Raw genomic sequence first — 57,292 nt, forward strand, 5'->3', positions numbered from 1 at the left:
AGGCATCGATGCCGTTCTTGCAGATATGCGTACTCGCGGCGAGAACGTTTAAGAGGATTTGAACAATGGCAAAAGGCATTCGTGAGAAGATCCGTCTAGTATCATCTGCTGGTACAGGCCACTTCTACACTACCGACAAAAACAAGCGTAACATGCCAGGCAAATTCGAGATCAAAAAATTTGATCCTGTAGTTCGCAAGCACGTTATGTACAAAGAAGCTAAAATCAAGTAATTGATTTTTTCTATTCTTTGATAAAAACCCGGCATCTGCTGGGTTTTTTTATGCCTGTCGTTTACCAGCTTCTACTTCTCCCTATACCATGAAGTTTACGCTTTGATGTTATTATTCGTAGAGAAGCGGATATTGGGAATCAAGGGAGTATCATGGGAATCAAGTTGTCACGGCGTGGTTGGAACAACGTCATTATTATTGCTGTCGTTCTTTTTATTGCCATGATTCAGTTTCCAGACCTGATCAGAGAGCGATTTGGAACGGATGACAGATCCTCGTCACCGGTACTACAATCATTGCTGCCTGAGCAGGCTATCGTTTCACGGCTAGTACTACCGCAGCATGTGATTACTTCTCTGGATGGCCAATGGGTTGCTGAGCCTCGTATGGAAGAGGCTCCCCAGACAATTGTCGAGCACTGGCAATCGATTAGCGGTACGACTGTCGATGAAGACATGATGGCCCAATTAAAGCCGCAGCTGAGTACGCCGGTAACTGTTGAAGTCTGGTTGCAGGCAGCTGAAGAGCCGGTACGGGTAACAGTGTATCAACTGCCGCAGTTTTGGCTGCTGAGTAGTTGGCAGGGGGCTTGGTTGGCGATTACCGTCGAAGAGTCTTACCTGTTTCCTAACTGATTTGATTAATACTATCTATCCATATGCCTGAATTACCAGAAGTTGAAGTCAGCAGATTGGGGATCTCCCCCCATGTTGTTGGCCATCGCGTGGAAAAAATTATTGTCCGCAACCCTAAATTGCGCTGGCCGGTGCCGGAAGAAATTCGGCACATTGAGGGGCAGATGATCCGTAGGATCAGACGGCGAGCCAAATATCTGTTGCTGGAAACCGATATTGGTTATGCCATTGTTCATCTGGGCATGTCGGGAAGCCTGCGCGTATTGCCGGCCTCGGCCCCGCCGGAAAAGCATGACCATGTTGACTTGGTTCTCTCGAGTGGCGAGATGCTGCGCTATAACGACCCAAGGCGCTTTGGTGCTTGGTTGTGGCAGCCATTGGACGGTTTGCATGCGGTACTGAGTAAGTTGGGCCCCGAGCCGTTGAGTGAGGATTTCAATGCCGCGTACCTGTTAGACAAGGCAAAAGGAAAGCGGACGGCGATTAAGCAGTTTATTATGGATAATCACGTCGTCGTGGGAGTCGGGAATATCTATGCCAACGAGTCCCTGTTCAGTGCCGGTATTCACCCCAAAAGGGCTGCGGGAAAAATCTCTTCGCAGCGAATGAAGGAGCTGGTTTCGGAGATTAAGGCGGTCTTGGCCTTTGCCATCGAGCAGGGGGGGACAACCCTCAAAGATTTCAAAAATGCTGACGGAAAGCCCGGCTATTTTGCTCAGGAACTACAGGTCTATGGCAAGGGGGGAGAGCCGTGCCCGCGCTGTGATAAGGCACTCAGCGAAATGAAGATTGGCCAGCGGGCGACGGTCTATTGTAGTGAGTGTCAGAAATAACATTTAGGGAACTCTTCCTTTCAGACAAGATTTATCCGTCCTGACAGTATTCATACAGTTACCATATATTATCATAGTCTGTTGTTTGTTATGATCTTGTTGTGATTGACTAATTTTCCATATGCGAGAAAGTATGTTGGCTGGGGTAATAAAAGCTATATGAAATATCTTGTCACCGGTGCAGCCGGTTTTATTGGCAGTGCTGTAACAGAGCGCCTATGTGCCCAAGGCCATGATGTAGTCGGTATTGATAATCTTAATGACTATTACGATGTTGCCTTGAAGCAAGCGCGTTTAGAGCGGATTGCACACCCGGCCTTTACTTTTATTAAGCTAGATTTAGCTGATCGCGAGGAGATTGCGGCTTTATTTGCCGAGCAGCAGTTTGACCGGGTCATCCACCTCGCGGCCCAGGCCGGAGTGCGTTATTCTATTGATAACCCGCTGGCATATGCCGATAGTAACTTGGTCGGGCATCTGACCATTCTTGAAGGCTGCCGCCATCATAATATCCAGCACCTTGTCTATGCCTCATCAAGCTCGGTGTATGGCTTGAACCAAAAAATGCCGTTCGATACCGCAGACAGTGTCGATCATCCTGTTTCGTTGTATGCTGCCACGAAAAAGTCCAATGAATTGATGGCTCATACCTATTCTCACCTATATGGCGTGCCGACAACCGGCTTGCGATTCTTTACCGTGTACGGACCATGGGGACGACCGGATATGGCGCTGTTCAAGTTCACCAAAAAAATTGTTGATGGTGAACAAATCGATGTTTACAACAATGGTGATATGCGCCGTGACTTTACTTATATAGATGATATCGTTGAAGGTATTATCCGCATTCAGGATGTGATCCCGGAGAAGACCCCTGACTGGACGGTTGAGGCGGGCACGCCTGCAACCAGCTCGGCTCCTTACCGGGTTTATAACATCGGCCACGGTAGCCCGGTAAAGCTGATGGACTACATTGAGGCATTGGAAGAGGCGCTGGATATTGAGGCCAAGAAGAACTTTATGCCGATGCAGCCGGGCGATGTCTATGCGACCTATGCGGATACAGCAGACCTGTTTGCTGCAACAGGATACAAGCCGGAAGTTAAGGTCAAGCAAGGTGTACAAGCCTTTGTTGACTGGTATCGTGAGTTCTATCAGCGTTGATTCTTGATTACAGTGAATAAAAAAGGAGGCAAAAGCCTCCTTTTTTATATTGGGTAGATTTATTCGCCGTGGAGTTTTTTGAGCAAGGCGCTGGTGACATAAGGGTTGACAAACTGACTAACGTCACCATGATGCAGGGCGACCTCTTTGACAATCGTGGACGAGATAAATGAGTTCTCCTCCGCCGGGGTCAGAAAGACGGTTTCTAGCTCTGGCATCAGACGGCGGTTCATATTGGCGAGCTGAAATTCATATTCAAAGTCAGAAACAGCGCGTAATCCACGTACTAGAATATTAGCCTGATACTCTTTGGCGAAATCGACCAGCAACCCGGAGAAGCCCACAATTTCCACATTATCGAGATGCTGGGTAATGGTCTTGGCTAGCTCGACGCGCTCCTGAAGGTCAAACAGCGGTTTCTTGCTCGGGCTGAATGCAATACCCACGATAACATGGTCGAACATGGCTGCAGCACGCTCAATCAAATCAAGGTGGCCATTGGTGATTGGATCAAACGTTCCTGGATAGATTACGCGTGTTGTCATTTGGAGCCTATTGGTTATCGTTAAAGTTTAGCAGCTTAATATTAGGGCTATAGGTATTTAAAGCAACGGTTAACGCGTCGCTCAATTTGTTTTCGTGACAATCTTTGGGAAAACAAGGCGACGGGCAGAAAATTAGAAAAACCATAACCATCAATCAGTACCAGTCTAAATTCTGTCGGGGTGATAAACTGACAGGCAACATTTTGCTTGGTAACGTCGGTGACCGCGATATTATGATGTATGAGCTGCTCTCTTAATTGGACGAGCTTTTCAGCGGCTAAATCGCGGGTAATGAGATCGTTTTCTAGCATGTACTTTAAACTGCGGGAAATCTGCTGATCATAGTCGGTGATTAGCTCATAGATCAGCCCTTTGCCCCGGTTGGTTTCTACCCAGTTGAGGGGTTTGGCGATAGGAATATCCAACAGGCGGCTTTTGCAGAAATACTTGAAATAAAGATATTCCCTGACACTTTCATTCGCTTTGCGCTGTTTGTTCCAACGTATTTTGATGCATTGGTTTGTTGCTGTCGGGTGACGGTAGCACTCTCGCTCGGTGCCTTTGCCAATCAGTAAATCGTCGGTGAGTGCCAGCATGTATATTTCCGCATGTTTCGATAGCATTATCATTGAATCACACTATGATACTGAAATTTGTCATTGATTGTTACTGATTGGTTTACTGCTGGAGTGCTTGGGTGTTAGCTCGATAGGTAAAGACTGTCAGTACAAGGCTAATAATTAGAAGGCTGTTATTGTAATAGCATCCACTATGGGTTGTCGGCTCATTGGTGGCTCGGTAAGACGGAGATACATGGTGAGCGAAGGTATTGTTATTCACATCAATATGGCCTCGGGGTTTGGCGGGGGAGAAGTCCAGACTTTGAATCTGATCAAAGGGCTGGCTGGATACCAGCAATTTTTGATAGCCAAGCCGGATAAGCCTATGGCGCTACGGATCAAGGACTTGTCCGGTATTACGGTAGTTGGCTTTATGCAGGCATTGCGTTTGGGGCGGCAAGCTAAAAAGCTGGTCGTTCATGCCCATGATGGTCGAGGGGTACATATTGGAGCTTTGTTGGCAAAGCTTACTGGTGCCAAGTTTGTTATTACCCGCAGAGTCGATAAGCCTTTGAAGCGCGGCGTGCTATCACAGCTATCTTATCGTCGGGCTGATGCGCTAGTGGGGGTCAGTCAAAAGATAGCCGATAATATGGCGCCGCTGGGAAGTAATATCAGGGTGATTAATGACAGTTATTCGAACTTACCGGCCAATGCTAAGGTAGATAAGCAGCTTGAAGCGTTACCACAGGCATTCACTGTTTCCCATATTTGCAGCTTATTGCCCGGAAAAAATGTGGCTTTGACGATAGAGGCCGCGCGGCGTATACAGGATGAGTATCCTGATATTCATTTCTTGATTGTCGGCCAGGGGCCGGAGGAAGAACGGTTAAAGGCGCAGGCAAAAGGTTTGGATAATCTGACATTCTGGGGATTTACACCTTATGTTGGCAGTATTCTCAAGCATACCGATCTGCTGGTGCTACCGTCGTTCAACGAGGGGCTAGGCTCGGTGATCCTAGAAGGCTATCAACATTCTGTTCCTGTGGTGGCTGCCCGGGTTGGAGGAATTCCTGAGGTTGTTGATGAACTGAAAACCGGTATTCTGATCGACCCCGAGAGCGTTGAGCAATATTCTGATGCCGTTATTAAAATGTATTCCGATCACAACTTTTACCAGCAGCAAGTGCAGCATATAGAACAGCGAAAAGCTGACTACTCGCCGTTAGCAATGGTCCGGCAGTATCAAGAATTGTATTGTTTATAGCTGTGAGTGAAAAAGAAAGGGAGGCATTTGCCTCCCTTGCTTTGATGGAATCAAAGTGGTTACCAGACTTTATTGAAGTCTTCTTTTTCGACCACGCTTGGATCGCGTTGAAACTCCAGTAACTTGGCGTATTTGAGGTAGGCATAGACACCAGCGCTCAAGGAAACCGTTAACCCATCGACACCACCGAGAAAGCCTTTCTGTAGCAGGTACTTCTTGATAAACGCACTTAAGCCGTGCACTACCGGCGAGTAGGCGTGAGCCTTACGGCCTTTTTTATATAAAATCTTGGCGGCACGCCCCGTGAAGTCCCTGTCTGGCTTGGCAAACAACTGTCCGATATTCTCAAAAGAATAGTGAATGAAATCATGCTTGAGCTTGTGGAGGTTGCTTGCACTGACCGAGGCATGTTGCTTCACATCGGCAAAGCGGGTTTTCTTGGTGTTATATAAGCGGGTACAGTAGTCCGGATACCAGCCGCAGTGTTTGATCCATCGCTCGCCGATATAGTTGCGGCGCTTCATGGCAAATGCATCATGTGGTGTATTGGTTAAGTCCAGGCTTTTTATTTCCTGAATTACTTCCGGGGTCAGGCGTTCATCTGCATCAATGGTCAATACCCAGTCATTTTTAGCATGCTTCAACACGACATTCTTTTGAATACCGTCGCCGAGATAAGCTTGCTCAATAACAATTGCACCCATCTCTTTCGCCAGTTCGACGGTATTATCGCTGCTGAGGGAGTCGATAACGAATATTTCATCACAAACCTGTTGCAAGGACTTGATGCAGTCGACGATATTTTTCGACTCGTTTAAGGTGATAATATTGCCTGTTATCATATGGTTAGCCTGGTTTAATCAATGGGTGAGATGAGTGTATACACTCAAAGTAACAGAATCTTAGCAGTCATTATTTCGCTAGGGAATAATCTTCGACGATCTTATCAAACATCCCAATCACCCTATCAGGAAGGATCTTGGTCATTGCCGCTTCATCTTTGACCCGACTACGCCATGGCAGTTGTTCAACCGGCTTGCCGGTTTCTTCCTTAATACACTGTTCATAGACACTAACAACATAAGGCAGGCATAAGTAAGGGCCGGTACGTTGTGGATTATGGTGGGCATACAGACCAAGCACGGGTGTCCCGACGGCTATCGCCATATGCGCTGGGCCAGTATCGGGTGCACAGACAAGACTAGCCTGCTGTAGCAAGGCCAGCATCTGCTTTAGGCTGCTTTTACCGATCAGGTTGGTAACCGGGACCGAAAGTTTTTGCTCAATGGCGCTCCCGAGTTCAATTTCTATCGGAGCGGGACTACCGGCAAGAATCACCTGGAACCCCTGGTTAACAGCATGTGTTGCTAGTGCCGCATAGCCCTCGGCGGTCCAGTTTTTATAGGCTTTACTGGCTGCGGGCGTAATTACCAAGACTCGATCGGATGAAATATGCTGTTGCGCCCACTGGCTATCATTTTCACTAAATGGAATATCCCATTTGGGTTGGATGTCTTGAACACCTAGCAATGCGGCAAATTGCATAAAGCCGTCGAGGACATGAGGCCGCTCGGGGGAGGGAACTTTGGTATTGGTGAAAAGGGGCTGTAAGTCACTGGCCCTTTGCGCATCAAACCCCAGCTTGTACTTGGCTTTGATCCCTAAAGTCGCAACGCTGGCCCGAAGTGCTGTTTGCAGGTGCAATAACGCATCGAAGGTTTCCCCCTGAAGTTGGCGCCATAGGCAGGTATAGCCTTTCAGGCCTTGCTTCTTGTCAAAAACAATAAATCTTACGCCGGGCAGACCTTCAATGAGTTGTGCCTCTATTTTACCTGTGATCCAGGTAATGTGGGTAGAAGGCCACTGGCGCTGAATGGCTTGAACCATGGCAACGGTATTGCTGACATCACCAATAGCCGAGAGGCGTAATACGCAGATTGATTGTGGGGCAGATGAGAATAAAACCATGATTCCAAATTATGAGCGGACCAGACTGAATTATGCATATGGCCGAGAGGATTGTAAAATATCTCTTCTTAACTTGATGTTGGAAAACTGGCGATGAAAGAACTGGAACAAAACGGGTGTCGAATCATCTATGACCCGGTGTTATTGGCTGAGCAACCGCAGCTGTGTTTTGACCCAGACTACTGGCATCAGCAGGGTGCCGTAATCGGTAGTGCCAGAGGGCGTGGGACGACTTGGTTCTTGCGGGGCAAACAGCTTGAGCTGGCATTGCGGCATTACTACCGCGGCGGGTTATTCGGCAAGCTGGTTCGCGATCATTACTGGTTTTTGGGCTGGGAGAAGACCAGGAGTATTGCGGAGTTTCGTTTGTTGCAGCACTTGTCTGAGGCGGGAGTCAGGGTACCTCGCCCGGTTGCGGCTAGGGTCGTGCGAAAACAATGTGTATACCAGGCAGATCTGCTAACCGAGAAAGTACCGGGTGCAACAGATTTGGTGGCGATTTTGCAAAAGACGAGTCTGAGCAAGGATGTCTGGCATCAGGTGGGCCAGATGATCCAGTTGATGCACCGCAGTGGTGTTTGTCATACCGACTTGAATGCACATAATATTTTGCTGGATGATAAAAACCAGGTGTGGCTGATTGACTTTGACAAGTGTCATTTTGATTCTGGGGATGGATGGCAGCAAAATAACCTGGATCGTTTGCACCGTTCGTTTGTCAAAGAGGTGGAGAAGGCTGGGATTCACTGGAATGAACAAGCCTGGCAGGATTTATTGCAGGGCTATCAGCAGGGGTAGATGGCAACTAGGCCGGCCTAACAGGCCTGACCTAGCGAGGTTTTAATCAAGTCTGCTGGCTATTCAGTGCGGTAATTGTCCGCCGAATTGCACCCTGGTTGCATTTCACGACAGAAAATGCGGCCAGGCCCATTGATTTGCGTTGCTCGGGATCGTTAAAGAGCGAACAGAGTTGCTGGGTAAGCTGTTGGCTATCATCAACAACGGCAGCTCCATTTGCCTCGAGTAGCTGACGGGTGATATCCATAAAGTTGAAAAAGCTTGGTCCGGTAAGCGTCGGCAAACTTAATGATGCTGGCTCGAGTAGGTTATGTCCGCCAACCTTATCGCCAATCAGGCTTCCACCGACAAAGGCAATATCGCTGCAGCCGAGCAGCAACATCATCTCTCCCATTGTGTCGGCAAGATAGACTTGGGTGTTATTTTGCACTGTGTCGTTGCTGGTCCGCCGGATTACGTTGAGTCCCTGTTGTTGGCAGAGGCTAAAAACGCTATTAAACCGTTCTGGGTGCCTTGGCACAAGGATGAGCAAGGCTGTCGGATGGCTTGCCAGCAATGCCGAGTGTGCCTGTAATACTTGCTCGTCTTCACCACTATGTGTGCTGGCAGCAATCCAGACTGGTCGGCTATTGCCCAGCTGCTGGCGTAATGCCGAAGCGGCGGCAGAGAGTCCGGTTGCAGGGGTAATATCGAACTTGATCGAGCCGGTCACCTGAATTTTGTCTTCTGCAATGCCCAAGCGCTCGAAGCGAGTAGCGTCGTCTTGGTGCTGGCATAAGATTGAGTCAATGTTCTTGGCCAAGAGATCAAAAATAGGCTGGAACTTGGCGTATCGCTGACAAGAGCGTTCAGATAACCGGGCATTGATAACCGTAGTCGATACACCTGACTGTTTGGCGATGGCAAGGGTGTTCGGCCAAAGCTCTGTTTCCATGATATACAGGGCTCGGGGACGAATAACCTTGATAAATCGGCGTACGGCCCAGGAAAAATCTAGTGGCATATAGCGATGCTCAACGAGATCTCCCAGCTTGGCGGCTTGCTCGGCCCCTGTTGGTGTTGTTGTCGTAACGAGAATCGGGGTATTAGGGTGAGCTGCTTTTAGTTGCTTGAGCAACGGCGTGACAGCAATGGTTTCACCTACAGAAACGGCATGAACCCAGATTGGGTGCTTCACTGATAATGGCGGAGTGAAACCAAAGTGCTCTGGCCAGCGTTTTCCCACTGAGGGCTTTCCCGGTTGAGGTTTATACAACCGAACAAGAAGCAGTGGGGCAAGAAGGTAAAGCAACAGGCTATAGACAATACGATAAATCATAAGGCTCTGTGATCAGTTGGCAGGAGCGGTAAAACCCCTACCGCATGTTTTAGATGGATTGTTGAGATAGCTCAAAATATTTCTTCAGTACCAGTAAGGCGATTAGATCTTCCCGTTCTTTATCTTGGAACTGAGCGACATACTTATGGGCGTTGTCGATAATTTTGAGTGCTTCGTCAGTGTGTTCCGCGTAGTACTGTAGTTTCTCTTCTAGATCTGAATAGTCATCGGCAAGCTCTACATAATGGACTCCCGCTTTTAGCGTTCCTTCCATAAACCAAGTCTCGAATTTTGGTTTATTCATCATACACAGGGAGTTAGATGACATGGCCCATTTCAAGTTGGTGGCAACATCGTTGCCTTCGACACACAGAATAAACTTGTGCTGAAGTTGTTCCTCAATGCCCATGTAGCCTTTTTGCCATGGCACATCCTCAACGGGCTTGTTGGTCTGGCCGACATCACACATTGGATGGTTGTAGAAAGCTTGGATAAAGTCCTTGCGGTGCTGACGATATACCCCGCCGCGCCATACTAGGATATCTTTTTTCTCGGTAAACGAGTAGGGATCCGTGATGAAATTGAAGTGCCTGCATTTATCAAGATTGATTAATACCGAGTTGGCATTCTCTCCGGCAATCGGTCTTGCTTTGACAATCGTCGGGTTGGCCTCGATATGGGTTTTGTCACCAAAGCGGTAAGCAAACTTGAGATGCTCAGGGAAGTAGTGGAGATATTCTCTGAGATCGAAATAATAGGCACTTTTATGTTTATAGCTGAGATCATTGGCTCTGACGGCCTTGCTGCCAACGTCAAAGACATTTTCGTGTTTCAGGTAGTAATTGACGCGCTGAGTAATATAGCTTGCATCGTAGTCATCGGCTTTCTGCAGTTTTTTAGCCAGTTGGTTACGGTAATAGGCGCCAGGAATACACTCTCTGAGTATGCCGTTGGCATAAAAGGTGAGCTTACTGTTGTTATATTTGTTCGACATTCTAGTTATGTAACCTCTTGAACGTTTGCAAAAGCTATATTGTGTAGGGGGAAGGTGGACGCTTTATTTTGCCAGTTGCTCTATTGCTTGAATGACTTTCTGCGGTGGCAACTCTTTCAGGCATTTTAGATGGCCTAAAGGACATTCGCGCTTAAAGCAGGGGCGGCACTCTATATCGGTATGGACAATGGCGACTTGATCTGACAGGGGCGGTGTATAGTCTGGGGATGTTGAACCATAAACGGCAACGACCTTGCAGCCGACGGCCGCGGAAACATGCATTAACCCGGAGTCATTGCTGACCACCGTATCGCAGGCAGCCAGCAAGTCAACAGCCTCGATTAGGTTTGTTTGTCCTGCAAGGTTAAAGCAAGATGCCTGTGCCTCTGTTGATAAACTTTCTCTGATAGCAGCCGTTACCGGCTGATCTTTGGCCGAGCCGAAAAGCCAGATCTGGTAGCCTTGCCCAATCATTTCTTCGGCAACCTGTGCATAATAGTGTTCTGGCCAGCGTTTGGCCGGGCCAAACTCTGCACCTGGGCATAAGCCGATCACGGGACGGTCGTTTTGTAGCTTTAACTTTGCCATGGCGCTCTGCTGGTTGACGGTATCAATAGATAGCGAAGGTTTTGGCAAAGGGGGGAGCGAGGAACTGTTTTTCATTTCTGGCTTCGGGTAGGCCAGTGCGCAATAACGCTCGATCATCAGGCCAAAATCTTTTTTGTTGGCGCGCAGATCATTGAGTAAGCCATATCGAGTTTCGCCTTTCCAACCGGTACGGACTGGAATTTTGGCAAACAGAGGGATCAGTGCTGATTTTGCTGAGTTGGGTAGAATATAGGCATGGGTGTAGGCATTTGCTTTTAGCTGTTTCCCTAGTTGGTATCGGCCTGCAAGGTTGAACTCGCCATGGCCGATTGGCATTTCAATCGCACGGTCGACTTCTGGCATTCTTTCGATGATAGGTTTACACCAGGCAGGAGCCAGTACATCTAAAGTTGCATCAGGGTGTTGTTGCTTTAAGGTCTTATAAAGACATTGCGACATCACCATATCGCCAACCCAGGAAGGGCCGATAACAAGAATATTCATCAGAGATTTAAGCCTATTGATTCTATTGCTCTTAATGATATCACAAGAAAAGAGACAAAAGAGAGGGCGCTGATTGCGCCCTCAAAGACTTATTCTGCGTTTAGGTCGATAAAGCTTGCGGCAATTTTTTCAGGCGCATGGCGTTGCAGAAGTTGTTCGATTTCTGTCTGCGGCCGCTCTTTTTGTAAGGTTGCGTGAATTACTTTAGCCAACCCTTCAGGGGACATGTCAGCTAATTGCTCCGTGAGGGCTGGTGATCCCATGACCGACTGGACGCCTCCCGGGCATCGAGTCGCGACAACATTGGTTCCGGCAGCAAAAGCTTCAATGATCACCATTCCCAACCCTTCAAACTTCGAACTTAATACAAACAAATCACTGTGATGCATCCAGATATAAGGGGTAAGAGTCGCGCCAGGCATAACGACGTGTTTGGTTAGCCCCAAACTCTCGACAAGTTGCTTGATAGTGTCGCTTTCTTTGCCGTCACCGACTAATACCAGCTGATGCTCAATACCATAGTCTTTTCTTAGAATATCGTAAGCCTTGACCAATAGAGGAAAATCTTTTTGAGGTACAAATCGACCGAGGCCAAGGATATAAGGTTGAGTAGGCAGGCTTTCGAGTGGCTGTAAGGCTTTGTCCCCGATCTGCTTGCTATCTAACGGATTGGTAATAGTGGCCAGCTTGTTGACCGTAAAGCCCGCAGCCGCTTGATACTGTTTAAAGTTTTCGAGAACAGGCTCCGAGACGCAGGCAATATTTTTGTTCTGGAACAGTAGCTTGGCATACCACGACTGCAAGGTATTTGGTGAGGTGGATGAAAAAATATTCTCGCATACCTGAATATAGCGAGGATCTTTATTTTGCCATAGCAACTCAAACGTTCCCTGACCTCGCATAATGATCATATCAAAAGGCTGGCCGTTTTTTTCTAACTGGCCTAGCTTGTATTTGAATATTTGTGACTGTATCAAGCCTTTCCAGACAAACAGGCTTTTAGGAAGTATCACATTCATTAACCGTGCAAAGACTTCCCACAGCAGGCCGATGCCGGTCATCATCATTAGCTTATCGAGATAAAACTGATGAATAGGAATGTTTTTGTTATCCGGGGTCAGTTCAACTTTGTTATTTTTTAGATAAATAAGATCGACATTATGTCCCTGGGCAGAAAAGGCATCGGCAAGGTTGACGGCTACTCTTTCCATTCCCCCGATTCTTAATGAGCGTACAACGATCGCTATTCGCATAGTTTACCTTCTTGTGTATAAATTTTTTCTTCTTTTGGTATCGTGCTATTTTTATTGAGTAAGATACTGATCATAAATAAAAATAGTGGGGCGGTAGAGCTTTGGCTTAATGGCACATCTGTAAGTGCGGCAATTGCGAAGAGAACAACCATACAAGTTATGATGAACTTTTCTTTTGAGTTAGATCTATAGCTGAACCACAGAGGGGAAAATAAAACAATCAGAAAGATAATTAAACCTAGAATGCCATTCTTAACCAATTTATCTATATATTGATTGTGATAATGACGAACCTTAAATGTAATTAGGCTCTTGTGAACAAGGTTTTTATTGTGCAATTCTTTAATGATTTCGCTATGCCTATCACCTACACCAAGAATTGGTGCAGATTTAGTTATAAGCACTCCAGCTCTCCACATTTGGAGGCGTAAACCAATGGAGGAATCCTTAACGCCTTTCTCCATCAGCTTAAACTCATGCATTGTGGCGTTATATCTATTATTTATAGGCTCATAAGAGAAAAATAAGCTACAGGTTGCGGCAAAAAAAATGAGAATTATTTTATTCCTTGTTAATTTCACACTGTTTTTGTCTTTGATGAATCGTATGACTGTAAGAATTGCTAATACGGCCATTGCTAACCATACACCTCGGCTTCCGGTATAAGTCATAGATATTAAGGCGATTAAGCTTGAACCAAATAATAATACTTTATGCTTTCTTTTTTCTGAATTAAGGGCTGTTTCAAAGGTGATTATCGCAAGAGCTGCACAGAAGGTTGCCAATGGAATTGCATTGATTACTAATTTTAGTCTAGAAAGTTGCAATACTTCAAGTTGCCATATAAGGCTTGCTAATGTGCCAATTGATGATAAAGGGAGTAAATATAAAAATAGCTTTTTGTTTAGAAGATGAGTAGGGAAAAAAATTGAAAAAAGTAAGGCGCTAATTAATGCTCTAAGTTCACTTTGGCCAAATCCATAGACTTCATATGCTATTACTGCATGAACTGAAGCAATAAACAAAATCATTGAGAATTTGTTTGACTTTATATTTATCTTGGCAATATCAAATTTATATTTAAACACTGAAGCGAGAATAGATACGACAACTAAGGCAACAAGGTTTTTGTCACCATTTTCGAGCCAAAACAAACCAGTAAATAGCCAGATAACTGGAAGTAGAATCAAAAAATTCGTGATTTTATCTCTATAGCTCATGCTGGTTTGTTTGCTCTTGTAAATCTTTAAGTTTTATAAGGGTTTATAGTGCTATCTGGCCGTGTTTTTAACAACTGCAAAACCCACATATATTGCTCTGGATAGGACTTTACCATCTCTTCTAGTGCCTGAGCCAGAAGATTTGCATCCTGTTGAGAATCACCACTAGGTAGCTTCTTGATTTCTGGTGAAATGTGAATTTCAATTTTACCAGTGCTGTCATTATAAACCGGCATCATCGGTACGATAGCTGCGCCTGTGAGCCGAGCAATTTTGCCCAAACCGGAGAAGGTGGCTTTTTTGGTGGCAAAGAAATCGGTAAACATGCTTTGCTCGAGGCCAAAGTCTTCATCTGGCAGGTAGTAGCCCATGTAGCCCTCTTTGATTGAGCGCAGGTAATGTTTGATACCGTCCTGACGAGCATGGCATCGTCCGCCATATTGCAGGCGCTGGCGGCTGATCAGCCAGTCATAAACCGGTTGCCGGTGCTGGGGTTTCATCATTGCCGCGACAGGTAGCCCCAATGATGCCCAGTAGATGGCCGGAAAATCGATGGCCCAACAATGGGGAACCAGCATGATCACACGGCGGTCAGCTGCCACAACCTCATCGAGATGCTCTTGACCAAAAACTTCGGTGCGCTGCTGCAGGTATTTTCGGCTACGAAGGCTAAGATCGCCCATTGCCATAATTACCTGGGCTGCGGATGTGTACATATTATCTATCATGACTTCACGTTGTTTGGCACTTTTCTCAGGAAAGCACAGCTCCAAGTTAACGCGTGCCCGGTGGCGGGCTTTTTTGATATGGCGGCCAATCTGTTTACCCAAAAATCCGGCAATGGGATCGCGGATACGCCATGGAAGTAGGGCAAGCAGCATAAGGAGTAGTAAGCTAAGCCAGGTTCCCCAGTGCTTTGGGTGTAAAAAAGACCATTGAAATTTAGGGTCGTATAGAGCACGATTTTTATGTTTCGGTGTATTCAACGAAAGGACCTTACTGCTTTACTGAATAAAAAAATGCTGCAAGCAGGTGCTTGCAGCATGATTGTATTTTAACTATTCAGCTAGCTGAAGTTGTTCGCAGCTCTTGATCAGCTGTTGTTCAGGATTGCCATATACTCGGCTACACCCTCGGCCACTGATTTGAATGACTCATTGTAACCGGCTGCACGTACCTTGGTTAGATCTGCTTGGGTAAATGCCTGGTAACGGCCTTTCAGGTGCTCAGGGAACGGGATCTCTTCTACTTCACCCTTGCCATGGTGTTTGATGACGGCCTTGGCGACTTCGCGGAACGATTCGGCATTGCCGGTACCACAGTTGAAAATTCCCGAGACACCGTTCTCCCAGAACCATAGGTTCATCTTGCACACATCACCGACATAGACGAAGTCTCGCTTGAAGGTGTCTGAGCCTTCGAACAATTTGGGGTTATCGCCATTTTTGATTTGAGTGTTGAGATGGAAAGCTACCGAGGCCATGCTGCCTTTGTGCTGCTCGCGTGGGCCGTAGACATTGAAGTAGCGGAAACCGGTGATCTGAGACAGGGTTTCGCCATGCTCTTCGGCATCTTGCCAGATGCGGCGAACATAGTTATCGAACTGCTGTTTGGAGTAGCCGTATACATTCAGCGCGCCTTCATAAGGCTTTTCTTCGATGAAGTCATGGTCGCGGCCGCCGTAGGTGGCAGCTGATGAAGCATATAGGAACGGGATCTGGCGTTCCAAACAGTAATGCAGCAACTCTTTCGAGTACTCGTAGTTGTTAAGCATCATGTACTTGCCGTCCCACTCGGTGGTGGCAGAACAAGCACCTTCATGGAAAACGGCATCGATAGGGCCAAATTCATCACCAGCCATGATTTGGGTGATGAAGTCTTCTTTGTCCATGTAATCAGCGATGTCCAGATCAACCAGATTGGCAAATTTGGTTCCGTCTTTTAGGTTATCAACCACCAAGATGTCGTTGCGACCTTGCTCATTGAGAGCCTTTACGATATTGCTGCCGATCATGCCGGCGCCACCAGTTACAATAATCATGGCTATTCCAGTCTTTAATACAATGGGACAACGGCCGCATAAGTGCCACCGTTATGAATATTCTTTGTGATAACATTACACTATTGCCATCGGGCGACGGAAGTGAGAAGCAAATGAAGACCCGCGACAGAATTATTCAGGCTGCACTGGAGCTTTTCAACGAAAGCGGCGAGCCAAACATAACCACGAACCATATTGCCGCTCATCTGGGGATCAGCCCCGGCAATCTGTATTATCATTTTCGCAATAAAGAAGAGATTATACACAGTATTTTTGATGAATACGCTCGGGATCTAAGTATTCGCTTTCAGCCTCAGGACGAATCGGATGTCACCGCCGACAACTTGCTCGGCTATCTCGATGCGGTATTTATGCTGATGTGGCGCTATCGATTTTTCTATGCCAACCTGCCTGACATCTTGCGCAGGGACCCCGAGCTCCAGCAGAAATACCTGGCGGCTCAGGAGGAGTTACATCTGAATATCATGGCCATGATGAACAGTTTTCGCGTTAGCGGGCTGCTTGAGCTGGATGATGATGAGTTGCTGAATCTGGCGAACACCCTGAAGCTGGTGGCCTCCAGCTGGATCTGTTACCAGACGACTCAGGCGGCTGGAGCCAAGATCACCAAGGCAGTGATTTATCAGGGTGTACTGCAGATGCTGAGCATTGTCCGTCCGCTGACGACGGAAAAAGGCAAAGGGCAGGTGATGCAGCTGGAGTCGCACTACTGTGAACAGGTAGCGCAAAACACGTAATGAGACCGCCTAGGGAGCCGGGTAAAGCGATGAAAGGCGAACTAGCCTAACGTTGTGCTTTTCGAGTTCAGGTAATTGTGCTTCAAGCGTTGCCAGTGTTACCGGGTAGGGGTGGCCAATGGCGATGGCATAGCCATTGCGCTGGGCGCGTTTTATCGCTAATTTAAATTGTTGCTGTACAAACTCTTGGGTTTGAAAATGATCAAGGAAGATGTGCCGGCGAAGCGCGGGTATCCCCAAGGCCCGTGCTTGCTTTAAGGCCACGGATTTTGCGGTTGTCCGGCTGTCGAGGAAATAGATCCCTTGTTCATCTAGTACTGCCATCACCCAGTCCATCGCCTGGATATTTTGGGTTAATGCGCTGCCCATATGATTATTCATGGCGACGGCGCCGGGAACGCGGCTCAGGGCATGGCGGAGCGTCTGTTGCAGTTCATCCTGTGTCATCTCGGCTGTGAGGGTCGTGAGCTCTAGGGGAGCCCGGTGTTGGGGCTGCATTGGCATATGGAGGAGCGTATCCCGCTGCTCCTGCCTAGCCTTTTGTGCGGTAGCAAGATCAAAGGGGGTATCGGGCAGGATTGATATACTGACTTCAGCTGGCAGGTCCGAAAGCGCAGCAGGCATTGCCCGATAGCCCAGGTCATCAATGACTATTGCCAACCGTGCAGCATGGAGATTGCCATGGGCGAGTAGGCCTAGAAGCAGAGAAAACCAGAGTGCAGTCCGTCGCATTTCAGGTGTCCTTATTAAAGCTGTCTACCTTGTAAGCCAGCCTTTGGGGTTGATGGGGCTGCCTTTGCGGCGTATTTCGAAATACAGCCCGGAACGTTCCTGGCCGCCACTGTCACCGACCAGGGCGATGGCATCCTTAGCCTGAACCGTATCGCCGACCTTCTTCAGTAGTGTCTGGTTGTAGCCATAGAAGCTCATGTCTCCCTTGCCATGGTCGATCACCAGCATCAGTCCGTAGCCGCGTAACCAGTCGGCAAAAACCACTTTGCCGGAGTAGACGGCTTTGACTTTGCTGCCTGCTGGTTTGCTGATCACCATCCCCTTCCAGCGTAGTTCACCTTGTTGTGGTGTACCATAGTTGTGGAGGATAGAGCCTGTTACCGGCCAGGGTAGTTTACCCTTATGCTTGGCCAGTCCATCCATCGGTGCCCGGCGTGCCGCTTCGGCTGCTGCCTTGGCCTTGGCGATTTCCTTGATCAGGCGTTGCTCGTTGGTTTTCAGCTCTGACAGGTACTGGCTGTCAGACTTGAGCTGGCCTTTGATCTGGCGAACCGTTTTTTTGCGCTGCTGCCGTTCTTTTTCCAGCTTGCTTTTTTCGGTTTTCAGCTGGGTCAGCAATGTTTGCTGTTGTTGGCGCTGCTGGGTGAGCTGGTGTTTTTTAAGCTGTATTTCTGTCGAGGTTGCGGCCAGTTGGTCGAGCGCATTGGCGCGTGCTTCGCTGAGGCGCTCGGCGTAGACTGACATACGGTCAAGCTCGGTACTGTCTTCGCCACTGAGCAGGGTCGCTAGCTGACTGTGCTGGCCTTGACGGTATTGGGTGTTGAGGAGTTCTTTTAGCATCTCCTGTTGACCAAACTGCAGCTGTTGAAGCTGCTGTTGCTCCTGTTGCAGCTCGGAGATGGAACGGTTGAGCTGGGTGAGCTGGGTATCAGCTTTGTGGATTTTTTTTGCTGCTGTGGCAATACTGAGTTCTTGTTGCTTGAGGGATTTCTGTAGCGTGTTAACTTTTTTCTGCTTGCTGCCCAGTTGCTCTTGCTGGCGAGAGATTTCCTGTTTTACACCGTCGAGCTGGTTCTGGTTTGCTGCGCTGAGCGGCAGGGAAAATGCTAGGTATAACAAAGCGCCAGTGCATAATGCACTGGCGCGGAGAGTTTGGTTGAGGTATTTGATCTTATCCCGCATGGGATTGATTATTTCAGATCAAACAGCACCTGACCAGTCATCTCTGAAGGGATTTCCATATCTGTTAGCGCCAGCATTGTTGGAGCCAAATCAGACAGTTTGCCGCCTTCTTTCAGCGTCAGTGACTTGTCACCGACATAAACTAGCGGTACCGGCAGGTTGGTGTGTGCCGTATGGATGCCGCCTGTTTCAGGGTTAACCATCATTTCTGCGTTACCGTGGTCGGCAGTGATCAGCAGCTGGCCGTCCACCTCTTTGATTGCTTCAACCACTTTACCGATGCAGCTGTCTAGAGCTTCACAGGCTTGAACTGCAGCATCGTAAACACCGGTATGGCCAACCATGTCGCCGTTCGGGTAGTTACAGATGATAGTGTCGAATTCGCCGCCCTTGATAGCTGCCACCAGTTTTTCGGTCAGCTCAGGTGCACTCATTTCTGGTTGCAGGTCGTAAGTCGCTACTTTTGGAGAAGCAACCAGTGAACGTGTTTCGCCATCAAATTCATTCTCAACACCACCGTTGAAGAAGAAAGTTACATGTGCGTATTTTTCTGTTTCAGAAATACGTAGCTGCTTCTTGCCTTTCTTCGATAGCCATTCGCCTAGTGTGTTTTCCAGGCTTGCTGGTGGGAAGGCAATAGATAGGTTAATGTCGGCAGCGTACTGGGTCAGCATCACAACGTCAGCCAGAGCTGGCGTTTGAGCGCGCTCGAAACCAGCGAATTCTGTTTCAAAGGTACGGGTGATCTGACGTGCGCGGTCGGCACGGTAGTTCATGAAGATAACCGCATCGCCATCTTCCATCGCAGCAACATCCTGGCCTTCAGCACGGATTTCGGTTGCTTTTACAAATTCATCATTCTCGTCACGAGCATACGCGGCTTCCAGACCTTCGACTGCCGAAGCGGCTGTGAATTCAGCTTTGGCTGCTGTCAGTAGGTCGTAGGCAACTTCAACGCGATCCCAGTTGTTGTCACGGTCCATTGCGTAGTAACGGCCAACCAGAGAAGCCGTGCGACCTTTGCCTAGCTTGGCAAACAGTGCATCGAAGCGTTCTAGTGAAGCCTGAGCGCTACGTGGCGGCGTATCACGGCCGTCAAGGAAGCAGTGCAGGTAGATCTTTTCAGCGCCGCGTTTTGCTGCCATTTCAACAGCCGCCGCAATGTGATCTTCGTGGCTGTGAACACCGCCCGGAGACATCAGACCCATGATGTGAACGGCTTTACCTGCATTGATCGCTTTGTCCATTGCCGATACCAGCGCTTCATTTTCGAAGAAGTCACCGTCTGCGATTGATTTGGTGATACGAGTCAGGTCCTGGTAGACCACGCGACCGGCACCGATATTGGTGTGACCAACTTCAGAGTTACCCATCTGACCGTCAGGTAGGCCCACATCCATGCCAGAGGCAGAAATTAGGGTATTGGCTTCATTTGCCATCAAGCCATCAATCACTGGCGTGTTTGCGTTAGCAATTGCGTTGTCGGAATTGTCTTCGCGGTAACCCCAGCCATCCAGGATAACTAAAGCCAGTGGCTTCTTAGCAGACATATGCTGTCCTCTCGTAAAGTTAGAAATCTGAGTTTAATTTAGACCAATTACATTAAACATCTGATGAAAGATGAAATATCTAAGGTGATAAGTCTGGTTTATGTGTAATTTTACTACAGTTTGTGCCAAAAACTGTAGGGCAAGATCAAACAATGCTGTAAATAGATTGTTATCTTCCTACGTGAAATATATTCATTTCTGACCTGGAGTGTAAGCCCCCCTGGATAGTTTTTTGCTATTTCATTGATAGCTGGGAGCTGAAATTGGTTGTTCAATGCTTATACTATTAACGCCGGAATCGAGTGAGCCATGGCGCGGAATTGTTGTCAGTTGCTGTACAACAAGGTCGGCGAGGGTATACTCAGGTTCCTTTTCATGTGGAGTTTAGCCCTGAATTCAGGTGTCTGGTACTAGGAAAATAGAGCGAAAGTCATGCAGCAATACATCGATTTTGTAACAAGTAATCCAATGCTATCTCTAGCGTGGGTGGGTTTGGCCGTGGCACTTATCGCCTCTTTGGTGAAGCAGAAGGCAGCGGGTTATAAGGTTGTCACCCCAAATGAAGCCACTGTTATGGTGAACCGTGAAGACGGCGTGTTTATCGATATCCGCAGCCGTGACGAATACCGTCAGGGCCACATTGCGGGCGCACTTCACATTTTGCCAAGCCAAATTAAAGATCAGAACATTACCGAGCTTGAAAAGCATAAAACAGCCCCAATCATTGTAGTATGCAAGACAGGTCAGACAGCACAAGAGAGTGCTAACCTGTTACATAAAGCTGGTTTCGAAAATGTAAATCTACTGAAGGATGGCTTGATTTCTTGGAATGAAGCTAATATGCCGCTGATCCGCAGCAAGTCGAATAAAGGTAAGAAGTAATCTTCTTGCTGTACTCGGTAAAGCATCAATAGAGCATTTTCCCAGCTAAGACCGAATTTATGCAGCGCGTGATGATCAATCGTGGTTGCGAATATTTATGATCTCATGTGATGAGATTGAGAGAGAAAAAGGACACTAAAATGGCTGAAGCAGCAAACAACGAAGCACAACAAAACTTCCAAATCCAGCGTATCTTCCTGAAAGATGTTTCTTTTGAAGCGCCAAATTCTCCAGACATGTTCCAGAAAGAATGGAACCCAGATGTAAAACTGGATCTTGATACGCAGAGCCGTGAACTGGGTGAAGGTGTTTTCGAAGTCGTTCTTCGTCTGACAGTGACTGTGAAGAATGCTGACGATACAGCATTCCTGTGTGAAGTTCAGCAGGGCGGTATCTTCTCTGTTGCTGGTATGGAAGCACCACAGCTTGCGCATTGCCTAGGTGCATTCTGCCCGAACATTCTGTTCCCGTATGCACGTGAAACAATCTCAAGCCTAGTGGTTAAGGGTACATTCCCGCAGCTTAACCTGGCTCCAGTTAACTTCGATGCTCTGTTCATGAACTACCTTCAGAACCAAGCGCAAGCTAACCCTGAAAGCACAGAAGCTTAATTAGCTGAATGACCGTTATGAATCAAAGCGACAATAAAGCGATCACGATGACAGTGCTGGGTGCCGGTTCCTACGGTACCTCGCTGGCTATTTCCTTAGCTCGAAACGGAGCCAATATCATCCTGTGGGGCCACGAGCCCGAGCATATGGCGCAGCTTGAAGTTGATCGGGCAAACGAAGCCTTTTTGCCCGGTGTCCCGTTTCCTGAATCACTGATTGTATCGGCTGATTTGGAAGCTGCCGTCAAGGCCAGCCAAGATTTGCTGGTTGTGGTACCAAGCCACGTATTTGGCGAAGTGCTGTCTAATGTGAAACCTTTCCTGCGTGATGATTCGCGTATCTGCTGGGCGACCAAGGGACTTGAGCCTGAAACCGGCCGCCTGCTGAAAGAGGTGGCTGTTGACGCCCTGGGCGAGGATATTCCGCTGGCGGTGCTGTCTGGACCGACGTTTGCCAAAGAGCTGGCTGCGGGGATGCCAACGGCAATCGCGGTTTCCTCTCCCGATGAGACCTTTGTCCGTGAGCTGCAGGAGAAAATTCACTGCAGTAAAACCTTCCGTGTCTACAGCAATACTGATTTTATCGGTATGCAGTTGGGCGGTGCGGTCAAGAACGTGATTGCGATTGGTGCCGGTATGTCTGACGGTATTGGTTTTGGTGCCAATGCCCGTACCGCGCTAATCACCCGAGGTTTGGCTGAAATGTGCCGTCTAGGTGCTGCGCTTGGTGCTCAGCCGGAAACCTTTATGGGGATGGCGGGCCTGGGTGACTTGGTGCTGACATGTACCGATAACCAGTCGCGAAACCGCCGTTTTGGTTTGGCTCTCGGCCAAGGCAATACAGTGGATAAAGCCCAGGAAGAAATTGGCCAGGTGGTTGAAGGTTACCGTAATACCAAAGAGGTCTGGGTACTTTCCCAGCGTTATGGTGTTGAAATGCCGATCACCGAGCAGATCTACCAGGTGCTTTATCAGGGTAAAGATGCCCGAGAAGCCGCCAAGGATCTGCTGGCTCGCGAGAAAAAAGATGAATAGCGGCTTTTAGGCACTGAATAAAAAAGATGGCAACGCGGGCTGATAGCTCGCGTTGTTTTTTTTTCTGAGCGCGTTAAAGTTAAACAGATAACGATTTGATAACAGAAAGACAGAGGGCGATGTGAGGGAATGTCAACAATATCAGGTCTGGCAGGCAATCAAGCGGGAAGCGCGAGAGCAGTCAGAGCAAGAACCGATGTTAGCCAGCTTTTATCATGCAACGATCATCAAGCACGATAACCTAGCCGCTGCGCTAAGTTATATTCTGGCCAACAAACTGGCGACGCCGTCAATGCCGGCCATGGCGGTGCGGGAAGTAGTTGAAGAGGCTTTTGCTGCCGATTGTATGATCACCGAGTCTGCCGCCTGCGATATTCGGGCAGTCGTTGAGCGTGACCCGGCGGTAGAGATGTACTCGATCCCTCTGTTATATCTGAAAGGTTATCATGCCCTGCAGGGCTATCGGGTTGCCAACTGGCTGTGGAAACAGAAACGGGTCGCGCTGGCAGTCTACTTGCAAAACCAAATATCGGTCGCTTGTCAGGTGGATGTTCATCCGGCGGCAACGATTGGTCAGGGGATCATGTTCGACCATGCTACGGGGATTGTCATCGGTGAGACGGCCGTGATCGAAAATGATGTTTCTATTTTGCAGGATGTGACCTTAGGCGGTACGGGTAAGGAAGGCGGTGACCGTCATCCGAAGATCCGCGAAGGGGTCATGATTGGTGCCGGTGCCAAGGTGCTGGGCAACATTGAAGTCGGGGAAGGTGCGAAGATCGGCTCCTGCTCGGTGGTGCTCAATCCGGTGCCGCCGCATACCACAGTGGCAGGCGTGCCGGCGAAAGTTGTTGGCCGACCGAGTAGTGAAAAGCCAGCGATGGATATGGATCAGCAGTTTAACGGTAACGGTCAGACCTTTACGGCGGGCGATGGGATCTGATTCAGGACCCGGACTCTAAAAGACAAAGCGAGGGCCAAGGCTCTCGCTTTTCTATCTCCATAGTCGCCTGGCTCTAGATTGCCCCTTTGAAGCCCAGTTGGCGCCAGGCCTCATAGCCGATGATGGCGGCGGCATTGGATAGGTTCAGACTACGGCTGTCCGGGTGCATCGGAATCCGCAGGCGCTGTTCCAGCGGCAGGCTTTCGATAAGCTCGGCAGGCAGGCCGCGGGTTTCCGGGCCGAACAGTAACACATCGCCTTCTTTGAACTCGGCATTGGTATGGAAGTTGGTGGTCTTGGTGGTGCAGGCAAAAATCCGGCGATCGCCAATCGCAGCCATAAAGGCATCAAAATTTTTGTGGCGGTGCACATGGGCCAAGTCATGGTAGTCCAGTCCGGCACGTCGTAGCTTTTTCTCTTCTAAATCAAAGCCAAGAGGCTCGATCAGGTGCAGGTTGGCGCCACAGTTAGCGCACAGGCGGATTATATTGCCGGTATTGGGTGCAATCTCAGGCTCGTACAGGGCGATATCAAACATGGTATATATTTCAGCTCGTTATTTTGGATATGTTGCTTGGTCATATTGTAGCGAAAAAGAAAGGGGAGCAGACAGCGTAATATCTCGCCTGCTCGCCTTTTTAATTGCTTAGTGGGAGGGTGATAGTCATCTGCAGCCCACCAAGGTGACTGCGACTCGCCCTGATGCTACCGCTGTGCTGGCGGATGGCGCTTTCGGTAATGGCCAACCCGAGGCCGGTACCGCCACTGCTGCGATCCCGCGCCGTTGAGACTCGGTAGAACGGACGGAATATATCCTCTAGCTCATCGTCCGGTACACCTTCACCGTTATCGTCAATGACGATATTGAGCGTGTTTCCTTTGACACTGAAACTCGCCTCAATCACATCGTTACCGTATTTAATGGCATTGCGGACCACATTTTCCAGCGCGCTGATCAACAGGTTGGGGTTACCGCTGATTGGCCACTCTTCCAGGGTATTGTAGCTGAATGTTTTATGGTTTTGTTCAGCTTCAAACCGGGCATCTTCCAGCATCTCATACCACAGCGTGCGGGTATCAGAGTGCTCCCGTTGTTCATGGCTGTTGACCTGCATCCGCGATAACTCCAGTAGTTCCCCTATCATTTTCTCCAGTCGCTCTGCCTCGGTGTCGATGCGGTTTAGTTCTTTGCTTTCCCCTTGCTTGCGCTGTGCCAGTGCCGTGGCCATCCGTAAGCGGGTGAGTGGGGATCGCAGTTCGTGGGAAATATCGGACAGCAATCGTTGCTGGCCACTGATCATCTGGTTGATCGCCTGCACCATCTGGTTAAAGCTGGCACCGGCCTGCTTGAATTCCTTTGGCCCCGATTCCAGTTGCGGATCCGCTTCGAACTGTCCGGTTGCTACCCGTTCGGCGGCCTGCTGGAGCCGGCGGGCAGGAATACTGATTGCCCATGCCAGCCAGAGCAGAAGCGGGGTGCTGATAAGCATCGTCACCAGCAGCAGCTGAAAAGGTTTGTCGAGGATCTGGATGAAAAACGGTGGCGGCTTGCGCCATATCCGCCCGACATACATCAAAATCTCTTGCTGCTGGTGGGTGACCGTGAATGGCCCGGCCATCATCCAGCGTCCGTAGAGCTTTTGCTTTGGCGCGCCAGGGCTGTCGGCCATGGTAATAAAGTTCCGCAGCGCTTTGTTGCGGCCACTGGGAGAAATGATTTCACCGTCTGTGGTGGTGAAATAAAGCTGGAAGCCCTTGTGGCGGTTGTGGTCGGTAAACCGACGCAGTTTGTCCTTGAGCGTTTCGCCCTCATAGGCAATCTTTTCGGAGATGCTGTGAGCGGAAGCCTGAAAGCGCTTGAACTGTGGTTCCGGTATGGTGTGCTGGGCTCGCGGGTCAAATTTTGGCAGCAATACTATCGTTACGACGACAAGCAGTAGTGTTAGCCAGAAAACGGCAAAGATCCGACCATACAGGCTGGAAAAGCGTGGCAGTTTCATCACGAGGCTCCTTCTGGTGCGAGCATGTGTCTCTGCAGTACTATGGACGGCATTATATTTCTTCGACCAATAGGTAGCCCTTGCCGCGTAGGGTTTTTATGCGAGGCTTGCCATCGGATCGTTCCGGAAGTTTCTTACGTAAATTGGATACATGCATATCGATGGCCCGATCAAATTGCGCCAGTCGCTTGCCCAGTACTTCGAGGCTGAGCTCGTTTTTCGCAATGATCTTGCCGGGGTGCTGAATAAAATAGCTGAGCAACGCCAGTTCGGTGCCGGTCATCTCAATAGGCTGCCCTTTGCAGAACACTTCCTGCCGTCCCGGATAGATGTTGATATCTTGGTAAGTCAGGCACTCGGGGGTATTGCGGGATTCTGTCCCCGCGGTTTGGGTGCGGCGCAGGATGGCCCGCATCCGTGCCAGTAATTCCCTGTCGCTAAACGGTTTGGGCAGGTAATCATCGGCCCCCAGTTCCAGTCCTAGGACCCGGTCAATTTCCTCCCCTTTGGCCGTCAGCATCAGTACCGGGGTGGAATAACTCTCGCGTAGCTTTCGCAGCATCTCGGTTCCGTTCATTTTCGGCATCATGACATCCAGCAGGATCAAGTCGATGCTGTCATCGACTTTGCTGAGCCCCTGTTCGCCATTATTGGCCTCGATGATCTCGAACCCTTCCATTTCAAGAATATCAGTGAGCAGTGAAGTCAGCTCCGTGTCGTCATCGACCAGCAGAATTTTAGCCATGATAGTTACCTTATATTCCAGCCCCGCAAAACATCAGTGATTTTGCAACCAGGCAAATGAGATAGCACCAGTATCTCTAAACAGCCGCGTTGAGCCAAGTTTCTGTCAGCGGGCTTTACGCAGCTTTACGTTTTACAGACAGCAGTTTACCTAGCCGAGAGTATTCTAAACCTATACCCGCTGACCGACATTTGGAGAAGAACATCATGACAACATTCAAAAAAACACTGCTAATGGCAATTGCGCTTCCTCTGGCTTTGGGTTCTGCCTCTGCGCTGGCGTTTGGCGGCAACAACCATAACGGCGGCCACCATGGTGGAAAAGGCTATTGCGGTGGCGGCCACGAAGGCCGCAAGGTCTTCAAGGAGCTGGATCTGACCGATACGCAGAAACAGCAGATGAAAACCTTGCGTCAGGCAAACCGCGATACCATGAAAGCCAATTTTAGTGAAAAACGTGCGGCGATGCAGGCCAATCATCAGCAGATGCAGGCATTGATGCTGGCTGAAGATTTCGATGAAAATGCGGTACGTGATCTGGCCCAGAAAATGTCGGAGCAGCAGGTTGAGCACCGAGTTGCGATGATGGAGAAGCGTCACGAAATGCTTAATATCCTGACCCCGGAGCAAAAGGTCAAGTACCAGCAGTTGCAGGCTGAACGTGCCGAGAAGTGTGAAGCTCGCTGGGCTGAAAAAAATCAGTAATTACCATACTGCTAGAGAGCCGCGACCTAGGTTGCGGCTTTTTTCGTTTTGTTATCGCGATCTAATCTGGCATGAAATTTATGTTCAACGCTATTTTTGTTATTAATTTTCATCGTAAAAAAGCTATACTGCGGAACATTGCCCAGTGAGTGCTTATGAACAGGCGTGATTATCATGGATGAAAATACACAATTGCCCACGGTTATCACTCTCCCTCATACACAACTGGTGGCTCTGATGACAGGATATATACTTAATGCATGAACTAACTCTGCTGCTTGGAGTGGGGTTCTGCTAGGTCGTCAACCAGAATGCTAACAGTTTCGTTTCATATCCGTTGCCAAATCAGGCAAATATCACTCGGCTGGCTGAAGTCAGAGATGATCGTGATGTGAATCAACAAATTTTTTTATCAAAATTGTAATACTCTTACATTAGTAGGAAAGTTACAGTTTACACGAGCATAAGCTATACATATCGGCTTATGGCACCGAGAGGGGGAACCTCGGTAACTCGTGCCGGATTTGAATTTTCAATTCCCAAAGTCAGAGGGTAACCATGATTAAAAAGATTGGTGTATTGACCAGTGGTGGTGACGCACCTGGTATGAATGCGGCAGTTCGCGGTGTTGTTCGCGCTGCATTGTCAGAAGGCCTGGAAGTGTATGGTGTATATGACGGCTATCAGGGCCTGCACCAGAACCGTATTGAAAAGCTGAATCGCCAAAGCGTATCAGACGTGATCAATAAGGGCGGTACATTCTTGGGTTCAGCACGTTTTCCTGAATTCAAAGATGAGAAGGTACGTGCTCAGGCTATCGAGAACCTGAAAATCCACGGCATCGACGCATTGGTTGTTATCGGTGGTGATGGCTCATACATGGGTGCGAAGAAGCTGACTGAAATGGGCTACCCATGTATCGGTCTGCCTGGCACTATCGATAACGATGTTGCTGGTACTGACTACACAATCGGTTACCTGACGGCACTGAACACGGTTATCGATGCGATTGACCGTCTGCGTGATACGTCTTCTTCTCACCAGCGTATTTCTATTGTTGAAGTCATGGGCCGTCATTGTGGTGATCTTACCCTGATGTCTGCGATTGCCGGTGGTTGTGAGTACATCATCACACCGGAAACCGGTTTGAACAAAGAAGAGTTGCTGGCGAAGATCAAAGAAGGGATCTACAAAGGCAAGAAGCACGCCATCATCGCGCTTACCGAGCTGATGACTGATGCCAACGAACTGGCGAAGTACATCGAAGACGAGACTGGCCGCGAGACACGTGCAACTGTTCTTGGCCATATTCAGCGTGGCGGTCAGCCAACGGCATTTGACCGTATCCTTGCTTCACGTATGGGTGCGTACGCTGTTGAGCTGCTGATACAGGGCGAAGGTGGTCGTTGTGTGGGTATCCAGAATGAAAAAATGGTTCACCACGACATCATCGATGCGATCGAGAACATGAAGCGTCCGGTTCGCAAAGATCTGTACGAGTTAGCCGACAAACTGTTCTAAGACAGTTGTTGCTGATTGATAAAAAAGCCGGCTTTCGAGTCGGCTTTTTTGTCTCAGCTTTAGCCTGATATAAAAAAGGCCACCCGAAGGTGACCTCTATCATTATCATCAATCAGGGATGATTATTTTTTTGCTTCAGCGGCTGCTTTAGCGATAGCTGCGAAGCTTGCTGCGTCTAGCGCTGCACCGCCAACTAGCGCACCGTCGATGTCTGGCTGTGCGAAGTATGCTGCTGCGTTTTCAGGCTTAACAGAACCGCCGTACTGGATCACAACGTTCTTAGCTACTTCTTCACTTTGCTCTGCGATGTGAGCACGGATTTCAGCGTGGATGCGCTGTGCATCGTCAGCGGTTGCTGCTTTACCAGTACCGATTGCCCAGATTGGTTCGTATGCGATGATTGCGCCGTTTAGTGCTTCAACACCTTGAGTTTTGATCACTGCGTCGATTTGACGAGCACAAACTGCAACTGTTTCGCCAGCTTCGTTTTGTGCTTCAGATTCACCGATACAAAGAACAGGCGTTAGGCCGTGCTCTTTTAGGAATGCAAATTTCTTAGCAACAAACTCGTCTGATTCGTTGTGGTATTCACGACGCTCAGAGTGACCGATGATGATGTGGCTTGCACCGAAGTCTTTTAGCATTTCAGGAGAGATATCACCTGTGAACGCACCGCTTGCGTTTACGTCAACATTCTGTGCACCAAGAATGATTTTGCTCTCACCTTTGCCGATTAGCTGCTCAGCTAGGTCAAGGTACATTGCTGGTGGAGCTACTGCTACGTCAACACCGTCAACACCTTTCAGTTCAGCATCAAGGCCCTTAAGTAGGTTAGATACCATTTCCTTGCTACCGTTTAGCTTCCAGTTACCCATAACCACAGGATGGCGCATAGCTTTTCTCCAAATCAATTTGATGTAAAAAATAATACCAAAAAGCGTAATTCTCTGATCGGCTCAGACAACTATGCTGTTTGGTATCCAGCCATTTTGTAAAAATATAACAGCTTAGGTTGATACTTTTACTGTCCAAAATCATTTCTGTGCTTGGTTGTACCTTTTTCAACATCAAAAGTGAACTATTGAGCCGGAAATATTTTTAAATATTTCATATCGGCCGAAGAATAAGATGAAAAAAGACAGTGATCGCTGGTTGAAATATAGCCTATTTGTTTAGCCTGTCAGCAAAGAATCGGGTAAATTGACTTGGTGTCATACAGATATTCTTTATTTTTATTTGATTACAGTATGTTATGGCTATCATGGAGGACGTTGTGCCGAATCTCATTATGGAATTTGCCGATCCGGTTGCCGAGCGGGTAAATGTACCGGGTTTATTGGAAGACTTACATCAGACCTTACTATCATGCGGTTTATTCGAACCGGACTCGATAAAGTCTCGCAGTTATCCCTGCCATACCTGGCTGGTTGGCGCCGAGGGAGACTTGAATACCTTCATCCACATCGAGCTGAGCATGCTGTCTGGCCGTCGTCCGGAGCAAAAACGCGATTTGGCCAGAAGCCTGATAACGGTGCTGGAGCATCATGCCAGTACGATCAATAGCCTGACGGTCGATATTCGGGATATGGACCGGGACAGCTTTATCAAGGTCAGTTGCTAATCAGGTTTTAACTACCTTGGCGCAGCCTGCTATTGCTGTGTTTTTGGCTGGTGTTTGTCTGGCTGCGGCGGGCGGGAAAACGGCTTAATATCGGCCTGGTGCTGGGTTAGCGTTTCTGGGGCATTTAGGGCCTGGGCAAAGCGCTTGAGTTGTGACTGCAGCTCCGACATCAACAGGATATTGGTGTGGTTGGGGTTCTTCCCCTTGGCTATCACCTGGTTGATATGGCTCATCTGGGCTCGCAGCCGTGGTTGCATCGCCTGGCTGGCGTTACTGATGATCTCCTCGCTCATAGCCAGCCGTAATGCTTCCAGCTCATCCGGTGCATTCTCGGCCATTTTTTTTAGCTCATCAAACGATGGTAAGGTTTGCATAACGAATCCCCTGTACAGCTAATGCTATAGCTTTCGTCGCTATCCGGGCTGGATCCAGCGACGATATTGGTATGAGTTATGCTTTAAAGGTAGCCAGCCCGCTTGAGGCAGACTGACTCATTTTTGAGATACACGGTGAGACGGTTGTGAGACAAACAGATGTATTTGCTGTTTGCGGAGGCAATCGCTGGTTTACCAGTAGTGCTCCATCGTGATTTGCCCTGGCTTGCGGCGCAGGTTTTTGACAAAGCCCATCGACTCGAGCACAGCTTTGGTTTCTCTTACCATATCAGGGTTGCCACATAGCATGATCTGGCTTTGTTTTGGGCTGAGTTGCAGGCCGATATGGCGCTCTAGCATACCATCGGCAATGGCAAGCGGGATACGGCCGGCCATTGCAAGCGGAGCCGGTTCACGACTGACAAAGGGCTGAACAATGAGCTGGTCGGGATATTGGGCTTTGAGTTCGTTGATTTCGGCCTGGTAGCTGAGATCGGCGGCATAACGGACCGCATGGATCAGGACGACCTTACGGAACCGGCGCCAGACATCGGGTTCGCGCAGGATTGACAGGTAAGGACCGATCGCCGTGCCGGTTGCCAGCAGCCAGAGATGCTCGCTGTCGGGAACTTCATTGAGGGTAAAGTAGCCATTGGCTCGGGCCGATATGAAGACGGTATCGCCCTCTTTTAAGGCGTGCAGGCGGGGCGAGAGCAAGCCGTCGGCCACCCGGGTCGCGTAGATTTCGATGTCATCGCTGCTGGGGGGATTCACAAACGAGTACGCCCGCTGGATCATTTTGCCGTCAATTTCCAGCCCAAGCTTGGTAAATTGTCCGGCTTTGAAGGGTTCGATATTTGCGCGCAAGACGAGACTAAATAAGTCGCTATTCCAGTGGCGATTTTTAGTAACCTCTGCAGGGATCCAGTCAGCCATAATCTTCTCCTAATTATGATTTTTGTATTCGATAAGCGCAGCGCCTCTCTCCGGCAATAATGTGTTCGTTTCTTTCTATACGGAACTCGTTACCCAACAGGAGTTGGAAAATATTGAGTTCCGACTTACAAAGTGAAGGACAGCGTGCGGCCGCATGGCAAATCGGGCAGTGGTTTTCTACCAAAATGAAATCGTCACCTTCCTGGTGCAACTGGGCCATGTAGCCTTCCTGCTCCCTCAGTGTTGTCAGTCTTTCAAGTTTTTCTTTTACATCAGAGCAGTCTGCCAGCGCATTCTGATATTGTTCAAAGGTTTGACTCTCTCTGCGCTCAACCACCTGGTGCAGGCCGTTGGCGCCAAAAATGTCCTCGACAGAATCAAGCATTTGAATAATAAGCTCGCCATGACGATCAGCAAAACGGCGATGAGCCTTGCTGGTCAGGTTCCAGTGCCGCGTTGGCCGGCCGACTTTGGCTTTGATATCCTGGTAGTCCACCAGGCCATCTTCTTCCAGCCCCTGCAAATGCTGCCGCACGCCCATCGTGGTCAGGTTGAACTCCTCGGCCAGCACTTTTGCAGTGACAGGGCCTTCTCGCTTCATGCGATAGAGTATTTTGTCTATGGTCTTCATATCAGCTGTTTTTTCCTTCATTGTTATTATTATGTAGTCAGCTCAGTAAATAAAGCAACAACCTTACAAAGTAAAGTGTATCGTTTATGCGTCTGAAAGGAGAGGGCTGGGTAGGAAGCTTGCAGAGTAAATAGACAAAAGGGCGCACTTTTTCAAGCACGCCCTTGAGTTTGAAACAGGGGAGGAGCTACAGGATGTGGCCTTTGATGGCGTCGTCCTTGCGATCCAAATAGTGGGTCGACTTAATACGGCGGATTGTTCGGCATTTACCACGGATCAACAGGGTTTCAGTGGTGGCAATGTTACCCTGACGGCTAATACCGTCCAGCAGATCACCTTTGGTGATGCCGGTTCCGGCAAAGATCACGTTATCGCTCTGTGCCATATCTTCCATACGCAGTCGTTTGTTTGGCTCGATACCCATCTCGCGGCAGCGGTCGATTTCGATTTGGCCGAGCTGGCGGTTTTCCTCGTTGTCGCCTTTGACTTCGTGGCGAGGCAGCAACCGGCCATGCATGTCTCCACCCAAGGCGCGGATAGCCGCTGCTGAGACGACGCCTTCCGGCGCGCCACCGATGCAGTACATCACGTCGACTTCACTGTCTGGCATACAGGTCAGGATTGAGGCGGCAACATCGCCGTCAGGGACAGCAAAGACACGGACACCCATGGCCTGCATTTCTGCAATGACGCCATCGTGACGAGGCTTGGCCAGCGTGGTGACAACCAATGTATCGAGTGTCTTGTCCAGTGCCGCGGCAATTTTTTCCAGGTTGACTGCCAGCGGCTGATCCAGATCGATTGCCCCTTTGGCTGCCGGTCCGACAACCAGCTTTTCCATGTACATATCTGGCGCTTTCAGGAACGAACCTTTTTCACCGGCCGCCAATACAGCCAATGCATTATTCTGGCCCATCGCTGTCATGCGGGTACCTTCGATAGGATCGACCGCGATGTCGACTGCATCGCCACCGGTTCCAACTTTCTCGCCGATATACAGCATTGGCGCTTCATCAATTTCGCCTTCACCGATAACAATTTCACCTTCAATTTCGGTCTGATTCAGAAGGGTGCGCATTACCTCGACAGCTGCGCCATCGGCTGCGTTTTTATCGCCTCGGCCAAGCCATTTGTAGCCAGCCAGTGCTGCACCTTCAGTGACACGGGAAAATGCCATTGCTAAATCGCGTTTCATGGTTACTCCAGAAATAGAAATCAGTGGGCTAAAAAATCTGGCGCGATTCTATCACAGCTCGGAGTGAAACGTTTGCGTAAATTTGTTTTGCCCCAAGAGGCTGGATATCCGCGAAGATAAACACACTTTTACTATGACCAAATACAGCGGTATCAAGATAAAAAAAGGCCTGCATCTGCAGGCCTTCTGAGAATGATGGAACTGTGGGGGGGATTAGATATCTTCTTCGACCGCCCAGCCTTTCGCGCACTCAACGGCACGTTTCCAGCCCTTATAGCGACGCTCACGTTTCTGATCATCAGTACAAGGGATGAAACCACGATCCAGTACGGCTTTATCCTTCAGCTCATCAATGCTGCCCCAGAAGCCAACGGCAAGGCCGGCAAGATAGCCTGCACCCAATGCGGTCACTTCGGTCACCACAGGGCGGTGAACCTCAGTGGCCAGAATGTCTGACTGGAACTGCATCAGGAAGTTGTTGGCAACGGCACCGCCATCAACACGTAGCGAGGCCAGGTTGATACCGGAGTCAGCCTGCATGGCATCTAGTACATCGCGGGTCTGGTAAGCGACACTTTCAAGTGTGGCACGGATAATATGGTTGGAGTTGACCCCACGAGTAAGGCCTACGATGGCACCACGTGCATACGGGTCCCAATACGGCGCGCCGAGGCCAGTAAAGGCCGGTACTACATAGACACCATTTGCGCTGCCCACTTTCTCGGCAAAGTATTCTGAGTCCTTGGCATCATCAAGCAGTTTCACCTCGTCGCGTAACCACTGGATTGAAGCCCCCCCCATGAATACTGCACCTTCAAGGGCGTAAGCCACATCTCCTTGTGGGCCGCAGGCCAAAGTGGTTAGCAGGCCATTATGCGAGGTGACTTTTTCCTTGCCGGTGTTCATCAGTAGGAAGCAGCCGGTACCGTAAGTGTTCTTCGCCTGGCCGGGCTCGACACACATCTGGCCGAACAAGGCTGCCTGCTGGTCGCCTGCAATGCCGGCGATAGGAATACGGGTACCGCCCTTGCCCCCGATGTTGGTCTGGCCGTAAACTTCTGACGATGCCTTCACTTCCGGCATCATTGAGAGCGGAATATCCAGTGCCTTCAGCAGTTTCTCATCCCATTGCATGGTATTAATGTTAAATACCATGGTACGTGAAGCATTGGTGTAGTCGGTAACGTGTACGCGTCCCTGGGTCATTTTCCAGATCAACCAGGTATCGACGGTACCGAATAGCAGGTTACCGGCTTCGGCTTCTTCGCGTGCACCTTCGACGTTATCGAGGATCCATTTGATTTTGGTGCCCGAGAAATAAGGGTCAACGACCAGGCCAGTGTTGTCTCTGATGTATTCTTCTAGCCCCTGATCTTTCAATGTCTCACAGATATCGGCGGTACGGCGGCACTGCCAGACAATGGCATTGTAGACTGGCTTGCCAGTGTTTTTATCCCATACGATAGTTGTTTCACGCTGGTTGGTGATACCGATACCGGCAACCTGATCGGAGCGAATTCCGGCCTTAGCGAGGGCTTCGACCAGCGTTGAACTTTGTGTCGCATAGATTTCGAGAGGATCATGCTCAACCCATCCAGCTTTAGGATAGATTTGAGTAAATTCGCGTTGTGATGAGCACACAATATTGGCGTTGTGGTCCAGCACAACGGCGCGGGAGCTGGTAGTACCCTGATCAAGTGCAACAATGTACTTTTGCTCAGTTGTCATGATGGTTTCCTCTAATTTTAATTATATAAGGGTAGTAGAGAGATTTATGCTTTTGCTGCTTCTGCGTCGTCAGCCGTTTCGCTCTGGCTTGCCTCGGCGTTGCCTGGCAGATAAGCACCGATGACTTTCGGGTATAGCCAACCGCCAAAGGCGGCACCACAGATCGGCGCCAAAATCGGCACAATCATGTAGGGAATATCTTTACCACCAGTCAGAGCCATATCGCCCCAACCAGCAAGGAAGGCAAAGAACTTAGGGCCGAAGTCACGAGCCGGGTTCATGGCAAAACCAGTTAGTGGGCCGAGCGAGCCACCGATCACCGCGATCAGAATACCAATCATTAGCGGGGCCATCGCGCCACGAGGTGCTCCGTTTTTGTCATCTGTCAGTGCAAGAATGGCAAACATCAGCACTGCCGTGATTACAAATTCAACCGCAAAGGCACCACCGAAAGACAGGGCAGCATGTGGGTAGGTTGAGAAGATACCGGCGGTTGCAAGACTTGCCTCGCTGCCGCGTACAATCTGATTGGTCGCTTCAAACTCGACAAACAGGTTGCTGTACAGGCTGTAAATCAACGCGGCGGTACAGAATGCCCCCAGCATTTGAGCGGCGATATAAGGTGCAACCTTGCGTTTGTCAAAGCCGTGAAAAAGAGCGAGTGCAATGGTTACAGCTGGGTTGATATGGGCACCGGACACGCCTGCGGTGCAATAGATAGCGATCGCCACCCCTAGTCCCCACATAATACTAATTTCCCATTGGCCGAATTCAGCCCCGGTCAGTACCAGTGCCGCGACGCAGCCAACACCAAAGAAAATCAGTAGCCCTGTCCCTATAAACTCAGCGATACATTCGCCAAGCAGCGTATGTTGTTTTGGAGTTGTCATTTTTCAGTCCTTTTGTCGATGTCGTAGGGGTTTTTCTTTTATATTTTTTATTCGGATTTAATGTACGCGATTTATACATCTTTGAAACATCATTGGTTGAAAAATGTGCGTTCGAGCATAAAAGTAATTCGTATTTTGCGCGTTCGCGCAATCGGTTGCGATTTTTTGCTATGGTAACGAATTTTTAGGAATCGTATGCATCGTGGTGATTATTTGTGACGGGACTTTGTTGTTAACGTTATGAATTTAAAATAAAAAATCCGACCTTGAAAAGGTCGGATGTGCCAATAGGGCAAGATCTTGGATAATTCCAAGAGAGATACGATCACAATAAAAATTAGCATGGCAATCCTGCATTAAAATAGAGTTAGATCGCAATTTTAAGCATTCCGCCGTACCCAGCGCGCGCTTTTCAGCGCGAATGCTCAGTTCCTCTGCACCATGGTGAAAAATTACTGCTATTGAGGGACAGATCTTGCCGTTGACGGGCTGAGGAGAGCTGGCTTGTTGTTGGCGGTAAGCAAAATTATCATCAGAATTGTGCAAATTTCCCCCAGTTGTTGCAAAGTGGTGGATTTGTAGATGCTAGAAGGCGGCGGCCTCGCTAGAATAGGTGCAAAAGTAACGTAAACATGCCTGTGGGATATTGCCTTAACGGTTTAAGGTAAGAAGATAGGCTGAGATCAGGTGAACAATATGTCATTAGAAATGTTGGAAAAGCTGGAAGCCAAAGTGCAAATGGCTGTTGATGCAATTTCTCTGCTACAAATGGAAATTGAAGAACTAAAAGAACAAAACGAGAGCCTGTCGACTGAAGCTCAAGAGCTGCGTTCTGGCCGTGAAGCGCTAGAGCAAGACAATGCTAAACTGCGAGATGACCACCAGGCATGGCAGGATCGTGTTCGCACCTTGCTGGGCAAGATGGACCACGTAGAATAAAAAACAGAGCCGACAGGCTCTGTTTTTTTATCTGCTATCGATTCGAGCAGGTTCCGAAGTTAGTCGGTACTGACTGTAATAACCGGAGCCTGTTCTCGTTCTAGCATCTGTTTGTTATTACTCCGAACCGAGATCACTCGATATCGAGCGGTTCCGGTGACAGAATGACTCCGGTACTGTCGGCGTAAATATGGTCTTCCGGCAGGAAGGTTACCCCGCCAAAATTCACCGCGATATCGACTTCGCCAATCCCTTGCTGATCTGCTCCTACCGGGATGGAAGCCATCGCCTGGATGCCGACCTCCAGCTCGTCCAGATCATCGACATGGCGGACACAGCCGTAAACGATCAACCCTTCCCATTCATTGCTGGCGGCAAGCTGAGCCACCTCGGCATCAACCAAAGCGCGTCGCAATGAGCCGCCACCATCGATCAGTAACACGCGGCCGACACCGGACTGCTGCAGCACATCACGGATCAGACCATTATCTTCAAAACACTTGATGGTGGTTACCTGGCCGCCAAATGAACTGCGACCGCCATAAGAACTGAACATAGGCTCAACCACATCGACTTGGTCGAGGTAAATGTCGCATAGTTCGGACGTATTATATTCCATAAGTTCGCTTCTTCTTGTGGCAATAGAAAGAGGTGGTTTACCGCTGGCATAAGCGCACAGCTTACTGCTAGCTGATTGTATAACCTGCTGAAAGTATAACCAGCCGAGAAGGCATTGCAATAATGCCCCTCACAAAGCAGGGGCAAACTTGCGGGCGCTTCAGGAGGCCGCCAGCACGACGCCGGCTGCAAACAGCAGGTTAGTTAGCAAGGCGCACTTAACCATGGTCGCCATCATCGGGCGCAGTGCCGCACCGTCTGCCGACTGCAGTACCTGCTTGCCGTGCTTAAACAGTAAAGGGGCGCTCAAGACAAACAGCCAGCCGAAAGGCGAGTGCAGTTCCAGAGCGGCAAATAATGCCAGGCAGATCACGCTGCCTGCCAACAGGAACAGGTGATATTTACGGCCCCAGTCAGGTCCCATGCGCACAGCCAACGTCAGTTTGCCACAGGCACGATCATTATCGATATCACGCAGATTATTGATATTTAATACACCAACGGCCAGTAATCCACAGGCTGTGGCTGGTAGCATGATGATCGAGTCAATCTGTCCGGCCTGGAGGTAATAGGTACCGGCGACGCCTAGCCAGCCAAAAAACATCAGTACCGACAGGTCGCCCAGGCCACGGTAGCCATAGGGCTTGTTGCCAACGGTATAGGCAATCGAGGCAGCAATGGCCATCAGTCCTAGGAGCATAAAGCCGAACATGTCCTGCAAGTTATTACAGGCGATAAAAATCAGGCTCAGACCGCTGGCAATGGTCAGAACTATATTGAGGATCATTGCGTTGCGCATCGCCGACGGCGTCACCATGCCTGACTGTATGGCGCGTTGCGGGCCCAGGCGGTGTTCGTTATCGGTGCCTTTGACAGCATCGCCATAATCATTGGCCAGATTCGACAGGATCTGGAGTAAGAGCGCGGTCAGCAGAGCCAGGCCTGCGACTAAAGCAGAGAAACTTCCTTGCCATCCTGCTACTGCACTTCCGCATACAATGGATGCGATGGCCAATGGCAGGGTTTTTGGCCGTGCTGCATCAAGCCAGATTGCGAGTGAAGATGATTTCATAATGTGCTTATTTCGGAATCAGTCGAGACTGTATTATGGCGAAAATGCAGCGATCGGCAACTATATCGGCACAATGTTTGTTTAAGAACAAAAAAACGGTGCCGAATGGCACCGTTCCTATCACTTTTGTCAGTCTTGTTAATACAGAGTGACTTAAAGAATAAAGCGGCTTAAATCTTCGTCTTCGACCAGCTCGCCAAGTCGTTCGCTGACATAGGCCGCATCGATGATCAGTTTGTCACCGGCTTTTTCTGTAGCATCGAAAGATAACTCTTCCATCAGGCGTTCCATGACCGTGTGCAGGCGACGGGCACCGATGTTCTCGGTACGCTCGTTGACCTGCCAGGCGGCATCGGCCAGCTTGTTGATACCGTCTTCGGTGAACTCGATATCGACAGATTCCGTCGCCATCAGCGCCTTGTACTGTTCCGTCAGGGAGGCATTAGGCTCGGTCAGAATACGCTTGAAGTCGCTGCTGGTCAGGGCTTCTAGCTCGACGCGGATCGGCAGGCGGCCCTGCAGTTCAGGGATCAGATCTGAGGGTTTTGCCATCTGGAATGCACCGGAAGCAACAAACAGGATATGGTCGGTTTTGACCATGCCGTGCTTGGTCGATACCGTACTGCCTTCGACCAGCGGTAGTAGATCACGCTGAACGCCTTCACGGGAAACGTCAGGACCGGATGCTTCAGCACGTTTGCAGATTTTGTCGATTTCGTCGAGGAACACGATGCCGTTATTTTCAACCGAGAAGATGGCCTGTTCTTTCAGCTCTTCTTGGTTGACCAGCTTCGCGGCTTCCTCTTCGGTTGCTGCCTTCATAGCGTCTTTGATTTTCATCTTACGCTTTTTGGTGGTATTACCGGCCAGGTTTTGGAACATGCCCTGTAGCTGGTTGGTCATGTCTTCCATACCCGGAGGAGCCATGATCTCGACACCCATTTGCGGCGCTGCAACGTCGATTTCGATCTCTTTGTCGTCCAGCTTGCCTTCGCGCAGTTTCTTGCGGAAAGACTGGCGAGCGGCCGAACTGCTGTCGGCTTCTTCGTTCTGGCCCCAGGCATCACGTGCCGGCGGCAGCAGAATATCAAGAATACGCTCTTCGGCATGTTCCTCGGCGCGGAAGCGGACCTTGTCCATCGCCTGCTGGTGGGTCATTTTCACTGCCACATCCGTCAGATCACGGATGATGGTTTCAACTTCCTTGCCGACGTAGCCCACTTCGGTGAACTTGGTGGCTTCAACCTTGATGAATGGTGCATTGGCCAGCTTGGCCAGACGGCGGGCAATTTCGGTTTTACCGACACCGGTCGGGCCGATCATCAGAATGTTCTTCGGGGTTACTTCCACACGCAGCTCTTCAGGAAGCTGCATGCGGCGCCAGCGGTTACGCAGGGCAATGGCCACAGCGCGCTTGGCATTGTCTTGACCGATGATATGGCGATCAAGCTCATGGACGATTTCGCGTGGAGTCATCTCGGACATTACGGCTTCCTTACTTGGCATCAAGCTCTTCGATGGTGTGGTGGTGGTTGGTGAACACACAGATATCACCGGCAATATTCAGTGATTTTTCTGCAATTTCACGGGCACTCAGATCGGTGTTTTCCAGCAGGGCAGTCGCTGCGGCCTGCGCAAAGTTACCACCAGAGCCGATAGCGATAAGATCATGTTCTGGCTGAACCACGTCACCATTACCGGTGATGATCAGGGAGCCGGTTTCATCGGCAACAGCCAGCAGGGCCTCGAGCTTGCGAAGCATACGGTCGGTGCGCCAGTCTTTGGCCAGTTCCACCGCCGCCTTGAGAAGGTGGCCCTGGTGCATTTCCAGCTTGCGCTCAAAACGCTCGAATAGGGTGAAGGCATCAGCAGTGCCGCCGGCAAAGCCTGCAAGAACTTTGTTGTTATATAAACGGCGCACTTTGCGAGCGTTACCTTTCATAACGGTATTGCCCAGGGAAACCTGGCCATCACCAGCGATAACGACTTTACCGTTTCGACGTACAGATACGATAGTTGTCACGGTTTTACCTCTTTGAGTCTCTCCGGCCTATGCCGGTATTACTGTTTATCTGGGGATGGGGAGATATTTTTTCAAGGTATCAATGACGGAAAAAGAAAAGGATGCCTTCGCATCCTTTTCTTATATCAGTGTAGACAATCAGTGTCTTTAGCTCGGAGGGGGTTATTCCCAGAACCAGATCGCACAGGGTTCGATACCTGCCCGGCGCAGCATGTTGCGGTCACTTTCGGCTTTGCGTTTTTGCGGGTAGGGACCAAGGATCACTCGGTACCAGCTACCTTTCTCTCCCTGGCTGACTTTGATTTGGCTGGTCAGCCCCTGGAAGGCAATCATCGCCTTGCGCTGTTCGGCCTGATCTTTGCTGCGGTAGGCGCCACATTGCATCAGGTACGGGCGGGTTGGCTGTTGCTCTTTTTTAGTTTCAACCTGAACTTCTTTGTTTTCCAGCTCTTCAATATAGCGCCACTTCTCTTCCGGCTTCGGCGGCAAGACTTTTTCCTGTGGCTTTGCTTTAGGTTTGGTCTGTGGCTTGGGAACCGGTTTCGGCTTAACGGTCTCTGGCTGAGGTTGGGGAGCCGGTGACGTTGACAGGAAATACAGGCCATAACCCAGCGCACCGACCAGGCAGAGTGCAATGAGGGCCCATTTTATCGGGAAACCGCCGGATGCCGGAGCTTTGCGATTGTTGCGGGCTGGCTTTTTCGGCGAGCGTCCGCGCTTTACATAATCTTTGGTGGCCACAGTAATGATATACACAACGGGAATAACAATTCTCGCTATGTTACAAACTTGCGCCAAGGCTGACTAGTGCTGTGATCAGATCTGGGGGAAGTGCTTGCACCCCATAGCGTCAATTTTGTGAGCTTATGCCCAATTATAAGCTCACAATCATTGAACAATCGACAATTAGTGCGAAGGCGGCGCGGCACTTTCGCGGATCACCAGCTTGGCATCAAGCAGGCGGGAGCCCGATGAGATATCTTTGCCCTTCAGCACTTCCAGCAGCATCAGCATTGACTGACGGCCAATTTCATAGCGCGGCTGTGAGACAGTGGTGAGCGGAGGATCGCAGTACTCGGCAAACTGGATGTCATCGAAGCCGACTATCGACAAATCCTGCGGTACCCGGTAGCCCAGGCGTTTGGCCTGCTGCATGGCACCGATCGCCATAACGTCGCTGTGGCAGAGCAGGGCGGTCGGAGGCTCGGGCAGAGAAAGCAGAGCGGTGACAGCACGTGCCCCGGCGGCAAAGGTAAAGTCGCCCTTGACGGTATAAGCCGGGTTAAGGTCGACCCCGGCGCGGCGCAGTGCCTGCTGGTAGCCTTGCGAACGGAACTGGCACAGCGCGGCACTATCCGGGCCGGAAATCTGGGCAATGCGCTTGTGGCCCATTTGGGTCAGGTAGTTCACGGCCTCGAAGGCGGCAGTGAGGTTGTCGATATGCACGGTGGGTAGTTCTAACTCTGGGGCGAACTCGCAGGCCATGACCATCGGCGGCAGGTTTTTTTGCTCCGGTTTGCTGACATCAAACGGCAGGTCGGTGCCAAGCAGCAGCATGCCATCAGCTTGTTTGGTGAAGACAAGGTTTACAAATGAGTTCTCGCGAGTTTTTTGTTGGCCGCTGTCACCGAGTAGTACCAGGTAGCCATGTTCCATGGCTGCCTCTTCGATGCCGCGAATGATTTCTGTGAAGTATGGATCACAGATATCCGGCACGATAGTGACAATGGTTTTTGATTCGTTGCGACGAAGATTTCTAGCCAGTGAGTTGGGTGAATAGCCAGCATCCATGACGGCTTGCTCAACCTTTTTTCGGGTTGAAGCCGACACTTTTTCCGGATTCATCAGGGCACGGGAAACCGTGGCTGTCGAGACTCCGGCGAGCTGGGCAACATCCTTCATTGTCGCCATAATTGCAGTTCCTCTCTATTATATTTCTCTCTATATTTTGCCGGAGGATCGTAGCCAAACCGGGCAGATACCTATACCAGCGAGCCTGCTATTGTAGGCTCTCTGTAGAGGATTAAACATGCTCAAAATAGCATAAATTACATTCAAGGTGTGACTTGTATCGCATTGTTCATTTTAAGTTAAATCTTGCGGTTCGACATCAATCGACCACCTGACTTTCCGCGCCAGAGGCAGCAGTTGGATGGCCGGTTTGGCGATCATCAGCATTTTTTGTAGCGTTTTTCTGTCCGGTGCCTGAAACAGTAGCTGCCAGCGGTAGCGCCCTGCGCGGCGTGATAGCGGGGCAGGGTTAGGTCCCATCACCAGGGTATCCTGGTTATATAGCGGGCTAGATTCCAAAACTCCGCGAATTTGCTGTAAAAATTGCTCAACTTGTTCGCTACTGTTGGCTTCTGCCCGGAACAGGGTCAAATAAGTATAGGGTGGCAGCATCGCCTGTTTACGTTCATTGAGTGCGCTGACGGCAAACTGGTCATAACCCTTATGGAGCAGTGCCTGTAACAAGGCGTGCTCGGGGTGGTGAGTCTGCAGGACGACTTCGCCGGGTTTGCTGGCCCTGCCTGCCCGTCCGGCAACCTGGACAAACAGCTGGGCCAAACGTTCCGAGGCCCGGAAGTCGTTGCTGAACAGGGCGCTGTCGACGTCGATCAGGCTGACCAGGGTCACATCCGGGAAATGGTGGCCTTTGGCCAGCATCTGGGTACCGATCAGGATTTGGTACTCGTTGTTCTTGATGGCCTCGAGGTAGTTTTCCAGGCTGCCTTTGCGGCGGGTGCTGTCACGGTCGATCCGTACGGTTTTGTATTCGGGGAACAAGGTTGCCAGCTGTTGTTCCAGCTGCTCGGTACCGACCCCGACGGCATTGAGCTGGGTCGAACCGCAATTGCCGCATTGATGCATCACCGGGCGCTGGGTTGCGCAGTGGTGACAGCGCAGCTCCCCGGATTGCTGGTGGAACGTGTAATAGGCATCGCAGCGCTTGCATTCGGCCAGCCAGCCGCACTCGTGGCAGATGACTGCCGGGGAAAAGCCGCGGCGGTTAAGAAACAGCATGACCTGATTGCCTGCATCAAGGTGCTTGCGCATTCGGGCAATGAGCGGAGCTGACAGCCCGGCCTCTAGGTATAGGCCTTTTACGTCCAGCACGCCATGCCTTGCTTTCTGGGCGTTGCCCGCCCGACGGGTAAGCGTCAGGTGGTGGTACTTGCCGGTCCGGGCATTGTGCAGGCTTTCCAGTGCCGGTGTGGCCGAGCCGAGGATCACTGGGATATTCTCCCGGTTGGCGCGCATTACCGCCAGATCCCTGGCGTGATAGCGCAGGCTGTCCTGTTGTTTGTAAGATGAGTCATGCTCTTCGTCGACAATGATAATGCCGAGGTTGCTAAATGGCGTGAACAGTGCCGATCGGGTACCGATAATGATCCCGGCCTGGTTATCTCGCCCGGCCAGCCAGGATGACAGTCGTTCGGTGTCATTGAGGCCGGAGTGAACTGTTTCCAGCGGTACATTGAAACGGCGGCGGAAGCGGTTGATAGTCTGCGGGGTCAGGCCAATTTCCGGCACCAGGATCAGCGCCTGCTTGCCTGCTGCCAGTACGGGTTCGAGCAGATTGAGGTAGACCTCGGTCTTGCCCGAGCCAGTGACCCCCTCGAGTAAATAGCAGCCAAACTCCGGGTTGGCATTGACGGTTGCCACTGCCAGCGCCTGCTCGTCATTGAGCTTGGGCTTTTCCTCGGTAATGGCAAACTCGCGCTGCCAGTCAATTTTTCCGGGTTGCTCGGCAAGGGCTTCAATCCAGCCTTTGTCGTTCAGGGTCTTCAGGGTTGCCGAGCTGACCTCTTCGGCCAGCAGGCTCTCATGGCTGCTTTTACCATGGCGCAGGGTGTTAAGGACCTGAGCCTGGCGTGGCGCACGGCTAAGCGAGGCAAGCGGCTGGTCGCGACCGGCCTCGGTGATCTGCCACATCTTCAGGCTGGCCGGTGAGGCATCGCGGCCTTTGCGCAATAATGTCGGCATTGCATTGGCCAGGGTGTCACCGAGCGGATACTGGTAGTAGCTGCTGGCCCAGGTCAGCAGGCCGAACAGCGGTGGTTGCCACAGTGGTTCGTTGTCGAGAACCGTGTTAATCGATTTGAGCTGGTTGAGCGGAAAATCGGACTTGTCGGTGATCGCCATGACGATACCCACTAGCTGCTGACGGCCAAATGGCACGCGTACCCGGCCGCCGACTACCGGCTGGGTATCTGGCTTAATCAGATAATCGAAGTGTTTATCTAATGGAACAGGAAGGGCCACTCGGGCAATGTTGGGCGTCATAACAAACCGCATAATCCGCATATACTAAGATAAGGAAGTGTACATTGCTCGGCAACGGGCAGCAAAGCGGTGAAAAAAGGAGCGTATTGGTTGATCTGGGCGGCATCATTGATTACTATACGCCGCCTAATTTATCGTATTGGCATCAGCTTGCTGAGTGACATTACGTTATACTATTTATTAACGCGTGTGGTGCCCGGCTTTGGATCGGGAGAGCGACACGGCCTTACTTTTTGAGGTTATCCCATGAAACAAGGTATTCACCCAGAATACACAGCAGTAAACGCACGTTGTTCTTGTGGCAACACTTTCGTATTTAACTCTACTATGGGTAAAGACATCAACCTTGATGTATGCGACAAGTGCCACCCTTTCTACACAGGTAAGCAGCGTCAGGTTAACACTGGCGGTCGTATCGACAAGTTCAACAAACGTTTCGGTGCGCTTTCTAGCAAGTAATTGCCAGATGAATTCCGAAAAAAGGGATGCGCAAGCATCCCTTTTTTTTTGCCGGTCTGTATTGCCTTTCCTCTCTGCCTGTCGACAGTGACCGTTTTTATTATTACTTCCTATTAGTCTTTTCTCTCTTTTACTCCTGCTAACCTGAACGCTTTGCATACCAAGTAGCACGTTTCCTACCCATTTTTATGCTGTTTGATCATAAATACGCTATACCTGACTATTCCGGTGGGGATTTATTGGCTCGACCAGCGTTGCTGCGCTAGGATTTTGTATCGCTATAGAATATGATCACTCTCACAATACCGAACTGAACATCATTTTCATTCAGGATCAAGACCACTATGTCTGAAGATTTTCGCCAACAAGCACTGCATTACCACGCTTACCCTGTACCTGGTAAGACTGAGATTTCATTAACAAAACCGGCTGACACGGTGGAAGATCTTGCCTTGGCCTATAGCCCAGGTGTAGCAGAGCCTGTTCGAGAGATCGCACAAAGCGCCGAGAACGTTTATAAGTACACCGGTAAAGGCAACATGGTTGCCGTGATCACCAACGGTACGGCAATCCTGGGTTTAGGTAACCTTGGTCCTCTGGCTTCTAAGCCGGTTATGGAAGGTAAGTCATTACTGTTCAAACGTTTTGCTGGCCTAGATTCAATTGATATCGAAGTGAAGCACCGTACGATTGATGAGTTTGTCGATACTGTTGCCAACATAGCCGATACGTTTGGCGGTATTAACCTGGAAGATATCAAGGCGCCTGATTGCTTTGAAATCGAAAAGCGCCTGATTGAGCGTTGTGCAATCCCGGTATTCCACGATGATCAGCACGGTACTGCTATCGTGACGGCTGCAGGTATGCTGAACGCACTTGAGATCCAGGGCAAGGAAATCAGCGAGTCGGTGATTGTCTGTCTGGGTGCCGGTGCTGCCGCGGTCGCATGTATGGAACTGCTGATCAAATGCGGAGCCCAGCGCGAGAAGATCTATATGCTGGACCGCAAGGGCGTGATCCATACTCGCCGCGATGATATCAATGAGTACAAGCAGCTGTTTGCGAATAACACCGACAAGCGCACCCTGGAAGATGTGATTGAAGGTGCAGACATCTTCGTTGGTGTTTCAGGACCTGATTTGCTGGCTCCGGAATCGCTAAAACTGATGGCAGACAAGCCGGTGGTATTTGCGTGTTCGAACCCGGATCCGGAAATCAAGCCAGAGCTGGCCCATGCGGTACGCGACGATTTAATTATGGGAACGGGGCGCTCAGATTACCCGAACCAGGTTAACAACGTGATTTGTTTTCCGTTCATTTTCCGTGGTGCGCTGGATGTCCGTGCGAGCCAGATCAATGATGAAATGAAACTGGCTGCGGTTCATGCTATCCGTGAACTGGCGAAAGAGCCGGTACCGGCAGAGGTGGTTGCAGCGGCAGGTGCCGACAAGCTGGAATTCGGTGCTGACTACATTATTCCTAAGCCGATGGATCCACGTTTGCTGCCACGCGTTGCCAAGGCCGTTGCACAGGCGGCGATTGATTCCGGTGTTGCGCAGATTGATATGCCTGTTGATTACATGGCAGATAAATAAGCGAACGGTTAGAGAGAAAACAAAAACCAGCCTATAAGGCTGGTTTTTTTATGTCTGACGCTGGCTGGGGAGGAAGACCGGATTATTCGTTGATGTCTTCGTACTTGATCCCCATCTCTTCCATCAGCTCTTTGGCTTCTGCTGGCAGATCATCCGGACGATCTTTACGGATGTCATCATCCGTCGGAAGTGGCTGGCCGGTATAGGCATGCAGGAACGCTTCGCACAGTAGTTCACTGTTGGTTGCATGACGCAGGTTGTTGACCTGACGGCGGGTACGCTCATCTGTCAGGATTTTTAGTACCTTTAATGGAATCGAAACGGTAATTTTTTTGACTTGCTCGTTTTTCTTACCGTGTTCGGCGTATGGGCTAATGTATTCGCCATTCCACTCTGCCATTTTCTACCTTCTCAGCGCTGTTGGATTCAAGAAATATAATATGGGTGAATTTTAGCGGGATTTACTGCCATAAGCAAAGACATATAGACGTCTAGAAGTGTTGACGTCTTTATTGATTGTGGTTAATGTTGTTGCTTAAAAGTTATTCGAAAGCAGGGCTTGCCCCAGACAAGGAAAGTAATTATGAGTGACAAGAAGCTTGCCACCATCGCCGTTCGTACCGGAATTGAATCTGACACCCAGCATAATGCTGTTGTTCCGCCCATTTATCTGACTTCGACCTATAGCTTCCCACAACTGGGGGATGTGCCTCAATATGATTATTCCCGTTCTGGTAACCCGAGCCGAAATATGCTGGCCGATGCCCTGTCTGAGCTTGAGGGGGGCGCGGGCGGCGTAGTGACCAGTTGTGGCACGGCGGCGATTAACTTGTTGGCGTCAGCCCTGCTAGGCCCGGAGGATCTGGTGGTTGCCCCCCATGATTGCTATGGCGGCACCTATCGGCTATTTAATACCCGGGCCGGTAAAGGTGACTTCAAGGTGGAATTTATCGATCAGGCTGATCCGGCAGCCTTGGCTGCGGCTCTGGCGAAAAAGCCCAAGCTGGTATGGGTCGAAACTCCCTCCAACCCCTTGCTTCGGGTGATTGATATTGCTGAGCTTTGCGAGCAGGCGCACCTGGTCGAAGCACTGGTGGCCGTCGATAATACTTTCCTTTCTCCGATCCTGCAGCAGCCGATTGCGCTGGGGGCCGATTTTGTCGTTCACTCGACAACCAAATACATTAATGGCCACTCGGATGTGGTCGGTGGCGTCCTGATTTCCCAAGATGCCGAACATGCAGAGAACATCGCCTGGTGGGCGAACTGTATTGGCGCGACCGGTGCGCCGTTTGATGCCTACCTGACTTTGCGAGGACTCCGGACGCTGGCCCCGCGAATGAAAATGCATGAAGCAAACAGTGCCGAGGTTTTGGCTTACCTTCAGACTCAGAAGCTGGTTGGTAAAATTTATCATCCGAGCCAGCCCGAGCACCCGGGTCACGATATTGCGCTAAAGCAGCAGAAGGGCTTTGGCTCGATGCTCAGTTTTGAAATGGCGGGGAGTTACCGTCAGCTGGAGGTTTTTGTTGCCCAGCTGCAATGTTTCTCGTTGGCAGAATCTTTGGGAGGCACCGAAAGCCTGATTGCCCATCCTGCGAGTATGACCCACCGTGCAATGTCAGACGAGGCGCAGGCAGAAGCGGGGATCAAGCCATCATTATTACGCCTTTCGGTTGGACTAGAAGACCCGAGTGATCTGATTGCCGATCTGGAGCAGGCCTTCAATAAAGCTGCGGAGGTGACAGAATGACGCAACCTGTTCAGCGACAGTTACATAAATTTGGTGGCAGCAGTCTGGCCGATCCCGATTGTTATCGTCGGGTTGCGGCAATCTTGCAGGAGCACTCTGGCAGTGAAGATCTGATTGTGGTATCGGCCGCGGGTAAAACCACTAACCATTTGATTGCATGGGTTGAGCTGCTGAGCAAGGATGGCCGTCAGGCTCATGAGGCCCTGCAGGAGCTGCGCAGTTTTCAGCAGGGATTGATTGAGGCATTGCTTTCGGGGCCGCAGGTCGATGCGCTGCTGACCCAGTTGCATCTCGAGCTGAGTGAACTGGCCACCTTGAGTGAGCAGGATCTTAGTGAAGCGGTGATCGCTAACATACTTGGCCACGGTGAAGTATGGTCGGCGCGTCTGCTAGCCGCCCTGCTGGCCGCAAACGCGATGCCGGCGACGGACTTGGATTCCCGACACTTTCTCCGTGCCGAGCGGGCTGCTCAGCCGGAGGTCGACCGGGCTCAGTCTTGGCCCTTACTCAAGGAGCAGCTGGCGCAGCACAGCCAGCACCGTATCGTGATCACCGGCTTTATGGCCCGTAATCAGAGCGGCGAGACGGTACTGCTGGGACGCAACGGTTCTGATTACTCGGCCACGGTAATTGGTGCCCTGGCGGAAGTCTCTCGGGTAACGATCTGGAGTGATGTGGCCGGGGTTTACAGTGCCGATCCGCGTACAGTCGGAGACGCGTGCCTGTTGCCTCTGTTGCGATTGGACGAAGCCAGCGAGCTGGCCAGGTTGGCGGCACCGGTGCTTCATAGCCGGACATTGCAGCCGGTGGCTCAGAGTGCGATTGACCTGACCCTGCGCTGCAGCCATCAGCCGGAGTCCGGTTCGACCCGGGTCGAGCGGGTATTGGCATCTGGTCGCGGGGCCAAGATCATTACCTCACTCGATGATGTCTGCCTGATTGAGCTGGCTATCGCTCGTTTCCATGATTTTGAGCCGATCCAGGCCGAGCTTGAGCGGATCTTGCAGCGGGCCCAGCTGCACCCGTTGGCCCAGGCTGTCGAAGTCGATCAGGGACGAATTCAGCTCGCCTATACCAGCGAGGTGGTTAACGGGGTATTGGCGTTACTGCAAGACTGCGGTATTACCGCCGAATTGCGCCTGCGTGATGGGTTTGCCATTGTCGCGGCCGTTGGGGCAGGGGTCGTGAACAATCCGGTTCATTGCTATGGATTTTATCATCAGCTAAAAGATCAGCCCGTCGAGTTTACCACCGAGCTAGAGTCTGGGCTGAGCCTGGTCGCGGTGTTACGTAAAGTCAAAACCGATCGTCTGGTCGAACAGATCCACCAGGTCCTGTTCCAGGCTCAGAAGCGGGTTGGTTTGGTGCTATGCGGCAAGGGAAATATTGGCAGCCGCTGGCTGGAGTTGTTCGACAGCGAGAAAGAACAACTGGAAAAGCGCCACGGCATGAGCTTTACCTTGGTAGGGGTGGCTGACAGTCAACGCCATTGGATTGATTTCCAGGGACTCGAACCTACTCGGGCGCTGACGGCCTTTGATGATGAAGCGATCGAGTATGCCGAAGGCGAGTTGCTGAATGTGCTGGCTGCCCACCCTTATGATGATGTGGTAGTCATGGATGTCACTGCCAGTGCCGAGCTGGCGGCCAAGTATCCGCAGATCGCGGAAAGCGGCTTGCACCTGATTTCAGCCAACAAAGTAGCGGGATCGGCGCCGGCACAGGACTACCACGCCGTACAGGATGCTTTTGCCAAAAGCAGTCGCCACTGGTTGTATAACGCGACGGTAGGTGCCGGGCTGCCGGTCAACCACACTGTACGGGATCTGCGCGAAAGTGGTGATGAGATCATCGCGCTGTCAGGAATTTTCTCTGGTACTTTATCATGGTTGTTCCAGCAGTTTGATGGCTCATTGCCGTTTTCCCAGCTGATCGAGCAGGCTTGGCAGCAGGGGCTGACAGAGCCCGATCCGCGTCATGACCTCGATGGCAGTGATGTGATGCGCAAGCTGGTGATCCTGGCGCGTGAGTCAGGGCTTGACCTAGAGCCAGAACAAGTCAGGGTTGAGTCTCTGGTGCCGGGAGAGCTTGCTCCGCTGACACTGGACGGCTTTTTCGAGCAGGCGGCTATCCTTGATGAGTTATTGGGTGAGCGCTTGGCCAAGGCCCAGCGAGAAGGCAAGGTGCTGCGTTATGTTGCCCGGCTGGACAAAAACGGTAAGGCAGCCGTCGGTGTCGAGGCACTGCTGCCGGAGCATGCACTGGCGAACTTGCTGCCGTGCGACAATATTTTTGCCATTGAAAGTCGCTGGTACCGTGATAATCCGTTGGTGATCCGTGGACCTGGTGCTGGGCGGGATGTCACAGCTGGCGCGTTGTTGTCTGATATCAACCGGTTGGCTGCTATGCTTTAGTGATGGGTAGCAGGTGAAGATAATCCCTATAGCGAGATAGTGTGGTGCAAGTTATGGCTTGAGGGGATATTTTCAAAATTAAACGCTAGTTAGTCGATAAAAACCCGCATTTTGCGGGTTTTTGCTTATTTTTCCGAGATTGGCTATGTTGAAGATTATGCAATTTGAACTTGAGAAATATTCATGATCATCATGTTGACATTAAATTGGTTACAAGACATTCTGTAGACATATAGACGTCTAAACGGTCATTTCAGACGTCACCATTTAGGGAGCAGGCCAGCGGCCGAAATAGGAAGGGATAGACTATGGGGTATTCTCACGCAAGTCACTTAGATGCGCTTAACCAGAACATCGCCGATATTAATGGTGACATTAACGTATCGTTTGAATTTTTTCCGCCAAGCAGCGAGAAAATGGAAGAAACCCTGTGGAACTCGATTCATCGCCTAAAAGCCCTGCAGCCTAAATTTGTCTCGGTGACATACGGGGCCAACTCCGGAGAGCGGGACCGTACTCACTCGATTATTAAAGATATTAAGGATCAAACCGGCTTGGTGGCGGCTCCGCACCTGACCTGTATTGATGCGACCCGTGATGAGCTTCGTACTATTGCCCGGGATTACTGGAATAATGGGATCCGCGATATTGTTGCTCTGCGTGGGGATCTACCCGAGCAAGGCGTGAAGCCAGATATGTACGCCGCCGATTTGGTTGAGCTGCTACGCAAAGAAGCGGATTTTGATATCTCGGTGGCGGCGTACCCTGAGGTGCATCCGGAAGCGAAAAGTGCCCAGGCTGATCTAATAAACCTGAAACGCAAAGTCGATGCCGGCGCCAGCCGTGCCATTACCCAATTCTTTTTTGATGTAGAAAGCTACCTGCGATTCCGTGACCGCTGCGTTGCTGCTGGGATTGATGTGGAAATTGTACCCGGGATTTTGCCAGTTTCTAATATGACCCAGGCCAAACGTTTCGCGCTGGCGAATAATGTGAAGATCCCTCATTGGTTAGAGAAGCAATACCAAGGGCTTGATGATGATTTGCTCAGTCGCCAGATGCTCGGTGCGAGTAACGCGATTGATATGGTGCGTGTGCTGAGCAGAGAAGGGGTGAAGGACTTCCACTTCTATACCTTGAACCGTGCGGAACTGACCTACGCGATCTGCCATACCTTGGGCGTGCGAGCCAAGGCCGAGGCATAGAGACGGGCTCAGGGAAAAATAAAGAAAATAAAAAAGCCGCTGGAAAGCGGCTTTTTGTATTTGCTAGCAGTAACCGTTGTTAGTTGCTTAGTGCAACGGCACTGTCTGCGCTGTCCATGTCTTTCAGCTCGGCAAGCACTTCTTCTGCCCAGTCAATCCAAGCCTGACGATTATGGATACCGCGGCGAAGAGTTAGACGATCAAGACGGGCTTGGCGATCCATGTTTTTATAGTCTGCAAAGTGAACCTTTTCCAGCTCGTGGTAATGGTTCATCAAAGTATGAGACTCTTCTATCAGGCCTTCAAGCTGCTGCTGCATCGGTACTGAGTTGTGTACGCCGCAAACCAACAGTTTGGCAGAGAACTCATCACGGATGGTTGGGTTGCGTGCCGGCTCTTGGAACCACTCAAATAGCGCTTGACGGCCAAGATCGGTAATTGAATATACTTTACGATCCGGCTTGCCTTCCTGCGGCTCCAGTTTGCAGGTTACCTGATCATGGGTGGCCATTTTGTTTAGCTCTCGGTAAACCTGCTGGTGGCTTGCCTTCCAGAAGTAGCCGATGCTGTGTGAAAATTCTTTAGTTATATCGTAACCGGTTGCGTCGCGGCTGCTCAGCACGGTCAAAATGACGTGTGGTAGTGACATCTCTTCTATCCATTAAAATACTACAAATAAAAAACAATCAGGCCGACGTTACCCTGCGCTCTTTGGCGTTTGTTATAATCGTCTTGTTGCAGTGCCTGATCGAGATCACGTAGCATACACATCAATGTGATCTTTATCGACACCAGACCGTGAGAATAACCACTTTGGGCAACGACCAATTGTTCATCTTGTGATGTTTGTCTATATCTTAAGGTGGTTGCTGCACTGCAATATATTGAGCTTCATCTGTTTTCACAGTACATGTAAACAATGTAGTCTATGCGACTAGTTACAGTTCGTCTCGTTATTGAGTCACTTTGCAAATAATAGTGGGATAGGAAGCTGGTGGCTTAGCTGTCATGGGCTACGGGGAGCGAGGATGTTATAGCAAAAAGGCCACGAGTGTGGCCTTTTGGATAATGTGCGCGTCAGCCAATTAGCCGGTGTTACGCATACCGGTCGCAATGCCGGCAATGGTCACCATCAACGCCTCTTCAAGCATCGGAGATGGCTCTTCTTGCTGGCGAGTACGGTACAGAAGCTCTGCCTGTAGCATGTTTAGCGGTTCTACGTAGATGTTACGTAAGCGGATCGCTTCGGCGCCCCATGGGTTTTGCTCCATTAGGTGGGCACTGTTTTCAACATTCAGTACCGCCTTGATATCTTGCTGCAGTTGATCGCGTAGCTGCTGGCCCAGCGGCCATAGTGATTTGTCGGTCAGACGCTGATCATAGTACTCGGCAATGCCAACATTGGTCTTGGTGTACACCATTTCCAACATCCCCAGGCGAGTCGAGAAGAACGGCCATTCACGACACATATCTTCCAGCTGCTGGGCGTGGCCTTTATCGATCGAGTATTGGATAGCTTCCCCCGCACCTAGCCATGCCGGCAGTAGGAGGCGGTTCTGGCTCCAGGCGAAAATCCACGGGATTGCTCGTAGGCTTTCCACCCCACCTTGCGGGTTACGTTTTGCCGGGCGTGAGCCAAGCGGCAGCTTACCCAGCTCCAGCTCAGGCGTTGCCGCGCGGAAATAAGGCACAAACTCCTCGCTGCCACGGACGACATTACGGTAGGCCTCGCAGGAGACTTCAGACAAGACGTCCATCAGCTCGCGCCAGTCTTGTTTTGGTGCTGGTGGTGGCAGCAGGTTGGCTTCCAGGATGGCACTGGCGTACAGGCTCAAACTGTTTACAGCTACTTCTGGCAAGCCAAGCTTGAAGCGGATCATCTCGCCCTGCTCAGTGACTCGCAGGCCGCCTTTCAGGCTGCGTGGAGGCTGAGACAATAAGGCCGCATGTGCCGGTGCACCGCCTCGGCCAATCGAGCCGCCACGACCGTGGAACAGTGTCAGTTCGACCCCAGCCTCTTCACAGACGGTAACCAATGATTCCATTGCACGATACTGGGCCCAGCCAGCGGCCATCACGCCGGCATCTTTGGCCGAGTCAGAGTAACCGATCATGACCATTTGATAGTTCTGGATAAAGCCGCGGTACCAGTCGATGTTCATCAGCTGCTTGATAACGGATTCAGAATTATTGAGGTCTTCCAGGGTTTCAAACAGCGGGCAGACGTCCATGCGGAACGGGCAGCCGGCTTCTTTCAGCAGCAGATGAACGGCCAGGACATCCGAGGCCGTGCGAGCCATGGAAATCACATAGGCACCAAGCGCCTCACGAGGCTGCTCGGCAATGGCTCTACAAGTCTCAATGACTTCCTGCACATCAGCCGATGGCTGCCAGTCGCGTGGGAGCAGCGGGCGCTTTGACGCCAGCTCGCGGACCAGGAAGGCAACTTTGTCTTGCTCGCTCCACTGATCATAGTCGCCAATACCTAGGTAGCGGGTAAGCTCGGAGATCACATCAGAGTGGCGGGTGCTTTCCTGGCGAATATCCAGGCGGACCAGGTGAACCCCGAAACACTTGATCCGGCGTAGTACGTCCAGCAGCAGGCCGTCGGCAATGATGCCCATACCGCACTCATGGAGTGACTGGTAGCAGGCATAGAGCGGGTTCCACAACTGGTCAACATGATCGATGATGCCGAAGTTTGGTACATCCAGCCCTTTGATCTTGGCATCCAACACATCACGGGTGTTGATTAGCTTGGCGCGCAGATCCTTGAGGATAGCGCGGTAGGCTTCGTGCTCGTCACCGGCCAGCTCGCGAACCTGAGCGTTGCATTTGACCATCGACAGCTCGCTGACCAGCTCTTGAATATCGTTCAGGTATAAATCGGCCGCTTTCCAGCGCGACAGTAGCAAGACTTCGCGGGTGACATTCGAGGTCACAAACGGGTTACCGTCACGGTCACCCCCCATCCAGGAAGAGAACTTAACCGGTGAGGCATCAATCGGCAGACCTTCACCAAGGTGGGTGGTCAGTTTTTCGTCAAATTGGCGCAGGAAGTCTGGCACTGCTTGCCATAGCGAGTTTTCGACCACGGCAAAGCCCCATTTGGCTTCGTCTAGCGGCGTTGGACGCTGCTTGCGGATCACGTCGGAGTGCCAGGCCTGGGCAATAAGCTGCTCAAGGCGCTGCTCGACACGTAGGCGCTCGCTGCGCGACAGTTCACTCAGTTCCAGCTTTGATAGACATTTATTGATTTGAACCAGCTTGTGGATCATGGTGCGACGGGCAATTTCCGTCGGGTGTGCGGTGAGAACCAGCTCGATATTCAGGTCGCGTACGGCCTGAATGGAATCAAACTGACTGATATCACTGCTGTTGAGTTTACCAAACAGGGAGTCGATAGAGTCAGGGCTACAGATATGCTCCTCACAGTTGCGGGAGACCGTATGATACTGCTCGGCAATATTGGTAAGGTTCAGGAACTGGCTAAAGGCACGAGCAACTGGCAGCAGCTGATCATCCGGCAGATTTTGTAGCTCGTCGATCAGCTTTTCGCGATCATCCTGATTTCCCGCGCGGGCAGATTTAGATAACTTACGTATGGTCTCCACTTTATCTAGCAGAGGCTCGCCATGCGCATCTTTGATGGTATTACCCAGCAGGTGGCCGAGCATACTTACGTTACTTCTTAACGCGCTGTACTTTTCGTTCATATCGCATCCATCTCGTAATTTTGTTACATCCAATTCACTATCGTGTTACTGACAATCTATCCGCGATCCCACTTTGAGGTCAACTTTGATTACATTTACCGTCAAAAAAAAGAAGGTACATTGATTTTTGTCATGATATGAAACTCGATATGTAACAAATTTTCGTAAAAACGTGTCAAAAGGGCACGAAACCCGTGTGCTTTACATTCGAACTGATTCAATACTGAGCTAAAAAGTGCCGCTAAACAAGACCGCAGTCTATCAAAGGCCATTTAGGTCAGTGCGCTTCGTTTGATTGCTATATATAGGGGGCTTGATAGAAAGATGCAGCCAAATCGTTATTTTTTTTATTTTCGTGGTTGACAGGCCAAGGATTAATCGGTAAACATATTAATGCAAGCAAGGTGAATAAAAATTTAAATTTGGATTCACCTTAAAACCGAAGTAAAACGTCATCCCAAAGTATAGGCAAAGACGTTAAATGTAGGAAGTTATTAACATGAACCAGGCGACTATTCACAATCTGAATTCCCTCCGACGACGCTAAGTCTCATCCGCCTGGTGCGCTCGTGCACCCCATCATTCGCTGTGTCTGCAGCATCGTTTCAAACACTAAGTATTAACTACTTAAAGCATTAAACGGAATTACATATGTTGAACACCCTAATTATCGGTGCCAGCGGCTATACCGGCGCAGAGCTGGCGAAAATGGTGCACGTTCATCCATACCTCCAGTTATCTGGTCTTTTTGTCTCGGCCAATAGCCTCGATGCTAACAAGCCGATCAGTGACTTACATGGCCAGCTGAAAGGTATTGTCGATTTCCCCCTTCAGCCTCTGGTTGATCCGGTAAAAGTGGCCCAGCAGGCAGACATCGTGTTGTTGGCCACTGCCCATGAGGTTAGCCATAGCTTGGCTTCGACTTTTCTCGATGCTGGTTGTCAGGTATTTGATTTATCAGGCGCGTTTCGGGTTGAGGATGATGACTTCTATACTCAGTACTATGGCTTCACCCACCAATATCCACACTGGCTTGAGCAGGCCGTATATGGCCTGGCGGAATGGAATAGCGAAGCTATCAAGCAGGCCCAGCTGGTCGCGGTACCGGGGTGCTACCCGACCGCGTCTCAGCTGGCGCTTAAGCCACTGCTAGAAGCTAATCTTATTGATAAAAAACAGTGGCCTGTGATCAATGCGGTGAGCGGTGTATCTGGAGCTGGCCGTAAAGCATCGATGATCAATAGCTTTTGTGA

57 protein-coding genes (2 of these 57 running past the window's edge) are annotated in these 57,292 nt (G+C 50.2%); 22 read left to right on the forward strand and 35 right to left on the reverse strand.

What is annotated here, in order from left to right; genetic code table 11:
- The 5 genes from rpmB to MD588_RS12280 form a co-directional block, all read left to right on the forward strand.
- Positions 1–52, forward strand: the final stretch of a protein-coding gene (gene rpmB, locus MD588_RS12260; protein WP_075763017.1) for a 50S ribosomal protein L28. It extends 185 nt beyond the left edge of the window; 52 of the gene's 237 nt are visible here — the last part of the coding sequence; the start codon falls outside the window, past its left edge; the stop codon is at positions 50–52.
- 13 nt (positions 53–65) lie between these two features.
- On the forward strand, positions 66–233 hold the full coding sequence (gene rpmG, locus MD588_RS12265; protein ID WP_004405486.1) for a 50S ribosomal protein L33: 168 nt from the start codon (positions 66–68) through the stop codon (positions 231–233).
- A gap of 152 nt (positions 234–385) precedes the next feature.
- Positions 386–868, forward strand: coding sequence for a hypothetical protein (locus MD588_RS12270; protein ID WP_265697575.1), 483 nt, complete (start codon positions 386–388; stop codon positions 866–868).
- 23 nt (positions 869–891) lie between these two features.
- A complete protein-coding gene (gene mutM, locus MD588_RS12275; RefSeq protein ID WP_265697576.1) occupies positions 892–1,701 on the forward strand; it encodes a bifunctional DNA-formamidopyrimidine glycosylase/DNA-(apurinic or apyrimidinic site) lyase in 810 nt (269 codons plus the stop codon).
- Positions 1,702–1,860: 159 nt separating this feature from the next.
- Positions 1,861–2,865, forward strand: coding sequence for an NAD-dependent epimerase (locus MD588_RS12280; protein ID WP_265697577.1), 1,005 nt, complete (start codon positions 1,861–1,863; stop codon positions 2,863–2,865).
- Between the two features lie 59 nt (positions 2,866–2,924).
- Here MD588_RS12280 and coaD read toward each other — a convergent pair whose 3' ends face one another.
- Positions 2,925–3,410: a pantetheine-phosphate adenylyltransferase gene (gene coaD, locus MD588_RS12285; protein ID WP_265697578.1), complete on the reverse strand. Its 486-nt coding sequence runs from the start codon at positions 3,408–3,410 to the stop codon at positions 2,925–2,927.
- 47 nt (positions 3,411–3,457) lie between these two features.
- Positions 3,458–4,006 carry a YrbL family protein gene (locus MD588_RS12290; RefSeq protein WP_265697579.1) on the reverse strand — a complete coding sequence of 183 codons (549 nt, stop codon included), beginning with the start codon at positions 4,004–4,006 and terminating at the stop codon, positions 3,458–3,460.
- A gap of 220 nt (positions 4,007–4,226) precedes the next feature.
- Here MD588_RS12290 and MD588_RS12295 point away from each other — a divergent pair, with 220 nt between their 5' ends.
- On the forward strand, positions 4,227–5,237 hold the full coding sequence (locus tag MD588_RS12295; protein WP_265697580.1) for a glycosyltransferase family 4 protein: 1,011 nt from the start codon (positions 4,227–4,229) through the stop codon (positions 5,235–5,237).
- Between the two features lie 59 nt (positions 5,238–5,296).
- On the opposite strand, the gene MD588_RS12300 is transcribed toward MD588_RS12295, so the two are convergent.
- On the reverse strand, positions 5,297–6,079 hold the full coding sequence (locus tag MD588_RS12300; RefSeq protein WP_265697582.1) for a glycosyltransferase family 2 protein: 783 nt from the start codon (positions 6,077–6,079) through the stop codon (positions 5,297–5,299).
- 70 nt (positions 6,080–6,149) lie between these two features.
- Positions 6,150–7,205 (reverse strand): glycosyltransferase family 9 protein, encoded by a 1,056-nt coding sequence (locus tag MD588_RS12305; protein ID WP_265697583.1) that lies wholly within the window; start codon positions 7,203–7,205, stop codon positions 6,150–6,152.
- Positions 7,206–7,298: 93 nt separating this feature from the next.
- On the opposite strand from MD588_RS12305, the gene MD588_RS12310 reads away from it, so the two are divergent.
- Positions 7,299–8,003 carry a 3-deoxy-D-manno-octulosonic acid kinase gene (locus tag MD588_RS12310; RefSeq protein ID WP_265697585.1) on the forward strand — a complete coding sequence of 235 codons (705 nt, stop codon included), beginning with the start codon at positions 7,299–7,301 and terminating at the stop codon, positions 8,001–8,003.
- A 46-nt stretch (positions 8,004–8,049) separates the two neighbouring features.
- Here MD588_RS12310 and waaA read toward each other — a convergent pair whose 3' ends face one another.
- The 7 genes from waaA to rfaD form a co-directional block, all read right to left on the reverse strand.
- Positions 8,050–9,321: a lipid IV(A) 3-deoxy-D-manno-octulosonic acid transferase gene (gene waaA, locus MD588_RS12315; RefSeq protein WP_265697587.1), complete on the reverse strand. Its 1,272-nt coding sequence runs from the start codon at positions 9,319–9,321 to the stop codon at positions 8,050–8,052.
- 49 nt (positions 9,322–9,370) lie between these two features.
- Entirely contained in the window at positions 9,371–10,315 is a 945-nt protein-coding gene (locus tag MD588_RS12320; RefSeq protein ID WP_265697589.1) for a glycosyl transferase family 90, read from the reverse strand.
- A 63-nt stretch (positions 10,316–10,378) separates the two neighbouring features.
- Positions 10,379–11,407, reverse strand: coding sequence for a lipopolysaccharide heptosyltransferase II (waaF, locus tag MD588_RS12325; RefSeq protein ID WP_265697590.1), 1,029 nt, complete (start codon positions 11,405–11,407; stop codon positions 10,379–10,381).
- 89 nt (positions 11,408–11,496) lie between these two features.
- The gene (locus MD588_RS12330; protein WP_265697591.1) at positions 11,497–12,618 is read right to left on the reverse strand and encodes a glycosyltransferase; all 1,122 of its coding nucleotides are present in this window, start codon (positions 12,616–12,618) and stop codon (positions 11,497–11,499) included.
- 32 nt (positions 12,619–12,650) lie between these two features.
- A complete protein-coding gene (locus MD588_RS12335; protein ID WP_265697592.1) occupies positions 12,651–13,880 on the reverse strand; it encodes an O-antigen ligase family protein in 1,230 nt (409 codons plus the stop codon).
- 26 nt (positions 13,881–13,906) lie between these two features.
- The gene (gene lpxM, locus MD588_RS12340; RefSeq protein ID WP_265697593.1) at positions 13,907–14,866 is read right to left on the reverse strand and encodes a lauroyl-Kdo(2)-lipid IV(A) myristoyltransferase; all 960 of its coding nucleotides are present in this window, start codon (positions 14,864–14,866) and stop codon (positions 13,907–13,909) included.
- A 107-nt stretch (positions 14,867–14,973) separates the two neighbouring features.
- Positions 14,974–15,921 carry an ADP-glyceromanno-heptose 6-epimerase gene (gene rfaD, locus MD588_RS12345; RefSeq protein ID WP_265697594.1) on the reverse strand — a complete coding sequence of 316 codons (948 nt, stop codon included), beginning with the start codon at positions 15,919–15,921 and terminating at the stop codon, positions 14,974–14,976.
- Positions 15,922–16,034: 113 nt separating this feature from the next.
- Here rfaD and MD588_RS12350 point away from each other — a divergent pair, with 113 nt between their 5' ends.
- A complete protein-coding gene (locus tag MD588_RS12350; protein ID WP_265697701.1) occupies positions 16,035–16,679 on the forward strand; it encodes a TetR/AcrR family transcriptional regulator in 645 nt (214 codons plus the stop codon).
- Positions 16,680–16,688: 9 nt separating this feature from the next.
- Here the strand turns inward: MD588_RS12350 and MD588_RS12355 are convergent, their stop codons facing one another.
- The 3 genes from MD588_RS12355 to gpmM are packed head-to-tail and all read right to left on the reverse strand — an operon-like array spanning position 16,689 to position 20,143.
- On the reverse strand, positions 16,689–17,411 hold the full coding sequence (locus MD588_RS12355; RefSeq protein WP_265697595.1) for a divergent polysaccharide deacetylase family protein: 723 nt from the start codon (positions 17,409–17,411) through the stop codon (positions 16,689–16,691).
- Between the two features lie 24 nt (positions 17,412–17,435).
- Complete coding sequence (locus MD588_RS12360; protein WP_265697596.1) at positions 17,436–18,593, reverse strand: peptidoglycan DD-metalloendopeptidase family protein; 1,158 nt, start codon at positions 18,591–18,593, stop codon at positions 17,436–17,438.
- Positions 18,594–18,601: 8 nt separating this feature from the next.
- Positions 18,602–20,143 carry a 2,3-bisphosphoglycerate-independent phosphoglycerate mutase gene (gene gpmM / locus MD588_RS12365; RefSeq protein WP_265697597.1) on the reverse strand — a complete coding sequence of 514 codons (1,542 nt, stop codon included), beginning with the start codon at positions 20,141–20,143 and terminating at the stop codon, positions 18,602–18,604.
- 432 nt (positions 20,144–20,575) lie between these two features.
- Between gpmM and MD588_RS12370 the strand changes: the two genes are divergently transcribed.
- The 4 genes from MD588_RS12370 (at position 20,576) to cysE (ending at position 23,613) form a co-directional block, all read left to right on the forward strand.
- Positions 20,576–21,025, forward strand: a complete 450-nt coding sequence (locus MD588_RS12370) for a rhodanese-like domain-containing protein (protein WP_265697598.1) — start codon at positions 20,576–20,578, stop codon at positions 21,023–21,025.
- Between the two features lie 140 nt (positions 21,026–21,165).
- On the forward strand, positions 21,166–21,636 hold the full coding sequence (gene secB, locus MD588_RS12375; protein WP_265697599.1) for a protein-export chaperone SecB: 471 nt from the start codon (positions 21,166–21,168) through the stop codon (positions 21,634–21,636).
- A 17-nt stretch (positions 21,637–21,653) separates the two neighbouring features.
- The gene (gene gpsA, locus MD588_RS12380) at positions 21,654–22,670 is read left to right on the forward strand and encodes an NAD(P)H-dependent glycerol-3-phosphate dehydrogenase (protein ID WP_265697600.1); all 1,017 of its coding nucleotides are present in this window, start codon (positions 21,654–21,656) and stop codon (positions 22,668–22,670) included.
- A 121-nt stretch (positions 22,671–22,791) separates the two neighbouring features.
- Entirely contained in the window at positions 22,792–23,613 is an 822-nt protein-coding gene (cysE, locus tag MD588_RS12385) for a serine O-acetyltransferase (protein ID WP_265697601.1), read from the forward strand.
- A gap of 73 nt (positions 23,614–23,686) precedes the next feature.
- On the opposite strand, the gene trmL is transcribed toward cysE, so the two are convergent.
- From trmL to MD588_RS12400, 3 genes are all read right to left on the reverse strand, one after another.
- Positions 23,687–24,151 carry a tRNA (uridine(34)/cytosine(34)/5-carboxymethylaminomethyluridine(34)-2'-O)-methyltransferase TrmL gene (gene trmL, locus MD588_RS12390; RefSeq protein WP_265697602.1) on the reverse strand — a complete coding sequence of 155 codons (465 nt, stop codon included), beginning with the start codon at positions 24,149–24,151 and terminating at the stop codon, positions 23,687–23,689.
- A 100-nt stretch (positions 24,152–24,251) separates the two neighbouring features.
- Positions 24,252–25,613: an envelope stress sensor histidine kinase CpxA gene (gene cpxA / locus MD588_RS12395; protein ID WP_265697603.1), complete on the reverse strand. Its 1,362-nt coding sequence runs from the start codon at positions 25,611–25,613 to the stop codon at positions 24,252–24,254.
- A gap of 52 nt (positions 25,614–25,665) precedes the next feature.
- Entirely contained in the window at positions 25,666–26,358 is a 693-nt protein-coding gene (locus MD588_RS12400; RefSeq protein ID WP_265697604.1) for a response regulator, read from the reverse strand.
- Between the two features lie 206 nt (positions 26,359–26,564).
- On the opposite strand from MD588_RS12400, the gene MD588_RS12405 reads away from it, so the two are divergent.
- Both MD588_RS12405 and pfkA read left to right on the forward strand, forming a co-directional pair.
- Positions 26,565–27,062, forward strand: coding sequence for a CpxP family protein (locus tag MD588_RS12405; protein WP_265697605.1), 498 nt, complete (start codon positions 26,565–26,567; stop codon positions 27,060–27,062).
- A gap of 558 nt (positions 27,063–27,620) precedes the next feature.
- Positions 27,621–28,583, forward strand: a complete 963-nt coding sequence (gene pfkA / locus MD588_RS12410; RefSeq protein ID WP_265697606.1) for a 6-phosphofructokinase — start codon at positions 27,621–27,623, stop codon at positions 28,581–28,583.
- Positions 28,584–28,705: 122 nt separating this feature from the next.
- On the opposite strand, the gene tpiA is transcribed toward pfkA, so the two are convergent.
- Entirely contained in the window at positions 28,706–29,476 is a 771-nt protein-coding gene (gene tpiA, locus MD588_RS12415; RefSeq protein WP_265697607.1) for a triose-phosphate isomerase, read from the reverse strand.
- 380 nt (positions 29,477–29,856) lie between these two features.
- Here tpiA and MD588_RS12420 point away from each other — a divergent pair, with 380 nt between their 5' ends.
- Positions 29,857–30,204, forward strand: coding sequence for a 5-carboxymethyl-2-hydroxymuconate Delta-isomerase (locus MD588_RS12420; RefSeq protein WP_265697608.1), 348 nt, complete (start codon positions 29,857–29,859; stop codon positions 30,202–30,204).
- Between the two features lie 29 nt (positions 30,205–30,233).
- Here MD588_RS12420 and MD588_RS12425 read toward each other — a convergent pair whose 3' ends face one another.
- From MD588_RS12425 to MD588_RS12455, 7 genes are all read right to left on the reverse strand, one after another.
- Positions 30,234–30,578, reverse strand: a complete 345-nt coding sequence (locus MD588_RS12425; RefSeq protein ID WP_265697609.1) for a DUF3135 domain-containing protein — start codon at positions 30,576–30,578, stop codon at positions 30,234–30,236.
- A 192-nt stretch (positions 30,579–30,770) separates the two neighbouring features.
- The gene (locus tag MD588_RS12430; RefSeq protein WP_265697610.1) at positions 30,771–31,514 is read right to left on the reverse strand and encodes a ferredoxin--NADP reductase; all 744 of its coding nucleotides are present in this window, start codon (positions 31,512–31,514) and stop codon (positions 30,771–30,773) included.
- A gap of 13 nt (positions 31,515–31,527) precedes the next feature.
- Positions 31,528–32,145: a helix-turn-helix transcriptional regulator gene (locus tag MD588_RS12435; protein ID WP_265697611.1), complete on the reverse strand. Its 618-nt coding sequence runs from the start codon at positions 32,143–32,145 to the stop codon at positions 31,528–31,530.
- 187 nt (positions 32,146–32,332) lie between these two features.
- The gene (gene glpX / locus MD588_RS12440; protein ID WP_265697613.1) at positions 32,333–33,340 is read right to left on the reverse strand and encodes a class II fructose-bisphosphatase; all 1,008 of its coding nucleotides are present in this window, start codon (positions 33,338–33,340) and stop codon (positions 32,333–32,335) included.
- Between the two features lie 213 nt (positions 33,341–33,553).
- Complete coding sequence (gene glpK / locus MD588_RS12445) at positions 33,554–35,068, reverse strand: glycerol kinase GlpK (RefSeq protein WP_265697615.1); 1,515 nt, start codon at positions 35,066–35,068, stop codon at positions 33,554–33,556.
- Between the two features lie 44 nt (positions 35,069–35,112).
- A complete protein-coding gene (locus MD588_RS12450; protein WP_265697616.1) occupies positions 35,113–35,958 on the reverse strand; it encodes an MIP/aquaporin family protein in 846 nt (281 codons plus the stop codon).
- 246 nt (positions 35,959–36,204) lie between these two features.
- Positions 36,205–36,504 carry a hypothetical protein gene (locus MD588_RS12455; protein WP_265697618.1) on the reverse strand — a complete coding sequence of 100 codons (300 nt, stop codon included), beginning with the start codon at positions 36,502–36,504 and terminating at the stop codon, positions 36,205–36,207.
- A gap of 150 nt (positions 36,505–36,654) precedes the next feature.
- Between MD588_RS12455 and zapB the strand changes: the two genes are divergently transcribed.
- Positions 36,655–36,897 carry a cell division protein ZapB gene (gene zapB / locus MD588_RS12460; protein WP_265697619.1) on the forward strand — a complete coding sequence of 81 codons (243 nt, stop codon included), beginning with the start codon at positions 36,655–36,657 and terminating at the stop codon, positions 36,895–36,897.
- Positions 36,898–37,030: 133 nt separating this feature from the next.
- On the opposite strand, the gene rraA is transcribed toward zapB, so the two are convergent.
- The 7 genes from rraA to priA all read right to left on the reverse strand — a co-directional run bounded on the left by rraA (position 37,031) and on the right by priA (position 44,897).
- The gene (gene rraA / locus MD588_RS12465) at positions 37,031–37,516 is read right to left on the reverse strand and encodes a ribonuclease E activity regulator RraA (RefSeq protein WP_265697620.1); all 486 of its coding nucleotides are present in this window, start codon (positions 37,514–37,516) and stop codon (positions 37,031–37,033) included.
- 159 nt (positions 37,517–37,675) lie between these two features.
- Positions 37,676–38,587: a 1,4-dihydroxy-2-naphthoate polyprenyltransferase gene (locus MD588_RS12470; RefSeq protein ID WP_265697621.1), complete on the reverse strand. Its 912-nt coding sequence runs from the start codon at positions 38,585–38,587 to the stop codon at positions 37,676–37,678.
- 153 nt (positions 38,588–38,740) lie between these two features.
- Positions 38,741–40,072, reverse strand: a complete 1,332-nt coding sequence (gene hslU / locus MD588_RS12475; RefSeq protein ID WP_265697622.1) for an HslU--HslV peptidase ATPase subunit — start codon at positions 40,070–40,072, stop codon at positions 38,741–38,743.
- Positions 40,073–40,082: 10 nt separating this feature from the next.
- On the reverse strand, positions 40,083–40,610 hold the full coding sequence (hslV, locus tag MD588_RS12480; RefSeq protein ID WP_265697623.1) for an ATP-dependent protease subunit HslV: 528 nt from the start codon (positions 40,608–40,610) through the stop codon (positions 40,083–40,085).
- A 162-nt stretch (positions 40,611–40,772) separates the two neighbouring features.
- Complete coding sequence (locus tag MD588_RS12485; RefSeq protein WP_265697703.1) at positions 40,773–41,351, reverse strand: SPOR domain-containing protein; 579 nt, start codon at positions 41,349–41,351, stop codon at positions 40,773–40,775.
- A 165-nt stretch (positions 41,352–41,516) separates the two neighbouring features.
- Positions 41,517–42,521, reverse strand: coding sequence for a DNA-binding transcriptional regulator CytR (gene cytR, locus MD588_RS12490; RefSeq protein ID WP_265697624.1), 1,005 nt, complete (start codon positions 42,519–42,521; stop codon positions 41,517–41,519).
- 174 nt (positions 42,522–42,695) lie between these two features.
- Positions 42,696–44,897, reverse strand: a complete 2,202-nt coding sequence (gene priA / locus MD588_RS12495) for a primosomal protein N' (protein WP_265697625.1) — start codon at positions 44,895–44,897, stop codon at positions 42,696–42,698.
- 246 nt (positions 44,898–45,143) lie between these two features.
- On the opposite strand from priA, the gene rpmE reads away from it, so the two are divergent.
- Both rpmE and MD588_RS12505 read left to right on the forward strand, forming a co-directional pair.
- Positions 45,144–45,356 carry a 50S ribosomal protein L31 gene (gene rpmE, locus MD588_RS12500; protein WP_265697626.1) on the forward strand — a complete coding sequence of 71 codons (213 nt, stop codon included), beginning with the start codon at positions 45,144–45,146 and terminating at the stop codon, positions 45,354–45,356.
- 344 nt (positions 45,357–45,700) lie between these two features.
- Positions 45,701–46,951 carry a malic enzyme-like NAD(P)-binding protein gene (locus MD588_RS12505; protein ID WP_265697627.1) on the forward strand — a complete coding sequence of 417 codons (1,251 nt, stop codon included), beginning with the start codon at positions 45,701–45,703 and terminating at the stop codon, positions 46,949–46,951.
- An 82-nt stretch (positions 46,952–47,033) separates the two neighbouring features.
- Here the strand turns inward: MD588_RS12505 and metJ are convergent, their stop codons facing one another.
- Positions 47,034–47,351, reverse strand: coding sequence for a met regulon transcriptional regulator MetJ (metJ, locus tag MD588_RS12510; protein ID WP_075762976.1), 318 nt, complete (start codon positions 47,349–47,351; stop codon positions 47,034–47,036).
- A 183-nt stretch (positions 47,352–47,534) separates the two neighbouring features.
- Here metJ and MD588_RS12515 point away from each other — a divergent pair, with 183 nt between their 5' ends.
- The 3 genes from MD588_RS12515 to metF all read left to right on the forward strand — a co-directional run bounded on the left by MD588_RS12515 (position 47,535) and on the right by metF (position 52,323).
- Positions 47,535–48,704, forward strand: coding sequence for an O-succinylhomoserine (thiol)-lyase (locus tag MD588_RS12515; protein WP_265697628.1), 1,170 nt, complete (start codon positions 47,535–47,537; stop codon positions 48,702–48,704).
- A complete protein-coding gene (locus MD588_RS12520) occupies positions 48,701–51,118 on the forward strand; it encodes a bifunctional aspartate kinase/homoserine dehydrogenase II (RefSeq protein ID WP_265697629.1) in 2,418 nt (805 codons plus the stop codon). Before MD588_RS12515 ends, MD588_RS12520 begins: the two co-directional genes overlap by 4 nt.
- 308 nt (positions 51,119–51,426) lie before the next feature.
- Positions 51,427–52,323: a methylenetetrahydrofolate reductase gene (metF, locus tag MD588_RS12525; protein ID WP_265697630.1), complete on the forward strand. Its 897-nt coding sequence runs from the start codon at positions 51,427–51,429 to the stop codon at positions 52,321–52,323.
- A gap of 79 nt (positions 52,324–52,402) precedes the next feature.
- On the opposite strand, the gene MD588_RS12530 is transcribed toward metF, so the two are convergent.
- Both MD588_RS12530 and ppc read right to left on the reverse strand, forming a co-directional pair.
- The gene (locus MD588_RS12530; protein WP_265697631.1) at positions 52,403–52,972 is read right to left on the reverse strand and encodes a PadR family transcriptional regulator; all 570 of its coding nucleotides are present in this window, start codon (positions 52,970–52,972) and stop codon (positions 52,403–52,405) included.
- Positions 52,973–53,408: 436 nt separating this feature from the next.
- Positions 53,409–56,039 (reverse strand): phosphoenolpyruvate carboxylase, encoded by a 2,631-nt coding sequence (gene ppc, locus MD588_RS12535; protein WP_265697633.1) that lies wholly within the window; start codon positions 56,037–56,039, stop codon positions 53,409–53,411.
- Positions 56,040–56,690: 651 nt separating this feature from the next.
- Between ppc and argC the strand changes: the two genes are divergently transcribed.
- Positions 56,691–57,292, forward strand: the 5' portion of a protein-coding gene (argC, locus tag MD588_RS12540; RefSeq protein WP_265697634.1) for an N-acetyl-gamma-glutamyl-phosphate reductase. The gene runs 412 nt beyond the window's last position; only the first 602 of its 1,014 coding nucleotides appear in the window; its start codon is at positions 56,691–56,693; its stop codon lies beyond the right edge, outside the window.

Origin of the sequence: Photobacterium obscurum (genome assembly GCF_026191635.1) — a bacterium.
Taxonomy (GTDB): domain Bacteria; phylum Pseudomonadota; class Gammaproteobacteria; order Enterobacterales; family Vibrionaceae; genus Photobacterium; species Photobacterium obscurum.

Bases quoted from the DNA above. Each gene is read 5' to 3' on its own strand.
- rraA (WP_265697620.1), bottom strand. From the start codon at position 37,516: ATGGAATATAATACGTCCGAACTATGCGACATTTACCTCGACCAAGTC.
- coaD (WP_265697578.1), bottom strand. From the start codon at position 3,410: ATGACAACACGCGTAATCTATCCAGGAACGTTTGATCCAATCACCAAT.
- priA (WP_265697625.1), bottom strand. From the start codon at position 44,897: ATGACGCCCAACATTGCCCGAGTGGCCCTTCCTGTTCCATTAGATAAA.
- MD588_RS12515 (WP_265697628.1), top strand. From the start codon at position 47,535: ATGAGTGACAAGAAGCTTGCCACCATCGCCGTTCGTACCGGAATTGAA.
- cytR (WP_265697624.1), bottom strand. From the start codon at position 42,521: ATGGCGACAATGAAGGATGTTGCCCAGCTCGCCGGAGTCTCGACAGCC.
- cpxA (WP_265697603.1), bottom strand. From the start codon at position 25,613: ATGAAACTGCCACGCTTTTCCAGCCTGTATGGTCGGATCTTTGCCGTT.
- trmL (WP_265697602.1), bottom strand. From the start codon at position 24,151: ATGTTTGATATCGCCCTGTACGAGCCTGAGATTGCACCCAATACCGGC.
- waaA (WP_265697587.1), bottom strand. From the start codon at position 9,321: ATGATTTATCGTATTGTCTATAGCCTGTTGCTTTACCTTCTTGCCCCA.
- MD588_RS12530 (WP_265697631.1), bottom strand. From the start codon at position 52,972: ATGTCACTACCACACGTCATTTTGACCGTGCTGAGCAGCCGCGACGCA.
- MD588_RS12335 (WP_265697592.1), bottom strand. From the start codon at position 13,880: ATGAGCTATAGAGATAAAATCACGAATTTTTTGATTCTACTTCCAGTT.
- rpmE (WP_265697626.1), top strand. From the start codon at position 45,144: ATGAAACAAGGTATTCACCCAGAATACACAGCAGTAAACGCACGTTGT.
- gpmM (WP_265697597.1), bottom strand. From the start codon at position 20,143: ATGTCTGCTAAGAAGCCACTGGCTTTAGTTATCCTGGATGGCTGGGGT.
- pfkA (WP_265697606.1), top strand. From the start codon at position 27,621: ATGATTAAAAAGATTGGTGTATTGACCAGTGGTGGTGACGCACCTGGT.
- MD588_RS12505 (WP_265697627.1), top strand. From the start codon at position 45,701: ATGTCTGAAGATTTTCGCCAACAAGCACTGCATTACCACGCTTACCCT.
- MD588_RS12520 (WP_265697629.1), top strand. From the start codon at position 48,701: ATGACGCAACCTGTTCAGCGACAGTTACATAAATTTGGTGGCAGCAGT.
- MD588_RS12290 (WP_265697579.1), bottom strand. From the start codon at position 4,006: ATGCTGGCACTCACCGACGATTTACTGATTGGCAAAGGCACCGAGCGA.
- metF (WP_265697630.1), top strand. From the start codon at position 51,427: ATGGGGTATTCTCACGCAAGTCACTTAGATGCGCTTAACCAGAACATC.
- glpX (WP_265697613.1), bottom strand. From the start codon at position 33,340: ATGAAACGCGATTTAGCAATGGCATTTTCCCGTGTCACTGAAGGTGCA.
- MD588_RS12300 (WP_265697582.1), bottom strand. From the start codon at position 6,079: ATGATAACAGGCAATATTATCACCTTAAACGAGTCGAAAAATATCGTC.
- MD588_RS12435 (WP_265697611.1), bottom strand. From the start codon at position 32,145: ATGAAGACCATAGACAAAATACTCTATCGCATGAAGCGAGAAGGCCCT.
- MD588_RS12370 (WP_265697598.1), top strand. From the start codon at position 20,576: ATGCAGCAATACATCGATTTTGTAACAAGTAATCCAATGCTATCTCTA.
- MD588_RS12305 (WP_265697583.1), bottom strand. From the start codon at position 7,205: ATGGTTTTATTCTCATCTGCCCCACAATCAATCTGCGTATTACGCCTC.
- MD588_RS12400 (WP_265697604.1), bottom strand. From the start codon at position 26,358: ATGGCTAAAATTCTGCTGGTCGATGACGACACGGAGCTGACTTCACTG.
- MD588_RS12425 (WP_265697609.1), bottom strand. From the start codon at position 30,578: ATGCAAACCTTACCATCGTTTGATGAGCTAAAAAAAATGGCCGAGAAT.
- rfaD (WP_265697594.1), bottom strand. From the start codon at position 15,921: ATGATTATTGTAACTGGTGGCGCCGGCATGATCGGCAGCAATATCGTA.
- MD588_RS12355 (WP_265697595.1), bottom strand. From the start codon at position 17,411: ATGCGACGGACTGCACTCTGGTTTTCTCTGCTTCTAGGCCTACTCGCC.
- gpsA (WP_265697600.1), top strand. From the start codon at position 21,654: ATGAATCAAAGCGACAATAAAGCGATCACGATGACAGTGCTGGGTGCC.
- MD588_RS12430 (WP_265697610.1), bottom strand. From the start codon at position 31,514: ATGGCTGACTGGATCCCTGCAGAGGTTACTAAAAATCGCCACTGGAAT.
- MD588_RS12350 (WP_265697701.1), top strand. From the start codon at position 16,035: ATGAAGACCCGCGACAGAATTATTCAGGCTGCACTGGAGCTTTTCAAC.
- glpK (WP_265697615.1), bottom strand. From the start codon at position 35,068: ATGACAACTGAGCAAAAGTACATTGTTGCACTTGATCAGGGTACTACC.
- MD588_RS12320 (WP_265697589.1), bottom strand. From the start codon at position 10,315: ATGTCGAACAAATATAACAACAGTAAGCTCACCTTTTATGCCAACGGC.
- MD588_RS12330 (WP_265697591.1), bottom strand. From the start codon at position 12,618: ATGGAAAGAGTAGCCGTCAACCTTGCCGATGCCTTTTCTGCCCAGGGA.
- ppc (WP_265697633.1), bottom strand. From the start codon at position 56,039: ATGAACGAAAAGTACAGCGCGTTAAGAAGTAACGTAAGTATGCTCGGC.
- tpiA (WP_265697607.1), bottom strand. From the start codon at position 29,476: ATGCGCCATCCTGTGGTTATGGGTAACTGGAAGCTAAACGGTAGCAAG.
- rpmG (WP_004405486.1), top strand. From the start codon at position 66: ATGGCAAAAGGCATTCGTGAGAAGATCCGTCTAGTATCATCTGCTGGT.
- MD588_RS12280 (WP_265697577.1), top strand. From the start codon at position 1,861: ATGAAATATCTTGTCACCGGTGCAGCCGGTTTTATTGGCAGTGCTGTA.
- MD588_RS12270 (WP_265697575.1), top strand. From the start codon at position 386: ATGGGAATCAAGTTGTCACGGCGTGGTTGGAACAACGTCATTATTATT.
- MD588_RS12470 (WP_265697621.1), bottom strand. From the start codon at position 38,587: ATGAAATCATCTTCACTCGCAATCTGGCTTGATGCAGCACGGCCAAAA.
- MD588_RS12310 (WP_265697585.1), top strand. From the start codon at position 7,299: ATGAAAGAACTGGAACAAAACGGGTGTCGAATCATCTATGACCCGGTG.
- waaF (WP_265697590.1), bottom strand. From the start codon at position 11,407: ATGAATATTCTTGTTATCGGCCCTTCCTGGGTTGGCGATATGGTGATG.
- MD588_RS12405 (WP_265697605.1), top strand. From the start codon at position 26,565: ATGACAACATTCAAAAAAACACTGCTAATGGCAATTGCGCTTCCTCTG.
- hslU (WP_265697622.1), bottom strand. From the start codon at position 40,072: ATGTCCGAGATGACTCCACGCGAAATCGTCCATGAGCTTGATCGCCAT.
- secB (WP_265697599.1), top strand. From the start codon at position 21,166: ATGGCTGAAGCAGCAAACAACGAAGCACAACAAAACTTCCAAATCCAG.
- zapB (WP_265697619.1), top strand. From the start codon at position 36,655: ATGTCATTAGAAATGTTGGAAAAGCTGGAAGCCAAAGTGCAAATGGCT.
- mutM (WP_265697576.1), top strand. From the start codon at position 892: ATGCCTGAATTACCAGAAGTTGAAGTCAGCAGATTGGGGATCTCCCCC.
- MD588_RS12450 (WP_265697616.1), bottom strand. From the start codon at position 35,958: ATGACAACTCCAAAACAACATACGCTGCTTGGCGAATGTATCGCTGAG.
- MD588_RS12360 (WP_265697596.1), bottom strand. From the start codon at position 18,593: ATGCGGGATAAGATCAAATACCTCAACCAAACTCTCCGCGCCAGTGCA.
- metJ (WP_075762976.1), bottom strand. From the start codon at position 47,351: ATGGCAGAGTGGAATGGCGAATACATTAGCCCATACGCCGAACACGGT.